Origin of the sequence: Capnocytophaga sp. CM59 (assembly GCF_000293175.1) — a bacterium.
Taxonomy (GTDB): domain Bacteria; phylum Bacteroidota; class Bacteroidia; order Flavobacteriales; family Flavobacteriaceae; genus Capnocytophaga; species Capnocytophaga granulosa.
In genome coordinates, this window is the sequence record NZ_ALNN01000002.1 from 1 (window position 1) to 41,231 (window position 41,231).

General features: G+C 41.6%; 34 protein-coding genes and 2 pseudogenes. 8 read left to right on the forward strand and 28 right to left on the reverse strand.

The features are described from left to right. Positions 1-76 precede the first annotated feature (76 nt). Entirely contained in the window at positions 77-2,074 is a 1,998-nt protein-coding gene (gene ligA / locus HMPREF1154_RS00025; RefSeq protein WP_009640495.1) for an NAD-dependent DNA ligase LigA, read from the reverse strand. Between the two features lie 204 nt (positions 2,075-2,278). On the opposite strand from ligA, the gene HMPREF1154_RS00030 reads away from it, so the two are divergent. The 3 genes from HMPREF1154_RS00030 (at position 2,279) to HMPREF1154_RS00040 (ending at position 5,263) form a co-directional block, all read left to right on the forward strand. Further along, positions 2,279-2,485, forward strand: a complete 207-nt coding sequence (locus HMPREF1154_RS00030) for a hypothetical protein (RefSeq protein WP_009640502.1) — start codon at positions 2,279-2,281, stop codon at positions 2,483-2,485. A gap of 194 nt (positions 2,486-2,679) precedes the next feature. Then, positions 2,680-3,000: a DUF6660 family protein gene (locus tag HMPREF1154_RS00035; RefSeq protein ID WP_144267029.1), complete on the forward strand. Its 321-nt coding sequence runs from the start codon at positions 2,680-2,682 to the stop codon at positions 2,998-3,000. A gap of 103 nt (positions 3,001-3,103) precedes the next feature. Continuing rightward, positions 3,104-5,263 carry a TonB-dependent receptor gene (locus HMPREF1154_RS00040; RefSeq protein WP_009640500.1) on the forward strand — a complete coding sequence of 720 codons (2,160 nt, stop codon included), beginning with the start codon at positions 3,104-3,106 and terminating at the stop codon, positions 5,261-5,263. Between the two features lie 58 nt (positions 5,264-5,321). Here HMPREF1154_RS00040 and gdhA read toward each other — a convergent pair whose 3' ends face one another. The 3 genes from gdhA to HMPREF1154_RS00055 all read right to left on the reverse strand — a co-directional run bounded on the left by gdhA (position 5,322) and on the right by HMPREF1154_RS00055 (position 8,823). Next, positions 5,322-6,662 (reverse strand): NADP-specific glutamate dehydrogenase, encoded by a 1,341-nt coding sequence (gene gdhA / locus HMPREF1154_RS00045; protein ID WP_009640509.1) that lies wholly within the window; start codon positions 6,660-6,662, stop codon positions 5,322-5,324. 665 nt (positions 6,663-7,327) lie between these two features. Continuing rightward, positions 7,328-8,218: a phosphatidate cytidylyltransferase gene (locus HMPREF1154_RS00050; protein ID WP_009640473.1), complete on the reverse strand. Its 891-nt coding sequence runs from the start codon at positions 8,216-8,218 to the stop codon at positions 7,328-7,330. Continuing rightward, a complete protein-coding gene (locus tag HMPREF1154_RS00055) occupies positions 8,215-8,823 on the reverse strand; it encodes an LUD domain-containing protein (RefSeq protein ID WP_009640505.1) in 609 nt (202 codons plus the stop codon). The genes HMPREF1154_RS00050 and HMPREF1154_RS00055 overlap by 4 nt, the downstream gene beginning before the upstream one ends. 296 nt (positions 8,824-9,119) lie before the next feature. On the opposite strand from HMPREF1154_RS00055, the gene HMPREF1154_RS00060 reads away from it, so the two are divergent. After that, positions 9,120-10,349, forward strand: a complete 1,230-nt coding sequence (locus HMPREF1154_RS00060; RefSeq protein WP_009640499.1) for a 3-phosphoshikimate 1-carboxyvinyltransferase — start codon at positions 9,120-9,122, stop codon at positions 10,347-10,349. A 74-nt stretch (positions 10,350-10,423) separates the two neighbouring features. Here the strand turns inward: HMPREF1154_RS00060 and HMPREF1154_RS00065 are convergent, their stop codons facing one another. Further along, positions 10,424-11,461 (reverse strand): hypothetical protein, encoded by a 1,038-nt coding sequence (locus HMPREF1154_RS00065; protein WP_034566530.1) that lies wholly within the window; start codon positions 11,459-11,461, stop codon positions 10,424-10,426. A gap of 508 nt (positions 11,462-11,969) precedes the next feature. On the opposite strand from HMPREF1154_RS00065, the gene HMPREF1154_RS13045 reads away from it, so the two are divergent. Together HMPREF1154_RS13045 and HMPREF1154_RS00075 are read left to right on the forward strand one after the other, a co-directional pair. Beyond that, the gene (locus tag HMPREF1154_RS13045) at positions 11,970-12,437 is read left to right on the forward strand and encodes a restriction endonuclease subunit S (RefSeq protein WP_198004459.1); all 468 of its coding nucleotides are present in this window, start codon (positions 11,970-11,972) and stop codon (positions 12,435-12,437) included. A 36-nt stretch (positions 12,438-12,473) separates the two neighbouring features. After that, on the forward strand, positions 12,474-13,277 hold the full coding sequence (locus tag HMPREF1154_RS00075) for a tyrosine-type recombinase/integrase (RefSeq protein WP_009640479.1): 804 nt from the start codon (positions 12,474-12,476) through the stop codon (positions 13,275-13,277). Between the two features lie 62 nt (positions 13,278-13,339). On the opposite strand, the gene HMPREF1154_RS00080 is transcribed toward HMPREF1154_RS00075, so the two are convergent. From HMPREF1154_RS00080 to HMPREF1154_RS00125, 10 genes and pseudogenes are all read right to left on the reverse strand, one after another. Beyond that, on the reverse strand, positions 13,340-14,704 hold the full coding sequence (locus tag HMPREF1154_RS00080; RefSeq protein ID WP_009640489.1) for a restriction endonuclease subunit S: 1,365 nt from the start codon (positions 14,702-14,704) through the stop codon (positions 13,340-13,342). Further along, positions 14,701-15,701 (reverse strand): annotated as a pseudogene (locus tag HMPREF1154_RS00085) (virulence RhuM family protein). Before HMPREF1154_RS00085 ends, HMPREF1154_RS00080 begins: the two are co-directional and overlap by 4 nt. Beyond that, positions 15,694-17,112 carry a class I SAM-dependent DNA methyltransferase gene (locus tag HMPREF1154_RS00090; protein ID WP_009640472.1) on the reverse strand — a complete coding sequence of 473 codons (1,419 nt, stop codon included), beginning with the start codon at positions 17,110-17,112 and terminating at the stop codon, positions 15,694-15,696. The pseudogene HMPREF1154_RS00085 and the gene HMPREF1154_RS00090 overlap by 8 nt, the downstream one beginning before the upstream one ends. 158 nt (positions 17,113-17,270) lie before the next feature. After that, positions 17,271-19,883, reverse strand: coding sequence for a DUF4062 domain-containing protein (locus HMPREF1154_RS00095; RefSeq protein WP_009640484.1), 2,613 nt, complete (start codon positions 19,881-19,883; stop codon positions 17,271-17,273). Positions 19,884-20,000: 117 nt separating this feature from the next. Further along, complete coding sequence (gene hsdR / locus HMPREF1154_RS00100) at positions 20,001-23,267, reverse strand: type I restriction-modification system endonuclease (RefSeq protein WP_009640487.1); 3,267 nt, start codon at positions 23,265-23,267, stop codon at positions 20,001-20,003. Positions 23,268-23,361: 94 nt separating this feature from the next. Beyond that, complete coding sequence (locus HMPREF1154_RS00105; protein ID WP_009640496.1) at positions 23,362-24,540, reverse strand: FtsX-like permease family protein; 1,179 nt, start codon at positions 24,538-24,540, stop codon at positions 23,362-23,364. Between the two features lie 11 nt (positions 24,541-24,551). After that, complete coding sequence (locus HMPREF1154_RS00110) at positions 24,552-25,184, reverse strand: ABC transporter ATP-binding protein (RefSeq protein WP_232211941.1); 633 nt, start codon at positions 25,182-25,184, stop codon at positions 24,552-24,554. Positions 25,185-25,189: 5 nt separating this feature from the next. Further along, on the reverse strand, positions 25,190-26,905 hold the full coding sequence (locus tag HMPREF1154_RS00115; protein WP_009640492.1) for a DUF4836 family protein: 1,716 nt from the start codon (positions 26,903-26,905) through the stop codon (positions 25,190-25,192). Between the two features lie 32 nt (positions 26,906-26,937). Further along, positions 26,938-27,147, reverse strand: coding sequence for an XRE family transcriptional regulator (locus tag HMPREF1154_RS00120; RefSeq protein WP_009640488.1), 210 nt, complete (start codon positions 27,145-27,147; stop codon positions 26,938-26,940). A 4-nt stretch (positions 27,148-27,151) separates the two neighbouring features. Continuing rightward, positions 27,152-27,446: pseudogene (locus tag HMPREF1154_RS00125) on the reverse strand (type II toxin-antitoxin system HigB family toxin). A 136-nt stretch (positions 27,447-27,582) separates the two neighbouring features. Here HMPREF1154_RS00125 and HMPREF1154_RS00130 point away from each other — a divergent pair. Then, a complete protein-coding gene (locus HMPREF1154_RS00130) occupies positions 27,583-28,383 on the forward strand; it encodes a hypothetical protein (RefSeq protein ID WP_009640475.1) in 801 nt (266 codons plus the stop codon). A gap of 36 nt (positions 28,384-28,419) precedes the next feature. Here HMPREF1154_RS00130 and HMPREF1154_RS00135 read toward each other — a convergent pair whose 3' ends face one another. The 13 genes from HMPREF1154_RS00135 to HMPREF1154_RS00195 form a co-directional block, all read right to left on the reverse strand. After that, positions 28,420-29,538: an ABC transporter permease gene (locus HMPREF1154_RS00135; protein WP_009640477.1), complete on the reverse strand. Its 1,119-nt coding sequence runs from the start codon at positions 29,536-29,538 to the stop codon at positions 28,420-28,422. A 60-nt stretch (positions 29,539-29,598) separates the two neighbouring features. Then, a complete protein-coding gene (locus tag HMPREF1154_RS00140; RefSeq protein ID WP_009640501.1) occupies positions 29,599-30,705 on the reverse strand; it encodes an ABC transporter permease in 1,107 nt (368 codons plus the stop codon). Positions 30,706-30,707: 2 nt separating this feature from the next. Next, positions 30,708-31,442, reverse strand: a complete 735-nt coding sequence (locus HMPREF1154_RS00145; RefSeq protein ID WP_009640476.1) for an ABC transporter ATP-binding protein — start codon at positions 31,440-31,442, stop codon at positions 30,708-30,710. Further along, positions 31,439-32,410 carry an ABC transporter ATP-binding protein gene (locus tag HMPREF1154_RS00150; RefSeq protein ID WP_034566536.1) on the reverse strand — a complete coding sequence of 324 codons (972 nt, stop codon included), beginning with the start codon at positions 32,408-32,410 and terminating at the stop codon, positions 31,439-31,441. Before HMPREF1154_RS00150 ends, HMPREF1154_RS00145 begins: the two co-directional genes overlap by 4 nt. Positions 32,411-32,500: 90 nt before the next feature. Then, the gene (locus tag HMPREF1154_RS00155; protein WP_009640483.1) at positions 32,501-32,941 is read right to left on the reverse strand and encodes a hypothetical protein; all 441 of its coding nucleotides are present in this window, start codon (positions 32,939-32,941) and stop codon (positions 32,501-32,503) included. Positions 32,942-32,959: 18 nt separating this feature from the next. Then, a complete protein-coding gene (locus HMPREF1154_RS00160) occupies positions 32,960-33,493 on the reverse strand; it encodes a hypothetical protein (RefSeq protein ID WP_009640486.1) in 534 nt (177 codons plus the stop codon). Positions 33,494-33,551: 58 nt separating this feature from the next. Next, positions 33,552-34,163 (reverse strand): hypothetical protein, encoded by a 612-nt coding sequence (locus tag HMPREF1154_RS00165; protein ID WP_009640506.1) that lies wholly within the window; start codon positions 34,161-34,163, stop codon positions 33,552-33,554. Positions 34,164-34,540: 377 nt separating this feature from the next. Beyond that, positions 34,541-35,380, reverse strand: a complete 840-nt coding sequence (locus HMPREF1154_RS00170) for a hypothetical protein (protein WP_009640485.1) — start codon at positions 35,378-35,380, stop codon at positions 34,541-34,543. Between the two features lie 12 nt (positions 35,381-35,392). Beyond that, positions 35,393-35,950, reverse strand: coding sequence for a hypothetical protein (locus tag HMPREF1154_RS00175; RefSeq protein ID WP_009640507.1), 558 nt, complete (start codon positions 35,948-35,950; stop codon positions 35,393-35,395). A 9-nt stretch (positions 35,951-35,959) separates the two neighbouring features. Continuing rightward, a complete protein-coding gene (locus tag HMPREF1154_RS00180; RefSeq protein WP_034566538.1) occupies positions 35,960-36,379 on the reverse strand; it encodes a hypothetical protein in 420 nt (139 codons plus the stop codon). 283 nt (positions 36,380-36,662) lie between these two features. Then, entirely contained in the window at positions 36,663-37,589 is a 927-nt protein-coding gene (locus HMPREF1154_RS00185) for an HlyD family secretion protein (RefSeq protein ID WP_009640493.1), read from the reverse strand. A 58-nt stretch (positions 37,590-37,647) separates the two neighbouring features. Further along, a complete protein-coding gene (locus HMPREF1154_RS00190; RefSeq protein ID WP_009640474.1) occupies positions 37,648-38,901 on the reverse strand; it encodes a TolC family protein in 1,254 nt (417 codons plus the stop codon). A 118-nt stretch (positions 38,902-39,019) separates the two neighbouring features. After that, a complete protein-coding gene (locus HMPREF1154_RS00195) occupies positions 39,020-39,634 on the reverse strand; it encodes a TetR/AcrR family transcriptional regulator (protein ID WP_009640504.1) in 615 nt (204 codons plus the stop codon). 320 nt (positions 39,635-39,954) lie between these two features. On the opposite strand from HMPREF1154_RS00195, the gene HMPREF1154_RS00200 reads away from it, so the two are divergent. Further along, positions 39,955-40,989 carry a hypothetical protein gene (locus tag HMPREF1154_RS00200; protein WP_009640498.1) on the forward strand — a complete coding sequence of 345 codons (1,035 nt, stop codon included), beginning with the start codon at positions 39,955-39,957 and terminating at the stop codon, positions 40,987-40,989. The last annotated feature ends 242 nt before the right edge of the window (positions 40,990-41,231 follow it).

Below are 41,231 nucleotides of genomic sequence, written 5' to 3' on the forward strand. Positions count from 1 at the left end.
CAGCGTTAGGGTAGAGACGCAATTTATTGCGTCTTAGATAGTTAGTTAATAGTGTTTTAACTATTGATTCGCATCATTAAAGAAGGATCATTGCTTCAAATGCTTCTTCTGAGAGGATGGGAATGCCCAATTGGGTGGCTTTTTCCAATTTGCTAGGCCCCATATTGTCGCCAGCTACTACATAGCTGGTTTTGGAGGAGATGGAAGAACCTACTTTGCCTCCGTGGCTTTCTATTAAGGCCTTGATCTCGTCGCGGGAATGGCGAGCGAAGACACCAGAGACAACAAGGGTTTTCCCCTTGAGCGTTTCTGAGAGAGTTGTTTGTTCGGTTTCAGCTAAGGCAAATTGTAGGCCATAGCCCTCCAAACGCTGGAGAATCTCCTTATTTCTCTCATCGGCAAAGAACTCTATGACACTCTGGGCGATGCGGTCACCTATCTCATCTATTTGGATTAATTGCTCATAGGTGGCCGTACGGAAAGCCTCTAGGGTCTTGTAGGTACGGGCAAACTTCTTAGCCACAGTTTCTCCTACCATACGAATCCCCAAGGCAAAGAGCACCCGCTCGAAAGGTACTTGCTTGGACTTCTCTATTCCTGTGATGATATTCTGAGCACTGCGTGTACCCATGCGTTCGAGGTTCTGTATTTGCTCAGCTTTCAGCTCATAGAGGTCAGCATAGTTGTGTATGAGTCCTGCGCGGAACATCAGCTCGACTGTTTCGGAGCCTAAGCCCTCTATATCCATAGCTTTTCGGGAGATATAGTGCTGAATACGCCCTGTAATCTGAGGTGGACAGCCATAAGCATTGGGGCAGTAGTGTTGCGCCTCGCCCTCATTGCGTACCAACTCAGTACCACATTCGGGGCAATGGGTGATAAAGGCCACAGGAGTAGCCTCTTGCGGACGCACTTCCAACTTCACCCCTGTAATCTTAGGGATAATCTCACCGCCTTTTTCAACAAATACTTGGTCACCAAGGCGAAGATCCAGTTTGGCAATCTGGTCAGCATTGTGCAGGGAGGCGCGCTTTACTATGGTACCTGCCAAGAGCACAGGAGCGAGATTGGCCACAGGAGTAATTGCCCCTGTACGCCCTACCTGGTAGGAGATACTCTCTAGGGTGGTGGTAACCTCCTCTGCCTTAAACTTATAAGCAATTGCCCAGCGGGGGGATTTGGCGGTATAGCCCAATTCCTGTTGGGCATGGAAGTCATTGACCTTGATGACCACTCCATCGGTTTCGTAAGGGAGATCATGTCGGCGCTGATCCCAGTAGTTGATAAAGTCCATCACCTCTTGGGTGGAGTGGCATAGCTTGGATTGAGAGGGTACCTTAAAGCCCCAATCGCGGGCTTTCTGTAAGCTGTCGAACTGGTTATTTACGGGCAGGTTGTCTCCCACTACATAGTAAAGCAGGCAGTCAAGAGGACGCTTGGCGACCTCGGCTGTATCTTGTAGTTTCAAGCTTCCACTAGCGGTGTTACGAGGGTTCATATAAGGGTCTTCCCCCTCAGCTATACGCTGCTCATTCATCTTCTTAAAGCCCTCCTTGAGGATGATAATCTCCCCACGGATATGGAAATGGTCAGGATAGTCCCCCTTGAGGACTAGTGGCACGCTGCGAATGGTACGTACATTGGCCGTGATTTCATCGCCCTGCACTCCATCGCCACGAGTAGTCGCCTGCACTAGTTGGCCATGGTCATACGTTAGGTCTATGGAAGCCCCGTCGTACTTAAGCTCACAGACGAAAGACACCTTGTCTGTACCCAGTCCCTTGAGGACACGCTTTTCCCATTCCTCTATCTCCTCCTTGGAGTAAGAGTTGTCCAAGGAGTACATACGGAACTCGTGGGTTACCGTAGGGAAGTTTTTGGTAATCTCGCCCCCTACCCTCACCGTAGGAGAGTTAGGGTCTTTGTACTGGGGATATTGTGCCTCCAATTCCTGTAATTCTTTGAGTTTTTGGTCAAACTCAAAATCGGAAATAGAGGGGGTATCGAGCACATAATAATTGTAGTTGTGCTCATTAAGTTCCTTGCGGAGCGCTTCAATCTTCTGTAGAACCATAGCTTTAATGACTAATGACGAGTGACTAATGACTAATGACTAATGATTAATGATTAATGATTAATGACTAATGATTAATGATTAATGATTAGAGACTAACCACTTAGTTGTGATAAAGCGCAAAAATACGAAAAATATCTTGTTTTTCTACAGATAAACACGTAAATTTGTAGCTAAAGAATCATCTATAAAATCCTTTCTATTATGGGACATTCATTATCCAATGCAACTGCGAAGAAACAAGCTGTAACACAGGCTGTTATCTTTGGTGTGGGATTATTTGCTTTGCTCTTTTTAGTCCTTAAGTTTGTCAATGGCTACTCAGCTATGGGCGCGCTCTTTATCTCTGGAGTAACCGCTGTATTGGCGGCTATCACTTGGGGAATAGTAAGCCACTATCTGAAGAAATAGTGGTTAGTGGTCAGTTGTTAGTGATTAGTCACTGGCAACTGACTACTAAAATTCAATTCTCCTCTGCCGGCGCGAGCTTGCATTAGGTAGATTTTTTGGCTCTCTATGGGAGCTACAAGCTCTATAATCATAGGTACGAGCTGCAAGCTCGCACCAGCAAGGGTCATTAGTAACTCAAAATAAAAACTCAGAACTTGAAAAGTATTGCATTCATATTAGGTCTTTATCTTGTGGCATTGTTGGTATTGCCATGTAGTGATATGCCTATATATGAGGGCAATGATACGGCTGAGATGAGTGCATCTCACTCTCATTCTTCTGGTGATATAGACCTATGCAACCCGCTATGTATCTGCAATTGCTGCCAAATGGTACTTTCTCTTCCTGTCTCTGAAGAGACGCCCTTGGAAACACTTTCTCCTATTATAGAAACCAAACACTTGATTTCCTACCCCTATATTATTATAGATTCCTCCTACTTGGGAAATATCTGGGTTCCTCCTAAAATAGCTTAATTCTTCAACATAAGGGTGAATTGCCATTCGCCCCTACTTTACTTTGACTGGTGCGTTTTTGTAATTTGTGCCAACATTATCTATTTATTACATATAAAATTCCATGAAAAATATCATTATACTGCTCTTTGTTCTCTTTGGCGGTAGTATCCTCTATGGGCAGGAGCAAAAAATAAGCGGACATATTACCTCCGCAACGGATAAAACACCTCTTTTTGGCGTTTCCATACGCATCAAAGATACTCCAAGAGGCACTACTACCAATGAACAAGGAGATTTCTCTATCAAAGCAGCCTCTGGAGAGGTACTGGTATTCTCCTTTATTGGATTTAGAAGCCTTGAATACACTATTACCCAGACTAATATTCCTCTTATCCTTGAATTAGAGGAAGAAGAGACCGAGCTGGAGGGGCTGACTATCACCTCCACACGTAGTAGCCGTACCATAGAGAAAGTGCCTACTCGTATTGAGCTTATTACAGCTGAAGAGCTAGATGAAAAAGCCAACATGCGCCCCAGTGATTTGCGGATGCTACTGAGTGAAAGCACTGGTATACAAGTACAGACAACCTCTCCAATCAGTGCCAATGCAGGTATTCGTATCCAAGGATTGGATGGGCGCTATACCCAGATACTCAAGGACGGATTCCCTGCTTACTCTGGAGCTGCCAGTGGCTTGGGTTTGCTGCAAACGCCCCCCTTGGACCTCAAGCAGGTGGAAGTCATCAAGGGTACCAGCTCCACCCTCTATGGAGGAGGTGCCATAGCAGGATTGGTCAATCTGATCTCTAAGACCCCTACCCCAGCGAGAGAGCTACTTTTTCATATAGACGGCACATCGGCTAAGGGATTAAACTTGAATGCATTCTATGGACAAAAATTCAATCATGTAGGTACCACTCTTTTTGCTTCTCATAGCAGAAACCAAGCCTATGCACCAAGTGACACTCCCTTTTCTGCCATTCCTCGCTTTGAACGCTGGGTAGTGAATCCCAAGCTATTCCTCTATTTTGACGAAGACACCTCGCTGAACATAGGGATAAATGCCATGATGGAGCAGCGGTTAGGAGGACATATAGAGTACTTAAGGGGCAATACCGACCCTGCCTATCACTATTTTGAGGAAAACAATACTCATCGCTATGGTGGCCAGCTAACATTTGACCACCATATAAGTGAGGATTCCCGATTCCAGCTAAAGAGTAGTATTAACTACTTCCAAAGAGAAATTGTCCTGCCTGATTATCGTTTTTCAGGAACACAGCTAAGCAGCTTTACAGAAGGGTTCTATGGTTTGGAAAGAGAAAAAACAGACTGGATTATAGGAGTAACCCTTTTAGATCATCGTTTTAAGGAACAGCCTCTTACTACCTTCCCTTTGAGAGATGAGCAGGAGATGATTGTAGGAGGATTTGCCCAAAATACTTGGAAAACCGCCCCATGGTTGGAGATAGAAAGTGGTTTGCGCACCGATTTTGTCAAAGACTATGGATGGGTAGTACTTCCTAGGCTAGCCAGCCTCTTTCACCTATCAGAGAAACTCACTTCCCGCATATCAGGCGGATTGGGGTATAAAACACCTACCTTATTCACAGAGGAAAGCGAACGATTTCATTATCAAAACATCTTGCCTGTGAGTAGCCAAAAGAATCGGTTGGAGAAGAGTTATGGCGCCAACTTTGATATTAATTACCAGACCCTTTTAGGAGAGGAATGGACTCTGAGTATCAATCAACTCTTTTTCTATACCTACTTAGACCATCCGCTATTGCTGGAAAACCTATCACCTAAGAAGTATCACCTAACCAATATAGAAGGGCATATCCACACCAAAGGATTGGAAACCAATGTAAAAATAGGTTACAAAGACTTCAAACTTTTCTTGGGTTACACCCTAACCAACACTCAATTACATGAGGGAGATGTCTTTACGGACAATCTGCTTACTGCTAAGCACCGTACCAACTCTATTTTGTTTTACGAAGTGGAAGATAAGTGGAAAATCGGGTTAGAAGCCTATTATTTCAGTTCACAGCTGCTGAGTGATGGAGAGCGTGGGCATCCTTACTGGATGACAGGTTTTATAGTAGAGAAATTATGGAAACATTGTTCTGTTTATATCAATTTTGAAAACTTCTTGGATGTACGTCAGACCCGTTTTGGAAGTATCTATACAGGTAGTGAGCGTGCTCCCGTATTCAAAGATATCTATGCTCCCTTGGACGGTTTTGTTTTCAACGGAGGTATTAAGCTCAAGCTATAAGAAAAAGGCTGCCTCATAAAGCGAGACAGCCTTTTTTGAAGACAACTATATTCAATTATTAAATCACTCCTTGGTCAAGCATAGCGTGAGCTACTTTCATGAAACCAGCGATGTTGGCTCCTTTTACATAGTTGATGTAACCATCTTCTTGTCCGTATTTGAGGCAAGCGTTGTGGATAGACTCCATAATCTGGTGTAACTTAGCATCTACTTCTTCGGAAGTCCAAGAAAGGTGAGCTGCGTTCTGTGTCATTTCGAGACCTGAAGTAGCTACCCCTCCTGCATTGACTGCCTTACCTGGAGCGAAAGGCAATTTAGCATCTTGGAAAGCCTTGATAGCCTCAGGAGTACAACCCATGTTGGATACTTCCGCTACGAGTTTTACGCCATTGGCGATAAGGGTTTTGGCATCATCTCCGTTCAATTCGTTTTGGAAAGCACAAGGCAAGGCGATATCACAAGGGATTATCCATGCTTTTTTACCTGCGGTGAATTTGCTTTCTTTAGCGAATTTCTCAGCGAAAGGTGCTACGATATTGCGGTTAGAAGCGCGGAGTTCGAGTAGGTAGTCAATCATTTCTTGAGTCATACCACCAGGTACTTCCACACATCCGTCAGGTCCAGAGAGACCGATTACTTTAGCACCCAATTGGGTAGCTTTTTCAGAAGCACCCCAAGCCACGTTACCGAAACCAGAAACCACTACACGTTGTCCCTTGATATCGCGGCCGAGCTTTTTAAGCATATGGTCTACAAAATAAAGCGCTCCATAACCCGTTGCTTCTGGACGGATAAGGGAGCCACCCCAGTTGATACCCTTACCTGTGAGTACCCCTGTATTGTATTCATGAGCCAATTTTTTGTACATGCCGTACATATAACCGATTTCACGGCCACCCACGCCTACGTCACCTGCTGGTACGTCGGTATCAGGACCTATGTATTTCCACAATTCGAGCATGAAAGCTTGGCAGAAACGCATAATTTCGGCATCGGACTTACCTGTTGGGTCAAAGTCAGATCCTCCTTTGGCACCGCCCATAGGGAGGGTAGTAAGTGCATTCTTGAAGGTTTGTTCGAAACCTAAGAATTTTAGCATAGAAGGGTTTACCGCTTTGTGGAAACGGATACCACCTTTGTAAGGCCCGATAGCGGCATTGAACTGCACACGATAACCGAGGTTGGATTGTACCTCTCCCTTGTCATCAACCCAATCCACACGGAAGGTATGGATACGATCAGGCTCTACAATACGCTCAATGATTTTTGCCTTAGCAAATTCAGGATGTTGGTTATAGACCTCCTGTACGGATTCCAACACTTCGTGTACTGCTTGCAAGTACTCTTTTTCTCCTGGGTGTTTTGCCTCCAAAGAGGCCATAATTTTTTGTACGTCCATTATTATTTAATTTATCAGTGGTTAGTGATTAGTGATTAGTGATTAGTGGTTAGTGATTAGTTCTTAGAACTAACAACCGACGACTAACAGCTAACAACTGACAACTAACAACTAAATTTTCTACAAAGGTAAGGAATATTGTAGGAATAAACAAACAAAAAGGCAACTATTTTCTTTGCTCTTTTTCAAGGGCGAATTGCTCACATACTCCGCTTTCGCGGACTTTGCCCCTACATCTGCTCATGCTAATTTTTCGTAAACTATTTCTGTTTGGCTATTATTAGAGGGCACGAGCTACAAGCTCGCACTAGCGTGGTCAATAGTTAAAATATTATTTGCTAACTTTCTAAGACGCAATAAATTGCGTCTCTACCCTAACGCTGGCTAAGACAACTCCTGATGAGCGTAGTTATCCATAGAGACGCAATTTATTGCGTCTTAACGAATTAGATTATACTGATATTTTTAACTATTGATCCGCATTATTAGGGCACGAGCTGCAAGCTCGCGCCAGCGTGGGGTCTTGCCCTACATAAAGGGCGAATTGCCATTCGACCCTACACCTGCTCATGCTAATTTTTCACAAACTATTTCTGATCGACTATTATTAGAAGGCACCAGCTGCAAGCTCGCGCCAGCGTGGGCAACATTTTTGTCCATTAAGTCTAAAAATATGAAAGCACCAAGAGGGTGATAAAGGCAAAGGGAGAAGCGAAAATAAGGCTATCGAGCCTATCGAGCAAGCCCCCATGCCCTGGGAGTATGGTGCCGCTATCCTTTTTGCCTGCCACACGCTTGAACTTAGACTCTACCAAGTCGCCCAAGGTGCCCGTTACTACCAATACCGCAGCTACGATCAGCCATTTCCATAGCTCTTTGTTGCTATATAGGGAGAGCCATGCCGCAATAAGCAAGGCGCCCACAAGTCCTCCTATGAAGCCCTCCACCGTCTTTTTGGGAGAGACCGAAGGGAAGAGCTTGGTACGGCCTAAGAAACGACCTGAGACATAGGCAAAGCTATCGCTCGCCCAGATAATGGCTAAGATAGCAATCATGGTATGTTGCGCCTCGGAGAAAGCCTCGGAGAAGCGCCACTGGGAAAATTCCCAAAAAGCAAAGGTATTGGACAACTCTTGTTCGTTCTTATAAATCTCCCATTTGTAAAGTAGCGAGATGAATAGGCAGCCTCCCCCTACATAGAATAGGTTTAAGAGGAATTTCTGCCAGGTCTCATACTTGACATTTTCCTTTTTGTAAAGGTAAAACACCAAATAAATATCGGTGGAGATGACTGCCAAAAGCAGTAGATAGACAAAGAGGTTGCTTCCGAATTCGCTTATGGGAATCAGATAGTTAAAGCACCACCAAAGGGATAGAAAAATCAGGTAAATGGTGCTTCCTGTAAGGCGAACCAATCGCTTGAACTCGAATAGGCATATCAGCCCGAAGACAAGGAAAAGGAAGCCGAAGGCCTCGGCATTGGAGAGCATAATGGCTGTAAGGAGTAGGAACACGTATATAATGCCTGTGATACAGCGTTTTAGTAATTCGTTCATTCGTTTGTATTTAAGTCCTCCAAAAGGAGTAGATATGTGGTTCGGTAACAGTTTTCGTAGAAGATAGAATCTTTTTCCTCAGGGGGCGTAAAAGCTCTGAGGGTACGAATATTATTGGGTCGTTCCTGGTGTACTTGTCGGTTAAGTCCGCCCATGGCGTCCATCAGGGTGGCGACGATTTGGCTGATTTTAGCCACTACAATCAGGGTAGAGGGGAGTTCGTCCAGACGTTTTTGTCCCAGTTGTCGAGAGGAGAACATGATGGAACCCTCTTCGGCTACCAAATATTCGCAATCGGTCAAAAAATGAGTAGCGAGCTGGTCATTGGTAACAAAACAATCGGGAAAGTCCGCCGAGAGCTGCTGGTCTAAGTGCTCATTATGGGTAAAGACGAAGGTATCTTCGCCAGCTTCGCTGACCATGGTTTGGAACACCTTGGAGAGGTCATCTCGCTTTTCTACATAGACAAAGATGCCCCCCTTATCTTTGAAGTTTTTTACAAAAGCCTCATCAATAGGGAGTTCCTTCTGTGGTTCTTTCATATATGGGTTAGGGCTTGGCGAAGCCGAGAATGTTCCTTTGAAAAGTTTTGATAGCCAATTCATTAACTAACGATTAATGACTAATGATTAACGATTAATGTCCGTCAGATCATTGGTATCAATCATTATCGGCGTAATCATTAACCATTAATTTTCTTTCAAGGTGTAAAGATAGGAATTTTTATTGGATAAATGAAATGTTTTATGATTTTTAGCAATGTGGGGTTTAGTATCTGCCTTTTATTCTATTCTCTTCCACGCTCGTATACGTTAAAAAGGTTAATTTGTAGCCAAAAACAAGCAAGTTGTGTCTTTATTTTTTGAAAGTTTTTGTATTTTTGCACTTTCTAAAATACAACATGGATATTCGTCTAAAGAAAAAACGCTTAAAGAACGACAACAACCTTACCTTAACTATAGGAGGCTCTAAGAGTGAAACCAACCGACTTCTGCTACTACAGTCTCTTTATCCTACACTACAAATAGAAAATGCCTCCCCCTCGAAGGATTCTGAGGCGATGTATAAGGGACTATACTGTGGCGAGAGTACCATAGACATAGGAGATGCGGGCACAGCTATGCGCTTTCTGACGGCTTACTTTGCCGCTTGCCAGGACAAAGATATATTTTTGACAGGTTCGGCTCGTATGCAGGAGCGCCCTATTGGTATTTTGGTGGATGCCTTGCGCCAATTGGGGGCAGATATCTACTACTCTAAAGCGGAGGGATTTCCGCCCTTGCATATTCGCGGTAAGCAGCTACGCGGCGGTCTGCTCTCTATCAAAGCTAATGTAAGCAGCCAATATATCTCGGCCTTGCTGCTTGTGGCTCCGTCCTTTACCGATGGGCTAATCCTACAATTGGAAGGAGAGATTACCTCCTTTCCCTATCTTAGAATGACCCTTTCGCTGCTCAATGAGCTGGGTATAGAGGGGACATATGAGGAGAATACCTTTACCATTCCCTATACAATGGCCATTGCTCCTCAGAGAATAGTGGTGGAACCCGACTGGAGTTCGGCTTCGTATTTCTATAGTATGGTAGCACTCAGCCCTATAGGGACTTCGCTCTATTTGGAACACTATAAGGAGAGAAGTCTGCAAGGCGACCGTATCGTAGCGGATATTTACCAAGCCTTCGGGGTGCGTACTATCTTTTGGGGAGATAAGATACAGCTTATTAAAGAGCGCGACTTGCTCTCACCTATATTCTCCTATAACCTGAGGGACTGTCCTGATATAGCCCAGACGATTGCGGTTACTTGTTTTGGTCTTGGGATAGAGTGTTTTTTGAGTGGCTTACATACGCTTAACATCAAGGAAACCAACCGATTGGAAGCACTCAAGAACGAACTGACGAAGCTAAATGCCGAGGTGCATATCTCCCAAGAGGAAATATGGATTGGCAGTACAGTCACACGCAAGATTCCTCGCAATGTCTCTATCAACACTTATGGCGATCACCGTATGGCGATGGCTTTTGCACCGCTATCACTGAAAGTATCGCTGATTATCAATGATATGGAAGTGGTAAGCAAGTCCTTCCCAGACTTTTGGGAACAGTTTGAAAGTATTACGGAAAATGATTAATAATTAATGATTAATGCCAGCAATGATTAATGATTAATGCCAACAATGATTAATGCCAACAATGATTAATGACATTAATCATTAATCTTTGTTTTGATATAGCGTAGTTTGCTTGTGTTTTCTGGTAGGCCAATGGGGTAGATGGCGGCATAGAGGCATTGGTCTGCACCTAAGAAAACAGGTGTTTGCTGGTTCATGGCACATCGCCACCAGGCCAAGGAGGCTTTGACCATGGTCTTAAGGCGCAGGGGAGCGGTACCCTCTATGCGGTAGAGGGCGATATCGGTTTCGTCGTTGATGGGGTCGGTATGTAGGGTGATAATATGTTTTCTATCGGCTGAGAGCAAGGGAAAGCCGTCCATATATAGCTCATTGCCTGTGGCCTTATCGGTGAGTATATAAGGCACCACTTGTGCGCCTGTCACACGTACGATATATTGCTCTATGTCCTTATGCTCGCCTACATAGCTATAGATAGCCTCGTTAAATCCGTCCTGACTGATGTCCTCATATTTTACTTTTTTCTTTTGGCAAGGCAGGGATAGGATTTTTCCTGTTTTCTCAATTGTCTCGCCCTTATCAAAAGGCTTTGGGCGCTGCTGCCAAGCCTGCTGATAGTCGGCCTCGGAGATGAGGGAGATAGAGAAAAACTCAGAGATATTATCCAAATCCTTAGGGATGCGCGTAGTACCTTTGTATTCGGTGAGGTAGCTGACTTGCTCTAGCTCTTCAGGGGAGAAGATCTCATCTTTATAACCTACTTCGCTTTTGAGAACATAGCTCTCATGTGTTCCCTTTTTGACCTTGTAATAGGGGCCTTCTTCGCCTACTATTTCCAATTTGGTTCCCAAGGCGAAATCCTCCGTTTGGGGCTGGTCTTCCTTTTCAGGGGCTGGGCTAGCATCTTCTTTGCCTAATACATATACTACCGAGCCGATGGGGAAATCGGGGCGGGTAGTGGGTGCTTGTGTTGTGTTTTCTTGGTTATCGGCCTCTTGCCTGATGGGTACTTGCTCCTGCGCAGTAGGAGTAGGGGAGGTTGTGGCTTGCTCTTCCTTTTTAGGCTGGCAAGCGGAGAGGATTATCAGAAGGCACAAGAGATATTTTTTCATAGTTTTGAGTTTTGGGTTACAGATTACTGATATTGTAGGCTTTTATTTGTACAAATAATAGATGACTATTTTATCGGACATCATTCCTTATAACATAGAGAGATGACTTGTTGTCTTCTTTATTTAACGTGAGTTTGATATAACGAAAGCTCCCTCGGATTTTCACGGATTTCACAGATTTTCTATGTTTGTGTAATTGTGCTGTTGTGATTTACACAGATTTTTATAAGGGCAAAGGCCTTATTTATCCGTGGAAATTAAAGAGTTATACTTAGTTGTTGTGTTATTCTCTCTGTGAAAATCCGTGTTTCACATACCCAGCTGTGAGCACTCGCTGGCTTTGTGGGAGAAAAAATATAATTTTGTTTACGTTCGAACTCACATTATTAAAGGGCACGAGCTGCAAGCTCGCGCCAGCGTGGGGGGCTTGTAGAGACCACAAAAATAGTGCCACAAATTAGGGGAGAAGCAAATGCGACAATGAGTACATATTACCCCTTATGAGAAGTTGCCAAAAGGATGGGCGTGGTGTAGGCTGGGGGAAGTGTGTAACATATATCAACCGAAGACAATAACAACTAAAGAAATATCAGATACAGGGAAATATAAGGTTTTTGGTGCTAATGGCATAATAGGATATTATGATAAATATAATCACGATTCTGAAGAAATAGCAGTGACTTGTAGAGGAGCAACTTGTGGAACAGTCAATATAACTGAACCTAAATCTTGGATAACAGGGAATGCAATGGTTGTCACTCCTTTGAACTCCTATTTATCTAAAAAATATTTGTTCTATTATCTAGAGAATACCAATATGAAAAATATTATTACAGGTTCTGCTCAACCTCAAATTACAAAAACAAATATAGAAACACTTTTTATTACTCTCCCTCCTTTACAAGAACAGCACCGTATAGTTGAAAAAATAGAAAACTATTTTTCTTTTTTAGATACCATAGAAAGTAATTTGTAAAAAGTTCGTTTATTATCATTTCTAAATTTTAAAGAAATGATAGAACAATTCAAGTCTTTTCTACTGAAAAGCAACTTGGCTCCTAATACGATAGACTCGTATGTGTGGACAGTGAGGTATTTCTTAGAAAAATACCCAGTTATCAACAAGCCAAACCTGATGGCTTACAAGAATTTTCTGCTGGACAAGTACAAAGCACAAACCGTCAACCTTCGTTTGCAGGCGATTAACAAGTACTTAGACTTCGTCAAGAAAGGCGCTCTGAAAATGTCCTTTGTAAAGGTACAGCAAAAGAACTTTTTAGAGCATGTGATTAGTCTTGCGGATTACCTGTTCCTAAAGGCACAACTCAAAAAAGATGGGTATGAGGATTGGTATTTTCTCGTATGGTTTCTTACTGCTACAGGGGCACGTGTGAGTGAGTTGATTCAGATAAAAGCAGAACACCTCACTCAAGGCTATTTGGATCTTTATAGCAAAGGAGGTAAGATACGCCGCTTATACATTCCTAAGCTCTTACGTGAGGAAAGTAGCCTATGGCTTAAAGAAAAAGGGATTACTTCGGGCTATATCTTTCTTAATCGCTTTGGTAAACGTATCACTCCACGGGGTATTGCCCAACAGCTCAAAGTCTTTGCTTATAAGTACCAGCTTAATCCTAAGGTAGTATATCCCCATTCTTTCAGACATAGGTTTGCTAAGAACTTTTTAGAGCGCTTCAATGACCTTACGCTCCTTGCCGACCTTATGGGACATGAAAGTATTGAGACCACTCGTATCTATCTCAGGCGTACTGCCAGCGAGCAGCAAGCCATTGTAGATACGGTTGTCAATTGGTAAGCCGTAGGGGCGAATGGCCATTCGCCCTTGAATGCAATTCACTCATAGATGGTCATTCGCCCCTATGCTAATTCGTTTTCTATTTGGTCAAAAACTGTAAAGTAGTTTTCTATTTGCTGAACGATACGGTGTTGCTCTGCAAGAGGAGGAAGTAAGACCTTTAACTCCTTGAACAATTTCTTGTTTAGGTGAGGGATAGCGGAACCTGTCTTTGATTCTTTAAAAAGTTGTTGTTCTTTCTTAAGTACATAGAATAGATATTGCTCATTTATTTCTTTAGAAATATTGAGGATTTTTAATGTACTCCCTTGATAACCCTCTGTGGTAGTGGTAAATATTTCTCCTGAATTTTCTCCATCTACCAAAATAAGATGAGTATTTTTAGGAATATATCTACCAGATTCTTTATAGTTACTTTCTGTTCTTCCTCTTAGAAAGGCAACATCTAAATAAGGTAGTGAGACAGCCTCTTTCTTCTCTCCGTCTAAGAGTTGACAAAGCACTTGTAATTGTGTGCACGCCCATCCCTTTGGCAACTTCTCATAAGGGGTATCAGCGGCAGTTGTTTTGCCTATACGCTTAAGAAGTGCTTCTGCAGGTTCATCGTTAGGGTCTTGGTGAGTGAGTTTGCCCGCTATGGCATAGTTGAGCACCTGAATTTTAGCCTGCTTAACATCGGATTTGAGCTGCTCTTTATGGGTTTCTATAGTATCCACAAGAGCAAACAGCTGCTCTATTTTTTCAACAATACGGTGTTGTTCTGCGAGAGGGGGGAGAGGAACTCTCATATTCTTAGATTGAGATAAAGAAATATTTATCTGTCCTGCTGAACCTTTGGTTGATATAGAATTGATTTCTGACATTTCAGACAGAAAGTAGAACAAATATTTATTGATGATGTTTTTATAAAGATAGGGACGTATAAGTACGGCTGCTTGATTAAAATTACTTTCAGGCAAAGATGTAGGTATAATAGCCAACTTTCCTAAAGGAGGCCCTACTATATTCATTATAAGATCTCCTATTTCTGTTTTTGAGCGTTTTAGTATCCCATTGTGAATAGATTCCTTAATATACTGAGGTTTGTAATCAAAGTCAATAGCCTGATTTCGCAAATTATAAACTTTTAAATATGGTATTCCTTTATCAACAAATGAGGAACTTTCGGGGGTACTTCCTGCTGCTATATAGGCTATCTCCCCCAACCTACACCACTCCCATCCCTCTGGAAGTTCAAAGGGGACTTCATCAATTGGTTCGCTTTCTTTTTTGTCTCGTTTGAGCTTTTTATCTTTGATAAGCTGCTCTTTCTCCGCACGAATACGCTCCAAGAGTGCAGAGGCAGGTTCATCGGTGGGGTCTTGGGGTACCAACTCCCCTCGTATGGCAAGGTCTAATATGGTTTTTCGTAATTGCTTAGTGTTCATGAGTCAATAAATTTATCAAAATCCGACTGAAAGAGGCGGTCTTGTACGATACGATACTTTTCAAACTCCGCTAGGGCGTGTGTATGAGCGATCTCGGCGGTGATTTTACCAGTGTCTTGTAAGACCTCTCGGTCGGCAAATTCTAAAAAGCGGTTGAGGCGTACTTCCCAATCGCTCATGGTCATCGGGATATGTCTTATGGCCATATCTTCTGCCATATCCAAGTAGGCAGAGACTAAACGCTGTAGCTGTGCCATCTCATCTTCGGTAAGGTAGTTCTTAGCTACGACCACATCAAAGGGATAGATTTTCCCCTTTGGGGCATGGTCAGCCCCATATGAGGTTTTTCGGCATTGGCACGCTCGTAAATTACCTCGGCAGCGGTATGTCCGTGGATAGCCCAATGTAGTTTGTTCTGTACTGTAGCGAAAAAACGTTGGGTAGCGGATGATTTAGGGTCGTAATCAATGGAAGTAGCGTAAATGTCGGTGATTTTCTGATAGAATTTGCGTTCGGAGAGGCGTATTTCGCGGATACGTTGTAGCTGTTCCTCGAAATACTTCTTTCCTAGTAGGGTTCCATCGTTTTTCAGCCGTTCATCATCCATGGCAAAGCCCTTGATGGTAAATTCTTCTATGATTTGCGTAGCCCATTTGCGGAACTGCACCGCCCTTTCCGAATTGACCTTGTAGCCTACCGCAATAATCGCTGATAGATTATAATGCTTGGTATTATAGGTTTTCCCATCATCGGCAGTTATTAGAAAATTTCTAATAACTGAATTCTCGTCTAATTCATCGTCTTCAAATATCTTCTTTAGATGATAATTGATAGTAGGGATTTCTACGCCATAGAGCAATCCCATCATTTTTTGGGAAAGCCATACATTTTCGTCGGCATAGAGGCTTTGGATATTGCTCTCTCCTGTAGCGGTGACAAAGGTTAGGTACTCCGCTACGGAAGCTCGTATGATGTCTTTAGGCTTTTTACTACTCATCTCCCATAATGGCTTTTAGTTGTGCAATAGCTTCAGTGATTTTGGCTGCTTTTTCCTCCATAGTAGCTATGAGTTCGTTTAGAGGTATTTCCTCGGTTTCTTCACCTTGACGTATCCAGCTCAGATCAAGGCTTGTTTTGTCGCGGGCACAGATTTCCTCATAGGTGTATCGGCGCCATCTGCCTTGGGGATTTTCCTCACTATACGTTTCTTGGCGCTTATGGCGGTTATCACGCTGGTAGCACTGTACAAACTCGTCAAAGTGTTCCCGCTTGAGGGGATTGGTTTTTCCAAAGTTAGGCATATTACTACGTAGGTCATAGAACCAAATCTCTTGGGTATTGCCTTTGTCCGAAAGTCCTCGCTCGAAGAAGAGCACATTGGTCTTGACCCCTTGGGCATAGAAAATTCCCGTAGGTAGGCGCAAGATGGTATGTAGGTTACACTTTTCCATGAGGTCTTTGCGGATACGTTCGCCGTCGCCATCTACAAAGAGCACATTATCAGGGAGTACTACGGCGGCACGTCCGCCCTTCTTGAGGCTGCGGTAGATATGCTGCAGGAAGTTCAGCTGTTTGTTGGAAGTGGGGAAGGTAAGGTCGTCGCGGGTAGCGCGTTCGCCCCCTTTTTTGGTGCCAAAGGGCGGATTGGTCAGTACTACATCATAGCCTGTCATCTGCTTGCCTAAGGAAGAAAGGGTATCGCCGAGTTGTATAGGTCCTTTGATGTCGTGCAGCATGGCGTTCATCAGTGCCAAGCGGTGGGTTTCATGCACCAATTCACCCCCTGAGAAAGCCTCATTGATCTGGAACTCTTGTAGTTCTTGGGAGAGGGAGAAAAGGTCATCGGTTTGGTCTTTTATATACCTGTCAGCGGCAATCATAAAGCCAAAAGTACCGCAGGCAGGGTCATTACAGCGTTCGCCAGCTTGCGGATGGGTGAGTTCCGTCATTACATCAATGAGTACACGAGGGGTAAAGTACTGTCCTGCCCCTGATTTCTTTTCGTTGGCGTTCTTCTCCAGCAAGCCTTCGTATAGGTTACCCAAGCCTTCTTCTTTGGCAGAATACCAATCAAGAGCATCAATGGTCTTGATGATTTTTTCCAAGTTTTTAGGTTCTTCTATATTGGATTTAGCCCCTGCATAGATTTCCTGAATCCTCCCTCGGCACTGTTCGCCCAAGTGTTCTAACAGCTCCTTATAGAATTTCTTTAGTTCTATACCGTCTTTGCTCACAAGAGCGTCCCAGCGATAAGCTTCAGGTATTTCCCCTTCGGAATTGGTTTCCTTGGCCATCTTTAGGAAAAGGATATAGGTCAGCTCTGTTACATATTGGTGGTAGGTGATACCATCATCACGGAGCACATTGCACAGTGCCCATAGTTTGGCTACAATTTCTTGGTTGTTCATAGTGATAATTTGCTTTAGGAAGGGCGAATTGCCAGACATACTCGCTTACGTGACTTTGCCCCCATAGTTGCTTATACTAATTTGAGAAGTCTTTTTTGATTGACTATATAATCTAAAAAAGGCTTTCAAAATTTGAGGGACTTTAAAATTTCACTTAATTAAATTAGCCGATTCATTAATCCTAAACTTGGATTATTTTTTTTAAATAGGTGTTTGGCTCTACATTTTCTTGATAAAAATTTAAGGCTTCTTATATCTTCGGCTTCAGTAGCTTTATAATCGATATTAAAATTTAAAGCTGATAAAATACCTGATAGAAAGAAAGAATTTTTGTCAAGGCTAACTATGTAATTATCAATAGTATCCCTCCATTTTTGAGGTCTTTCTGCTATTAACAATAACATAAGTTCATGTTTTATTAAACTATTAGTTTCTATTTTTGCCCTATTTATTAGTAGAGGTCCCATTTTTGATGAAAATAAATCATCTTTGAAAAATCTGACAACATTTGTTGGAACAGCTAATAATACATCTAACCTTTTTGAATTAGGATCTTGAATGTTAAAATCTTCTTCATTTAAGAGAAACCGAGCACCTTCGAATGCAACATCTCCCTTATCTGCAAGTAAAGGAGATAATACAATTAAAAGCTTATTTATCTCATTCCAAGATTGCATTATCTTATCTAATAATTCTGTTTTTGTATTTGATGTTACATAATCACTATTCCTCAGAGCTCGAGAAGCAGCAGATATTTGTCTCATTAAAACCAAAAAAGAATAATCTCGCATGACAGAGTTAATTACCTGATTATAGGGTCTAATTTGGTTGTAATTTCTATCATCATATTTATCTTTGACTTCATCAGGTAATCCAGACGAAATTATATCTTCACTAAATTTAGCTTCCTCTTTTTCCATTGCTTTGACATCTGGATTCCAAGATATAGACTTAAATGGATTAATATCAGGTATTTTCACCTTATTTCTAATGGTAAATAAAGTTTCTTCAATATCTCTATTTAATGTTTCCAAAGCGTCAGCCTTATTCCTATCTATACCTGTATAGAACTCTATAATTTCAGGAAAATCGATATATTTTTTATCAGTATATATTTTTTCTAAGAAATCTTTACTCATATTCATTCTATGAGCAAGAAAGTAAAATACCCAATATGAGTTTTTGAAATAGTATGAATTATAGTTTTTTCCAATAATTGAATTATTAACTAAAATATTAAGTAAATAAGTCAAATCTAATTCTATAAAATTCTCATTGCAAAAATTTCTTAATGTGGACTTGAAAAAGTCTTCTGAAAATTCAAAATCATTCCTCAATGTTAATACTTCACATAAATAACCCAAAACAAAACTACAATCTTTTACATCTGGCTTTTTATTGTGATAAGTTGGAATTTCATATTCTTCAAAAATAGTATTTAAAATTATGTCTAATAACCTTGTTCGATTAACAGGACTATAATTTGATCCTATTTTTGATGAGGCTCTTAAGATTGAAATACAATTTTTAGGAGTTCTGTGTAAATTTAGAGCTTCTAAATCTTTTGTAACCTTGTTTAATATAATATCATCATCTTCTTCCAATAATTTTTGTCGAGAATAATTGACTACTATTTTCCTTACATCATTTTGCTGTAAAGGTAATAGATATAATGGTTGAAATGGCCTCTTTATTTCGACTTTATCATCTTCATCTGATTTCAAGAAAAAATTATTTTCTATCGTGTTGAAAATGATAATAGGTATATCTAGGAATTCATCACATACATTTTTAATCATTTGCATAATTCCATTTTCTTCGATACAGATAGAATCTAACAAGATACAATCGATTTTTTTTAAATTACCTAAATAATCATTTTTAATTAATTGATTAATATCTTTTACAATTTTATGTTTCTTTGTAGTTTTAGCATCAATATATAGAAAAATTTTACCAACTTTCCAAGCTTCTAATTTCATATAATGTGCCAAAGAAGTTAGACCAAATTCAGAGGGTGCTTTAATAATAATGTTATTAGGGGATTCTATTATTGATTTTATCTCTATTCTATAATCTCCATTATTGGAGGGATTATTAGGTATTTCTTTTTTTGAACTAATAATAGGATCGATCCAAATAGGACTCTTTTCATTGTAAGATTTTAAAGACTCTTCTAAATCAGATTCTAATTTTTTTAAGATACCATCAACCTGACTTACTTTTTGTTCAGCATTTTCAATAGAGGACTTTTGTTTAATAAATAATTCTAGTTGATTTTTTAATAATTCTTTAAAAGTAGTAATGCTATCAAAATCTGTATAGATACCTAAACCTCTAACTTTGTTTTTAAACTCTTTTACCTTATCATATTGTTCTTTATCAAATTTATCAGGGTCAACCATTTCTTTTCCGAAAAAGAATAGTATTTGAGGAACTTGGCTATTGCCTTCTTTTCTTAATAAGGCATCATTAAACTCATGTTCTGTTCCACTTCCTGCCTTTTTTGTAGGTTGACCATATCTATTTTTCATTATGCCAATAAATATATCATAATTAGAGTCTTTAATATGTTCATCTATTATTTCCTGTCCATTTTTTCCCATATCGGGCAGGACATCATATTCCCACATAAATGATTCAAAATTAATATTTAAGTGTTTAGCCAATCCTTTATTAAGTTCTTCAATAACTTTTTCACATATTTTTCTTTCTTCTTCACAGTCTCCTGGGGAAGAAATAAAGCATTTGTATATTTCTCGTGTAGTCATATTATTTTTCTATATTTCTAAATTTATCTTTCTTACTCTTTTTGATACTTTCATGAAGATATTTTTTCTCTGTTTACTGTTTTTCTATAGAATTTACTCTATTTAGGAGTGTCTTAATTATCTCTCCATAAACAAATATTCCTTTAATTCATCTACAATTTCTCCCAAATGGTTTTTAAATACCTTATTAATCTTCTCGTAGCCTCCTGCATTTTGGAAGGCACCCGTATCAAAGTCAGCCTTTTCAATATATTGTTCTTTCTCTAGGAAGGTCTTGATACGGTCGAGCCATTTGGTTTCCATAGCATTGAAGCTGTGTGTCTGTTTGAGTTTTTCAAAAGCATTGTCCAAGCGAATTTTATAATCCACTAAGGCATTGCCTAGGGCTAAGGTACGTATCATACCAATGAGGTCGGCGGTGATCTCTACATTCTTGGCATTGTTCCATGCCTTATTCAGCTCTTTCAGGGTATAGCCCTCTTGCGCCATTTCTAGGTAAAGACGCTTGAGGTCACTACGAGTAAGCTCCGAAGGGCGCGTACAGAGCAGGTTCAGGGCGGTGAGCTTATTGCGATTCTCCGCTATATAGGCTGAGAATTGTTCTATATAGTCCCCTGGGCGTTTTTCAGTCTTACCATAGCCTACATAGTGTTCGCAAACCTCATCGGGCTTGTCACTGATATATTTGTACTTTACCGTCTTAGCTTGAGAATGGAACAGGCATGCAATTGCTTTTATGTTTTCTCTGACAAAAGACTTTACTTCTTCGGAGGGTGTGTTTTTAAGAGAGGTTAAAAAATCCTTGGGAGACACGCCTTGACTTAGGCTACAGAAATAGTCGAAATCCTGTTGGCTAATATTCTTTGCGCGTCGTTGCAATCGGCCTAAGAGCTGTTGGGTATATTTGGCAATTAGCTCAGGGTCTTCGGTATGTTCAAAGCCATTGATGATATCTTCTAAGGTAGTGCTGGGGTTGACCACAATAGGCGACATTTCAGAGACTTCTGTAAAGAAATCAAAGACACCCACGGGGTCATATACATCAAAATATTCCTTGTTTATCTTAGGACAAAGGCGGGTAGCGCGTCCGATCATCTGGTGGAAAAGGATACGAGATCTTACAAAACGCAAGAATACTAAAGCGGTAATTTCAGGAACATCTACCCCTGTGGTAAGTAGGTCTACGGTTACCACTATGTTGGGATAAGTGTCGTTTTTAAACTTATGAACTGCCTCTTCTACCCGCTTTTTATCTCCTATGCTACCTGTTATCTTTTGGATAGCATCGTTATCTACCCCTTGCTCAGCATAGATTTCTTTGAGAATCTTCACCACAAGGTCGGCATGGGCATCATCTACCGCAAAAATAAGGGTCTTTCCTTCGCCAGTAGGGTCTAAGAATTGAGAAATTTCCTCCAATACAGCACGGTTAAACCCTTCTACGATGATATTTCGGTTGAATTGTTCTACCTCAAAGTTCAGTTCGTCAGGTATTTCTGACAAATCTATCACCTCGTTTTTCTCAGCGTCATATACCTGTACGGTTTCTCCTTTAGCAAAGTGAATCCCTTCTATACGCTGTTGGGTAAAAATATGGTGAGGAAGGTTATAATCTACTAAAAATCCGTCCAATACAGCTTCGCGATAAGAATACTCAAAGACAGGTTTGCCAAAGAGCTGGGTAGTGTGTAGGGCAGGGGTAGCAGTAACCGCTATTTTCACCGCATCGAAATAGTCTATAACCATGGTATATTTGCTGGTGAAGTCGTCTTGATCGCGAAAAGCAAATTCATCTTCACTCATCTCTTTATCAAGGATATAACCACGGTGTGCCTCATCAACGATTACCAAGTCGTAATCCGATACAGTTGGCATTTGCTCTCCTTCATTATAGAGAATACGCCTTACCATAGCCTGTACCGTACTGAGTTGTATTTTGGTTTCTTTCTCTATTGTTTTCTCACTTAGTGAGTTAATAGGATAGATATTATAGAGTGTCTGTAGGTCTTCCAGTTTTACATCCTTGAACACATCAAGCGCCTGCTTTCCTAAGACATTGCGATCCACTAAGAACAAGATACGCTTAAAGCGCTTGGCAGCCAAAAAGCGATAGATCATCGCCAGCAGGGTGCGTGTCTTTCCTGTCCCTGTGGCCATAGAGAGGAGCACCGAGCGACGCGCTTCAGCTAAGGCTTTTTCGGTAGCTTCTACGGCGCGGATTTGGTAGGGACGTAGGTTGAGTCCGTTGGGGTCTCTCAGTAGGTCGTAAGGGGTTTGCGCAAGGCTTTGAGTGGCTCGCTCTATATCCTGTGCCAAATCTTCCAAGAGGCCTTGAGGACTTTTCCAGTGTTGTAGTGCCTTGGGGATATTTTCCTCACGTCGCACATCCAAAAACCAAATGCCAGATTTGGTTTCTATCTGTTTGAGGTATCGCCGTCCATTAGTGGAAAAAAGAAAAGGCACCTGATAGTCACCCCATGTTCCAATGAGATAGCAGGCATGTTCTTTTTTGATATGAGTGGCGTAGTCCTTGCATTGGTTGGAGAGGATACTTGAAATATCTTTGTGTTTTGCCTTGGCCTCTACAATACCTACCAACTGCAACCCCGCAAAAAGGGCGTAGTCGGCAAAGCCTTTGTCAGTAGGCCATTCGGCAATAGCAAGGTTTTTCCCCTTCTGTGGGCGGGTACCTTTGCTATAACGTAAGAGTTCTGTGTCGGCCTGCCAGCCTGCTTCACACAGCTGTGCATCAATGAGTTTTCGTGTTTCGGCCTCTGAAAGCTGGAGATCCTTTGCGTATTGTAGGGTGCGGCGTGCGCGCTCTTTTTGAGCATTTATAAACTCTTTGGTCTGGGCAGCTTCCCAATAACTCTGTTGCTTTTGTAGCTCAATGAGCTGCTCGGTAAGGGCTTTGATCTGCTGCTCTTGGGCTTCCTTCTCGGCTTGTAGGTCGGCGACATTGGGTATATCCTCTTCTTTGGGCATGACAAAGGTATGTCCTCCGGTTCCCTCCCCATAACTCAAGGCATACCACTGAGCCAGATGGTAGGCCATTTGCAAGTTTGTTTTAGCAGAGGAAACCGAGTCAAAGCCAGCATGAACGGCTTCATTCCCTCGCTGTCGTAATTGGTTAAGAATACTACCTAACTGGTGTTCTATAATTCCTTCCCGCTTAAGGACACTGATTCTATTGGCCTGATTGTTATCATAAGGCAGGGCAATATGTTCTATTTGAAAGACCTCATTGACCATAACTTCAGCAAATTGGCGTAGCTTCATCAAGCAGCCATTTGGGTCGGTATATAGGTAAGTCTCTGCCAAATAAGCAATACGATAGAGTAGGAGGGGTTCAATATCTTTTAGAAATTCAAAATTACTTCTCATAATGCAGCCTTATAGGAAGTTACAAAAGTAAGGCATTTCTTTTAAGATTTTAATATTATTAACAAACTGTTAACTAATAATCAATAACTGATGATTACTTTTCATTTTTCACCCCCCTAACAAGTATCACGCTATAGAGGACACATAACACTATGGCCAAAGCAAAAGCGGCTAAGGGCAGGGTAAAGTTGGTAGGGGAGATGGGGAAGAGCTGGGAGAGCTTGGCCATATAGAGGTTACGCAGCACGTAGCAGAGCACTAAGGCGGCGATAATAGCCCCCAGTGTAAAGAGACAGACAACCCACTGATAGTAACGGGCTATCTGCCTAGGTGTGTAGCCAATGGAAAGCAGCGAGCGGATTTGCTCCCTATTGCGCTGCAAGACCAGATGCAAGCTAAGGATAACCACTGCTACGGATAGTAACAATATCAGTAAGGCAATCCCTACTACCGTCCAAAGGGCAGAGGAGAAGAAAAAGCGCATTTTGCTCAGTTCCAACTCGTCCTTGCTTATGGTGTAGTTATGAGCCTTGAAGTAGGTCAATATCTCCTGCTGTGAGGGGTCATGGAACTCCACTAAAAGGCGAGAGACACGTGAGGCGGGTGTCCCATAAGTCTGGTTAGCCCAAGCGAGGAAGTCTTCTGGGACGAGAATAGAGTTGATTTTAGCAGAGAAGCCCACAATACGGCTGGAGAATATTGCTTCCTTGCCATTGCCAGAGAGGCGAAGGCCGAAGGTGAGTTTGTCAATAAGTCCCTTGGAGAGCACAGGCAGTCCTTGGCTTTCGGCAAAGCCAAAGTTATAAAGGGATAGATAGTTCTCAGGAATGATGATAGGGACAAAGGATCGAGAGGGAGTCCACTGCCATTGGTCGCTCTGAACATCAATATACTTGTCGGGAATACTCTCAAAGAAAAGGTCGGTAGCAAATAACGGCAATTCGCCCTCTCCCTCATGTGTATAGGCCATGATCTTAAAGGTAGCCACTGAAAAGGGCGCCATACTCTTGACAAAGGACTCTTTTTGCAAGGCCTCTTGTTCTTGGGGAGTGAAGTAGATGCTTTCCTTCTCAAGTGAGCTTACTGCTGAAATGGGCTTGCTCACTACTGCATAGTTACTTGAAAATATATCTGTTTGCTCCTCTAACAAGGGTTTTACGTCCTTATAGAGTTGCCAAATGCCCCCTAATAGTGTTAGAGCTACCATCAAGGCGAAGCTATAGCCGAGGAGTTGGGCTTTGGGGAGCGTTTTTCGTTGGAGCTTATAGAGCATACATCAGAATTTTAGAGCTGTAGGACTTGGTCATAATTTAGCAGCGCGTTGGTCTCTAGGGCAGTCATCAGTAGGGTAGCCCCTCTTTGGGAGAGTTCTTCGTTTAGGATCTCACAGAGCACATGGGTGTTGGCCTCATCTAGATGGCTAAAAGGCTCGTCCAGAAGGAGCACCTCGAAGGGTTGGGCTAAGGCACGCAGGAAGGCGACACGTTGGCGTTGTCCTAAGGAGAGGGTAGCCACAGGGGTATCCTGCTTATGGGCAAGCCCTACCCGTGCAAGTAGTTCGCTGATTTGCTGGGAGGAGAAATAGCCTGTCAGTCGGTTCTTGAGCAGTATATTCTCCTTGGCTGTCAAAGAAGGAAAGAGGCGTAGATCTTGGAAGAGGTAGCTCAGCCTATCGCGGCGATAGGCAAAGAGGTCTTTGGGTCGGGCGATCCCATCATAGGTAATAGAACCCTCATAGCTATCGCGCTCCCCATAGAGGAAACTTAGCAGGGAGGTCTTTCCCCTACCTGACTGGGCACGGATAAGATAGCACCGAGCAGGGGCAAAGACGACCAGCTCCCTCAGATAAATATCCGAGGGAGTTAGCTCTGTCTGTTCCATATAACTTGGTCTTAGCTGATGTAAGCAGATTTCCATTGTTTTTATTTTTCGCCTTTTTCGGTTGTTCCGTCTTCTTCTATGATCTCCTCTTCTGCATAGGCTTCTCCTTCTTCGTAGTTTTCATGATCCTCGTAGGCTTCGTCCTCTTTTGCATTATTTCCTTTGGCGGCCTTGCTTGCATTGACCTGCTTGGCAAACTTAAGGAAGCTATAGAGACTATTACGCTCTACATTTTTCATGTGATAGATAAGGGAGGCGGTGTTTTCCTTGGCATTGGCTTTGACTTCTAAGTCCTTGGAGTGGTCTATAAGCCACTGGAAGGAAGCTTCGTCACGGACACTCTTGTCGGACTTCATTGCCATCCTGATTATACTAGGATAGTCGTCCAAGTTCAGATTGAAAAAGCCATAGAAGGTATTCTTGCCTGCCTGAGAAGCCAAGGAGCTACTATAGGCGTTATCTTTGTGTTTTCCAGCGATAAAAGCATCTACCTCGTCGGAGGAGTTGCTTATGAAAAAGGCTTTGTCATTATAAGCGAAATGGATACTTACAAAGAAGAAAGTCAGGCTATAACGATCCCCTTCCTTGGTAAAGGCACCTTCTTCAGCAACCATTTTGTCCAAGATCTTTTTATCATTGACATCAAAGCTAGCTCCTACCACAGGTATAGGAATACTCATACCCGTCTCAAAGTCCTCCAAGGCCACTACGAAACTCCCTCCGAAAAGGTTCAAGAGGTTGTCCAGCTGGAGGTCTTTCTTGGCGAGCCATTGCTTGATATCGGCTTCTTTGACCAATTCGGGTTCAGCTTCTTTGAGGAACTCGTAGTAGTGCTTGACATTGATCGCTCCTGTGAAGGCCATAGGCATTTTCTCAGGGAAGTGTTTGAGGAGTTTTTTGTTAAAGGAAGCATCTCCTATACGATGTTTGTCTAAGAGCTTTTGGTACTTTTCGTTATATAGGGTACGAGCCGAGAGGATGATCTGCTCTTTCTCGAATTCCAAGGTAGCATAGAGATAGCTTCCCTGTTGTAGGTTGAACAACGAAGGAGAAAGCGCTGAGGCGGAGGGTACTCGCTTATCCAAAGTCTCATAGGCGTCTGTTATGTTGACCCATACACTGATGTCCTTCTGATCCGAAAGGAAATCGGCAAAGCCATCAAGGGAGGTAATCTGTTTTTTAGCCTCTAAGGAGCGGAGTTGCTTGGCTTTCAAGGGGATTTGTAGTTCTGAAGCGGGTTCTTCATCTGTGTCGCCTACTCCCAGAAAAAGCGCTTTGTCGCTGTCCCAGCTCAGTGTATATTTGCCTTCGGCCATGTTCAGTAGCTTATAACCACTTTCCTCGGTAGGGGTATTTTTCTTGTCGGACAAGGCGAAAAGTTGGTTAAGGGTCTTCTCAAACTTTTCCTTATCGGAGAGAGAGCAGGCCATCCCGATATAGTTTTCCATACCATTGCCCCCTTGTTGTCCATACTGGAAGAGATAGATAGGCTCGCGAAAACGTACCCCTGAATTTCTTGGGTTATGGAGCAGCTCACGCAGGAAATCGCGTTGCTTATCCGTTAGGGAAAGGCTATCAATCCACTGTTTGAACTCCGCAGCCTCTTCAGAGGAGCCGATATCCGCTTTTTGGTAAAGCGACTTAAAGTCGATAGAGACAACCCAAGCAGCATCGCTGGGAATCAGTGCCAAAGAGGCAGGCTTCTTAGAACAAGAAGCGACGAGAATGAGGACTAAGCCTAGTAAGAATCGTTTCATAAGGTTTTGAGTTTTTAAGTTCATATTGACTTCTAAGCTAATGCAAGATGAGGCTCAACGACTTTATCCAAAGGAGGTCTCTCTATAGGATAATGTTCATCTTCATAGCTTTCCACAAGGTCTGTAAGGAGCATTAATTCTATATATTCTGGATTATCTTCAGGGGTATTATCATCAACCATTTCTAAAAGTTGGTCTATACGCTTCATAATAGCGTTGTATTGTGTTTCATTTTTTATCATAATCTTATATTTTATCTATATTTTCTATATCATCATATTCCTTATGAGTACCTACAAATCGAATATACAGAATCTTGGGTGTAAATAGTATAAGAGCCACTATTGAAATGATTACCTTTAATATTGAAAACAAAACGTTTGTTCCCTACAGCATCTACGCTGTTAAAGCTCTTTTTTATATCAGCGAAACAAGTCCATTGAGCATCTATTGTTTTCCTATACCAGTCCTCCAAAGATAACTTCGCATCAGGATAGAGCGTATAAAAATCGACCAATGCTTTCTTGGCAATGACTCTCATAAGCTGTTTTTGACTACAAAGGTATAAAAATATTTTTGATACACAAACAATTTTTTTAAGAAATGAAGTAAAAAACAGTACAGACAACGATTTTTTTACTATCTTTGCCTATTGTTTTTCAAAAACCGATTTTTATATGAAAAAACTTATTTTTCTTTTATGTTTTCCCTTAGTCGCTGGAGCACAGGAGGTGCTCTCTGGGCGTATAACAGATAGCTTGGGCTTAAGTGTTCCTTATGTAAATATAGGGGTTGTGGGCAAAGGGAAAGGTACTGTCAGTAATAGCAAAGGGCAGTACCAAATAGACCTTACAGGAGTTGCCCCAAAAGATAGTATCTACTTTTCTCATCTGAATTATTACCGAAGAGCCTTTGCTGTCAAAGACTTACAGCGAGATCCGAAGGTTGTCCTTGTAGAACATGTCTTTGAATTGCCGTCCTTTACGGTAAGCCAAAAGAAGCCTAAACTACAAACTATCAAGGGTAAAGGCACTTATGTAGGTGAGATGTATTATGCTGGTCAAAACGTACTCAGTGAGGTAGAAATGGGTAACATCATAGAACTGAAAGACACCTATTTGGCCAAGGAATTTGAGCTGCCCGTCTTGGAGAATACCATGCCTAACCTTGTACTGCGCTTGCAAATTCTTAAGATAGAAGACAATGGTACGCTTACACCGCTTGTGGAGAAGCCCATATACCTTAGTATCCCTCAGAATAATCAAAAGCAAAAAATCATTCAAGAGCTACAAGTGGTACTTCCCAAAGGCCGTATCTGGGTAGGGCTTCGTACTGTAGAGGGATCAGGTGATGGACACTTTATCCTCGGAGGGAATCTCAGTGGTGGCTACAAATTCAAGGATAGAACTTTTAAGAAAATGGATATGAACTTGGGAGTGAGATATGGCATTAAAGGAATCAAGATTAGTGACAAGTGACGAATGACAAGTGACAAGTGACTTTTCACTCTCTTGTTAGCTTGTTTTTCTATAATTCCAAACAGCCCAGCTATTTAGAAGCACGGCAAAGCCTACAAGGTACAGAAACTCTGTGCTGAGCTGCAAAAAACTACTGCCCTTGAGGACAATTAAGCGGATAGCATTGACAAAATGGGTTATAGGAATGGCATTGCTTACCTCTCTGCTCCATGTGGGCATGCTATCTACACTTGTTAAGAAACCACTCATCAGAAGGAAAATCATGATAAAGAAGTAGGCTATGAACATGGCTTGTAACTGCGAATCGGCATAGGTGGAGACCAAAAGGCCAAAGCCCAGAATCGCAATGAGATACATAGCGGCAAAAGCATATAGGGTAAGCAAACTGCCTGCGGGGAAGATGCCATATACTACATACATCACTGTAAGCCCCAAAGTAAAGAGGATTAAACCTACTACCAAAAAAGGTATGAGCTTACCGAGTATAAACTGCCACTTCTTGATAGGGGTTACATTGATTTGCTCAATGGTGCCGATCTCCTTTTCTCTTACCACATTGAGCGCAGAGAGAAATCCCCCGATAATAGTCAGTAAGATTGCCAGAATCCCTGGGACGATATAGCGCGTATATTGCAGATGTGGATTGTACCAGTGGGTGGAGGCCACATTGAACTTGGCTACAGCACCTGTGCGTTGGGGCGCTTTTACATTTACGTCCAGCTCAGCGTTGAACTCACGTATTACCGAGAGCAAATAGGCACCTCCTAAGGACGACTTACTGCCGTTGATGGCATCAATAGAGACACCGAGCGCTTGTCGGCCTTCACGTACCAAGTTACGCTCAAAGCCCTCAGGTACTTCCAAGACGACATCAGCCTTACCGTCTTCTATGAGGGCAAGCCCCTCTTTGTAAGAGAAAGGAGCATCTACAAGGCGAAAATATCCAGAGGAGGTGATCTTCTGTATCAGCTGGTGGGAATAAGGACTTTGGTCGTGATCCACATAGACGAGGTTGATGTTCTTTACATCAAAATTGGCCACTAAAGGCAGTATAATCAGCTGCATCATAGGGGCAACAAACATCATTGCCAAGATGGTCTTATCTCGGAATATCTGTTTGAATTCTTTTTGGAGTATGAATGATAAGGTCTTCATCAGTTGTCAGTTGTTAGTGATTAATGGGGTAATTCTAACCACTAATCACTAACCACTCTTCTATTCTAATCGGATTTTAAACTTCTTCATGGCAAGGCTTAAGAACACCACTGCCATAGTGATAAGGATTAAGGTTTCTTTCCAGATATAACTAAAGCCTAATCCCTTGAGCATGACTTTCTTTACAATGCTATAGTAATAGCTTGAGGGGAAGATCCTGGATATACCCTGAAAGACAAGAGGCATGTTCTCTATGGGGAACATAAAGCCTGTAAAGAAAGCCGTAGGCAACATCATTCCCATCATGGCAATAAGCATGGCGGTTTGTTGAGAGGAAGTACTGGTGGAAATCAGTAGCCCCAAGGACAAACAGATGATGATGAACAAGGTACTTTCCCCGTAAAGCAATAGCAGATTACCACGTATGGGTACATCAAGCATATAGACCGAGAGCAGCAGAATCACAGTGAAGTTGATCAGCGAGAGAATAAGGTAAGGGACGGCTTTGGCTACGAGTATTTTCAAAGGATTGAAAGGCGATACCAGAAGGATCTCCATGGTGCCTAACTCCTTTTCGCGTACAACCGCTACGGAGGTCAAGGCGGTGCTGACAATCATAAAAACGAGCGCAATGACCCCAGGTACAAAGTTCATAGAGCCATTTTGCTCTAGGTTGTACAACATGCGGTTTTCTATCGTTATCTGGTAAGGCAGCCGCAAGGTAGGGTTCAGTTCTTGCTGGTAGCTGGACACCATAGCAGAGAGGTAGTTCTCTACCGTTTTGGCGGTATTGGGGTCGCTACCATCGGTAATCAGTTGTAGGGTGGTGCCTTTGGGTGTATAGAGATCACGACCGAAATCAGGGGGGAATATAAGAGCTGCTTTTATAGTTCCACGTCTGAATGCGTCTTCTACCTCTTTGTAACTCAGTAGTGGGTCTTTTACTTTGAAATATGTACTTGCCTGTAAGCGTTGCGTAAGAGCATCGGTATAGGTATTGTGAGCCTGGTCAAGGACAGCAATACCGATATTCTTCACCTCGCTGCTGAGGGCTTGGCCGAAAAGGACAATCTGCGCTATAGGAATCCCAAAGAGGATCAGTAGCGTACGGCGGTCACGGAATACGTGATAGAATTCCTTGCGGATAAAGGCAATGAGTTGTTTCATGGTTATTCATTACGTTTGGCATTGCGGGCAAGGGCATAGAAGACCTCGTCCATGGAATGGGTGTTGAATTGTTTTTTGAGTTGGGTAGGGCTATCCATGGCCTCTACCCTGCCATCTACCATGATGCTGATGCGGTGGCAGTACTCGGCCTCGTCCATATAGTGGGTGGTTACAAATACGGTGATGCCCTGAGCAGAGGCCTCGTATATCATATCCCAGAACTGGCGACGCGTTATGGGATCAACCCCTCCGGTAGGCTCGTCCAAGAAGACAATTTCGGGGCGGTGAAAAATCGCTACCGAGAAGGCCAATTTCTGCTTCCAGCCCAAAGGCAATGACCCTACGAGTTTGTTGGCTTCCTGCTCAAGACCGAGGGTCTCGATGAGTTGTTCTCGTCGGGGCTTGATCTGCTTGCGGCTTAGTCCATATACCCCTCCATAGAAGGTAATGTTTTCTGCAACAGTAAGGTTGTCATAGAGGGAAAACTTCTGGCTCATATAGCCAATGTGCTTTTTGATCTGCTCTTGCTGCCGATACACATCAAAGCCAGCTACATGTGCCTCTCCTGAAGTGGGGTAGGAAAGCCCACAGAAGATGCGTATAGCGGTGGTTTTCCCCGCTCCATTGGCACCGAGAAAGCCGAAGATTTCGCCTTTTTCAACGGTTAGGGAAATGTTGTTCACGGCTTTGAAATCGCCGAATTGCTTGGTAAGGTTATGACAGTGAATTGCGTTCATTTGTTCATTTGTTGGTTTGTCAATTTGCTGATGTTAGGAGAGGGCGAATTGCCATTCGCCCCTACAGCACTCTCCATTAGACGGATAAAACTATCCTCAATGGTGGGGGTAATCGTTTTCCATTCAAGGTGTGGAAAGGTGGTTTTCAGTTGTTGCTCTAATTGGAGCGGATCTGTCGCTTGCTTTAGGGTGATATGTAAGTATTCGCCGAAAGGATAACAACTATCTATTTCGGGGCAAGTACGTAGATGCTGGAGCAATGGGTATATATCAGGGGTGCTTGCCGCATAGAGGGTTTGTCCAAAGTCACTGATAATCTGCTGGGGGGTACTGGTGGAGAGAATTTTGCCGCTTTGTATAAGAGCAATACGGTCGCACAGGCTGGCCTCGTCCATATAAGGGGTGGAAACCAGTATACTGATACCCTGTTCCTTAAGCCTATTAAGCATCTGCCAGAACTCTTTACGAGAGACCACATCTACCCCAGTGGTAGGCTCGTCTAACAAAAGGACTTTAGGCTTGTGAATGAGCGCACAACAGAGGGCTAATTTCTGTTTCATTCCCCCAGAGAGCTTGCCTGCACGGCGAGTGCTAAAGGGCTTTATCTGCTCATAAATATCCTTGATAAGTTCGTAATTCTCGGCAATGGTGGTACCAAAGACAGTAGCGAAGAAAGAGAGGTTTTCTTCCACGCTAAGGTCTTGGTAGAGGGAGAACCGCCCCGGCATATAGCCTACGATCTTGCGGATTTCTTTGTAATCCTTTACAATATCAAGTCCCTCCAGCGTGGCGCTTCCTTCGTCGGGTAGCAGGAGCGTGGTGAGCATACGGAAGACGGTGGTTTTGCCCGCCCCATCAGGGCCAATCAGCCCGAAAAGCTCGCCTTTCTTGACTTCTAAAGAGAGGTGCTGTACGGCCTTAGTATCACCGTAGGACTTGCTGAGGTTTTGGATATTTATACTTATCATTTTTTGATTTGTTGATTTATCAATGAGCTGCAAGCTCTTTTTTTTGATAGGCACGAGCCTCAGGCTCGCGTCAGCGGGGATAGGCACGAGCTACAAGCTCGCGCCAGCAAGGGATTGCCAGTTAAGCTGTTGAAAATCATCTAAAATACATTCTTTTTTTGTATAAGCGTTACGATAACTTATTTTGTTCTCCTCTATTTTGACAGAAGGATACCAATCATCTAAACAAGCAAATCTACTATGTTTAGGATCAATAATTAGGGTTACAACACCTGAGCACTGATGAGGTTTCACGGCTTCTATTGATATAAAGAAACTTTTGGTCGATTTATCTATACTTATTTGCTTGATATTTCTCAAATAACACCAATAGGGCAATTCATTGTTTGACTCAGGAAAATATACAGAGCAAACCTCATCTCCGTGTGGGGGCTCTGTTTCATATTTTAGCAACATACGTCCAGCTGGGAAGCTTACCTCGTAGGTGTCTTCTGTAAGGAAGGTTACTTTACAGTCTTCTATATCAAACATATTTCACTAGTAAGTTATTCATTTTTCGTTTTCTGTATCAAGGCAAAAGCAAAGGTCTTTACCTTCAGGATCCTTTTCTATATAACAATCTTTTCGCAAGGGATAGTCCCAAGTGCCATTAAGGGTTTTTACTTTCTGATAAGGGGGTACGTATACGGTACCTTTGTCCCAAAGGATTTGAGCATATAGTACTCCGTTGTAATAGGCATAATGCCCAAAAGGGTTCATTTCTTTTGAGGGATAACACGTCTGGAAGTTCTTACGACCATCGTAATCGCGTAGCGCTTGCGCTCCCATAAACTTCTGTGTAAAGCATTCGTTATCCTCACCAAGCTCATTTTTGTACAATTCGTAGAATGCAGGGCGATCTTCTTCGAACAAAGCGTAATCGTCGGTACTTATGCGGTAATAGCGTTCGTAGCCTGCTACCCAACTTACAAGTACTTTCATCAAGTGGGTTTCGAGTGCTTCGCAATAGCCTAAGGTAAAGAAATGTTCTCGGTCTACGAGCTCTTTGGTGAGCTTTATGTATTCTATGAGTTTTAATTTCATCTTGTAGGTATAATTCGTTTTTCTTACTGATTTTGTGTGTTACTTAACTCTTATTGGATTATTTGTAATAACGCTCCAACGCTTCTTTTGCTACTTCTACAATTTTATCATTTACATCTTTTGCAAAAGAGAGGATACGACAGGGAACAACTATCATTATGAGTTTTTCTTCGTACCAAAACATATAGCAAATATGCGGCATTTTCATTATGGGGTCGAATACTATATAATCCTTATCCTTCAGGGAATGTACAAACTTCATTAATGACTTATTGGTAGATGAGAACGGGGATAATACGTACATGTCGATAATGTGATCGAAAAAGAGTTCTGTATTGGTATACACATAAAGATTCGTCAGGCAATAATCTGCCTGAGGGTTGCGAATCAATATTTTATTCTGAGATAATACCGACGAGAGTGACCACATCAAAAGTCTATGTGTGGCCACAGCTTCTCCCTTCTCTCCTTTTTCTATGGTAAAGTGTCGCGAAGAATGGCAGAACTTCTGATGCGCTACGATATTTTGGATGGCAAGACTGTCTTTTGCCAAATGGGTATATTTTTCGAACTCATCAGATTCTTGTATATTCCTAATATCCTGTACGGTTTGAGCCATTCCACATACAGAGACAAAGAAGAAGACAATACAGATATAATAACGTTTCATATTACTTGATGTTTTAATTGTAATTGTGGTAGCACAAGAGTTTTGTTAGTCATTAAACCACAAAAAATGTGCTAAGAGTATGAGCTACAAGCTCTATTCTTGAAGGACACGAGCCACAGGCTCGCGCCAGCAGAGAGGTGATATTAGTTTAATGTGAGTTCGATATAACGAAAGCTCCCACAGATTTTCACGGATTTCACAGATTTTCTATGTTTGTGTAATTGTGCTGTTGCGATTTACACAGATTTTTATAAGGCCAAAGGCCTTATTTATCCGTGGAAATTAAGGAGTTATACTTAGTTGTTGTGTTATTCTCTCCGTGAAAATCCGTGGAATCTGTGGGAGAAAAATATAATTTTGCTTACGTCGAACTCACATTAGTTTAGGTATTTTTGGATAAGGGTAGATAAATAGACTTTATCCACAGCAAGCCATTGGCTCTCTTCTTTTTCATTTCGGTAACTCCAATGCTCAAAAAGGAACTTATCAGGCGTTGGAATAAGGGCTTCAATGTGTGAACAATAGTATTCTCCCTCAGTAATAGGCTCATAACCTTTTATCACACATTCGCTAATAATCTCAAGGGTATCCAAACTAAAGGCATACCATATTCCTTGTGTACTGGAGAAAATACCAAAATGGTCGTCTACTTGCCATATATTAAGAATGCCCTCACTGTCAGTATCAGAGAGTTGTTTTTCTTTTAGCACCTCAAAATCGGGATAGGAAACTAACATCAGTCCGTCATCAAAGTTAGTAAGGAGGGAACGATTACCAAGGGTAAACATATATGTGTAGCTATCGGGTAGTTTTTGATAGATTTTCAGTTCATTACCCTCTAAAGCAATACAGTAACTTTCTGACCAATCTGCACCATCCAATAAGGAAATGGTTACTTCATTTTCTTTAGGCAGATGGGTAAGCCATAAACTCCCTGCACCAAAGGGGTCTTCTATTTCCAATGAGGCTATAGTTTTACCACTTTCATCAACAGCCATAAGAGTAAAAGTCTCATTCTCATTGTATAGGGCACACCATAGGTAGGTGTGATTTAGAGATTCTTCGTAATGGAGAACTTCCCCTTTGATAAAGTACTCTTTACCTGTTTTTGTGTTCTTTACCGATAGTCCTTCATCGGTAAGAGTCATAAGTTTATCCCCATTGTTGAGTGTTTCGGGGATAGAAGTAAGGGTTTGATATTGTTCAATGTAAATCATAGTATAAAGGTTTTATTTTTTGTCTTTTCTTCTGGTTATCAAAATAAATACTACGCATATTACCAGTCCTACAAGCGCAGGTTTGGCTACAGACCAACCACTTGCCCCACTACTCTCTACACTCCACAGGAGTTTTAAAAGTGCTGCCAGTACTACAGTATAGAGCAATAGGTGCCATTTTCGCTGCCATGCAGAGGCTATTAGCAGATAGAAAAAGAGCGGTACACTTAACGAGAAAAGTATCTTTTTTGCGTCCCACGCACCTTTGAGGTAGTCCATTTCGTAGGCTAAGAAACTAAGTACTTTAGGGTCGGTTTGCTCTGGAGTCGGGAACCAAAACATACTGGTAAATAGGCAAAAGATACTCAATGTTACGCCTGCATACGACTTTCTCAAAGCGAAATACACCATGGGCACGATAAAGAGCGGACGCACGTACCAGCTCCCTATATTATGATGTCGCGCAAAAGCCCACTGAAAAAAGGTGTCATTAGTGAAAAAGACTGTTATAAAAACTATAGTAAGTAGGGCAAAAAATGCGGCTATTGCTTTGTCGTATTTCTTTAGCATGGGGGTATTCTATTTGTTTTCCTTTGCTATTATCATATCATATATAGCTCCATAGATCAGGGAAAAAATAAATACAATCCCTAACAAAAAGGGTTCTCCTATACTTATTGAGGCATTTTTATCTACCAATGATATTTCACCTCTTTCGTATTTTTCGTGTAAAGAATCTTCAAAGCACATAAATAACATAGAGGAAAAACTAAATAATATACCCCAAAGAATACTCCTATATCCCCATATAAGTCGTTTTTGATAGGTAAAATAACATATTGGTAAGAATAATATCGTTATCACTACCACTATTGTGTTACTTAACCTAAAAATCTTATTGAAATATTGAGGGGCATATCCTATATTTGCTAATAGAATAAAAAACACCAAAAAAAAGATAGCACTTATCTTTCCAAAATGTTTGTCTATGTGTTTCATGTTATTTATATGCTTTTGAAAAACAATAAGATATTATAATAATCAAACTGCTAATAATAAGTGCTGTAGTTGCAACAGCCATTATTATGTCTACAATATCGTCGTATTTCTTTAACATAGGGTTGTATTTCTTAGTAAGCTACAAAAAATGTGCTAAGAGTATGAGCTACAAGCTCTATTCTTGAAGGGCACGAGCCATAGGCTCGCGCCAGCATGGGGCCTTTATAAAATGCAAATATATGAATTTGTTTGCTTATTTCCTCGTATTCGCTGGCTTTTCTTTTTACCTAAATAGGGCTTCCCCATACATGCCTATCTTCAGGTAGCCGTCGTTTTTTACTTTTACTTTGATCGCATAGACCAGATTAGCGCGTTCGGACTTGGTTTGTATGGTCTTGGGGGTAAACTCAGCCTTGTTGGCTATATAGGTAAGGGTACCCTCATAGGTGCGTTGCTTGCCCTCTCCTGCATCGGTATGGACGGTTACGGGTTGACCCAATTTGATTTTGGGAAGTTGGTCGCCAGTGATGTAGGCTTTGAGAGTGAGGGTATCCATATTGGCAATCTTGTACAAAGGCTTGCCGAAAGTCTGCATTTCTCCCTTAAGGGCGTAATTGACCAAAACTGTACCTGCAATAGGGTTGATGATCTCACCTTGGTTGATTTGTACTTGGACAGCATCGGCACTCTTCTGTAAGGGCGCTTCTTGGCTGAGCACATTGCGGTTCTGGCTATTAATGTTGGTAAGGCTCACCTTGAGTTGGTTTTCAGTTACGGCAAGCTGTTTGCGCAATTGGTCGGTCAGTGCGGTGAGGTCGTCCAACTGTTTTTGAGTAGCCGCACCGCCAGCCACAAGCTGTTGCACACGAGAGAGTTCTCGTTGTTGCTGGGCAAGCTGCGCTTTCTGCACCTCATATTGGCTACGTATGAGCGCCACTTGGTCTGAGGGATTTAGCGTTTTTTCTTTTAGGGAGGAGATAGTGGCTTCTACCTGCTCTTTTTGGAGTTTTAGGATTTCCACATTGATTTGTCCTACTTTTTCCCCCTCTTGGAGGGTCTTGCCTTCTTCGACGGAGTAGGATAAGAGGCGGCCATTTTGTTCGGCTGATACGATTACCTCATCGGCAGTAAAATTGCCAGAGGCATCAAAAGTATTCTTGGAAGAGCAAGCACTTAGGACAAGGAGGCTTGCGAGGTATATTTTCTTCATTGAGTTTTGAATTTTGAGTTCTAAGTTTTGAGTTAAGCACGAGCTACATCATTAGTCACTAATCATTGGTCACTAAGTGTTGGTTTTCTTGTGCTTGGAGTAGCTGTATCTCGCGTAAGAGGAGCGTCTGCTTAGCGAGGTTTTCGGCATTGACCTTTTGGAGGTATTCGTGAGTGGTGATGACCCCATTGTCCAATTGTACTTGGGCGGCTTGAGCTACCGAGTGGCGTAGGGCAACGCTCTCTTGGTCTTGCTCCATAAGGCGCTGGAGCTTGCTGATCTGCGTCTGTTGCTGGGTAAGATCCAGTTCGGTGCTCATCAGAAAAGCCTTGCGATCAGCCGAAAGTGATTCACCTTGGAGTTGTAGGAGTTGTTTCCTGTTGGATAAGCTATACAGCGGGCTAAGATTCCATTGCAAGCGTACCCCTGCTATATAATAGAAATCAAACTTGTTCTTGATGATATTGAGCGTGGGACGGCCATAGGCACCTTGGAAAAACAGTCCTATTTTGGGCAAATATTCCGAGGTAAGCTGTCGCCTCTGGATATCCAATACCGATTGTTGGAGGTCAAATCCCTTTAGCTCAGGGCGATGGTTGGCTGTGCCAAGGGTTGTGGGTTTGGGACGATTCAAAACTGTATCGGAAGGCAAGTCCTTGCCAATGAAAGTGCTAAGCATCTGAAGATACATCGCCTTAGTAGCTTCATACTCTGTACGCTGCATCGCAAGGCGCACCAATTCCGCCTTTAGCTCAGCCACATTGCTCGGTAGAGTGGTGCCATTCTTTAGGGCTGTTTCTGCCTTTTCCAATTGGGATTGGACAGTTTCTACATTTATTTGGTTTTGAGACAGTTGTGCATCAATAAGCAATACCCCAAAATAGAGATTACTCACCCGCTGCTTAAGGGCGTAGAGTTGGGTTTCCACGGCTTGGGCTTGTACGGCACTTTGTGCTTTGATCAGTTGCTTTTGAGCGCGAGTAGCCCCGCCATTATAAAGGAGCTGGCTTACCTCACCTACCACTTTGTATTGGTCTTTACTTACCTTTGGTAATGAGATAGGCAAAGGCAAGTGTCCGATAGACTCCGAAAAATCAATAGTTTCGGACTGGTAAGTAGCCTGTCCTGTGATACTGATTTGAGGTAAATAAGCCTTATTAGCATTGGCTAAAGTATAGTCCTCGCTCTTGGCAATTAAGTCCAGCTTCTGTACGGTTGGGTAGTGATCGCGGGCAAGGAGGTAACAATCCTCCAAGGTAAGTGCCTCTTGAGCAAACCCCATGAAAGGAAGTAATAAGAGTAAATAACGCATCTTTTTAATTGTTAATTATCAATTGTTAATTATTAATCAGTGAGTTTAACCAATTGGTTAATATATAGGTAAAAAAATATGGTTGTTTTTAAAGGGCGAAAGGGCTCATATACTCCGCTTATTTTTCGGACTTTGCCTCTACAAACAACATAGCCTTGATCCACTGGGGAATCAATTTCTTTCGCTCAAGCATGAGGGCTTTGTACGCCTCTTTGTTGGTTCTGCTTAGGGCGGTAAAGATAGGCTGAGCGATGAAGGGAAATATCACTAAACTGATCACGTTAAGCACAGTGTGTATAAGGTTGGGTTCAGTGATTCGCCCTTGTGCTACAGCTTCGGCGTATTGGCGGGCTAAGACTGAGTTTTGTAGTGTTTCACGGATAGGGGTGTTTTCTATAAAAGGTTCAGGATTGGTACGTACCTCATTGAACATAAAAGTTGGCAACTCAGGTTCTTCCAAGAGCAGGTCTATATACTTGGCCACGACCTGTTCTATCTTCTGTTCAAGGGAGGTCGCCTCCTCATTGAGAATGGTAGATATCCCTTGAAAGAAATAAGTCATCGTCTCTGTCATCACTATGCCAAAGAGCTTTTCCTTGCTACGGAAATAATAATTAACCATAGCATGGTTGATGCCCGCTTCCTCGGCTATGTCGCGGGTACGGGTACCAGCATAGCCTTTCTGATGAAAGACCTTGCGGGCAGCAACTTTGATACGTTCTTCACTATTCATCGTTCACTATTCACTTATTTGGGGGCAAAGGTACATTAAATATTTGGATTAACCAAATGGTTAATACGTTTTTTATTAGCTAATTATTTAATTGAGGTATCAAAGTATTTTCGTATATTTGCATTCTGAAAATTAATGTATTATGGAATTATTTAAAGGACAAAGCCTCTTAGCGTTTACGGAACGCTTTAAAACAGACTTAGTAATAATGGGAAGAATTTTCCTACATTACATAAGATAATACATCAAGTAACGTTTCCCAAAGTCAATTAGTATGCAGCTAAATAGACACCTCAATAAATTAAAAACAAGATAGAACAATGAACAATCTACTCACCTATATTTTTATTATATTTATTATTTTCAATAGTTGTACCCCAAATATAATTAATCAAGGAAAAATAGAATGGATTAGTAAATATGACTTATACGAAAACATTTACGGAAAAGGGATTGAATCTAAAAGAGGATTAAATGTTACAAAATTTCTAATTTTGAATGAATCTATCATTTTTATTGCAGCAGAAAAAGATAGCTACTTCTTTGACACTAAAGAAGATAATGCCATTTTATTCATCTCTAAAGATTTAGGAAATGAATACAAAGAAATCATATTTCCTGAAAAATCTATTGTTTCTATCCATTCATATGGCAAAAAGTCTTTAATAGAAACTAATATAGGAGGTTATGGAAACAATGCTAAAAATTGTATTTACTTATTAGATAATACCTCATTAAAATATAAAAAAATTAGAGAATTTTCTCCTAATAGTATTTCTCAGATAAAATTTAATGGAAATTTTATTTCATATAATGAAAATGGAGATGTTATATTAATAGATATTTTAAATAATGTAAATTATAAAATTCCCAATATAGTTACTAAAGGTAATTACATATTAGAAGATAAAGACGCAAATATAATTTTTTTAGATAAGAATAAAATAATTAGATATAATGTTATAGGAGAAAAATTTACAACAATACGAAATTTGACAAAAACATACTCTACCATAACTGATGTTTTTGGAGAGATTAATTTAGGGGTAATTGATTTAGTGACAGGAACTGTGCATATTTACGACCTAACTGAGAGGGAATTATTTAAATTTTCTCCTAAAGATGAAAAATATAAATATCGTTATAAAAATTTTGTATGCGACTATAAAAGAAAAGAGTATTATCCTACGATTCGCTTTTCATATGATTATGGAAAAACTTGGAAAGAATACAATACGAGCGATTTTACAATAGAATCAAGTATATATGGTTTTTATAAGGATAAATACATAATTTTTGAAGCTGCCTTTATAGAAAAAGGGGCGTATATTATGATTGGAGAAATAATGAAATAAAACTATTGAGGTGTCAAAATAATTTCATATACTTGCACTCTGAAAATTAATGTATTATGGAATTATTTAAGGGACAAAGCCTCTTAGAGTTTACGGAACGCTTTAAAACAGACTTAGTAATGATGGGAAGAATTTTCCTACATTACATAAGATAATACATCAAGTAACGTTTCCCAAAGTCAATTAGTAGGTTGCTAAATAGACACCTCAATTATTTTATTAAAGTTCAAACTGAATAATAG

Coding starts and splice junctions, on each gene's coding strand:
- ligA (WP_009640495.1), bottom strand. CDS start 2,074: ATGGTTCTACAGAAGATTGAAGCGCTCCGCAAGGAACTTAATGAGCAC.
- HMPREF1154_RS00030 (WP_009640502.1), top strand. CDS start 2,279: ATGGGACATTCATTATCCAATGCAACTGCGAAGAAACAAGCTGTAACA.
- HMPREF1154_RS00040 (WP_009640500.1), top strand. CDS start 3,104: ATGAAAAATATCATTATACTGCTCTTTGTTCTCTTTGGCGGTAGTATC.
- gdhA (WP_009640509.1), bottom strand. CDS start 6,662: ATGGACGTACAAAAAATTATGGCCTCTTTGGAGGCAAAACACCCAGGA.
- HMPREF1154_RS00050 (WP_009640473.1), bottom strand. CDS start 8,218: ATGAACGAATTACTAAAACGCTGTATCACAGGCATTATATACGTGTTC.
- HMPREF1154_RS00055 (WP_009640505.1), bottom strand. CDS start 8,823: ATGAATTGGCTATCAAAACTTTTCAAAGGAACATTCTCGGCTTCGCCA.
- HMPREF1154_RS00060 (WP_009640499.1), top strand. CDS start 9,120: ATGGATATTCGTCTAAAGAAAAAACGCTTAAAGAACGACAACAACCTT.
- HMPREF1154_RS00065 (WP_034566530.1), bottom strand. CDS start 11,461: ATGAAAAAATATCTCTTGTGCCTTCTGATAATCCTCTCCGCTTGCCAG.
- HMPREF1154_RS00075 (WP_009640479.1), top strand. CDS start 12,474: ATGATAGAACAATTCAAGTCTTTTCTACTGAAAAGCAACTTGGCTCCT.
- HMPREF1154_RS00080 (WP_009640489.1), bottom strand. CDS start 14,704: ATGAACACTAAGCAATTACGAAAAACCATATTAGACCTTGCCATACGA.
- HMPREF1154_RS00090 (WP_009640472.1), bottom strand. CDS start 17,112: ATGAACAACCAAGAAATTGTAGCCAAACTATGGGCACTGTGCAATGTG.
- HMPREF1154_RS00095 (WP_009640484.1), bottom strand. CDS start 19,883: ATGACTACACGAGAAATATACAAATGCTTTATTTCTTCCCCAGGAGAC.
- hsdR (WP_009640487.1), bottom strand. CDS start 23,267: ATGAGAAGTAATTTTGAATTTCTAAAAGATATTGAACCCCTCCTACTC.
- HMPREF1154_RS00105 (WP_009640496.1), bottom strand. CDS start 24,540: ATGCTCTATAAGCTCCAACGAAAAACGCTCCCCAAAGCCCAACTCCTC.
- HMPREF1154_RS00110 (WP_232211941.1), bottom strand. CDS start 25,184: ATGGAAATCTGCTTACATCAGCTAAGACCAAGTTATATGGAACAGACA.
- HMPREF1154_RS00115 (WP_009640492.1), bottom strand. CDS start 26,905: ATGAAACGATTCTTACTAGGCTTAGTCCTCATTCTCGTCGCTTCTTGT.
- HMPREF1154_RS00120 (WP_009640488.1), bottom strand. CDS start 27,147: ATGATAAAAAATGAAACACAATACAACGCTATTATGAAGCGTATAGAC.
- HMPREF1154_RS00130 (WP_009640475.1), top strand. CDS start 27,583: ATGAAAAAACTTATTTTTCTTTTATGTTTTCCCTTAGTCGCTGGAGCA.
- HMPREF1154_RS00135 (WP_009640477.1), bottom strand. CDS start 29,538: ATGAAGACCTTATCATTCATACTCCAAAAAGAATTCAAACAGATATTC.
- HMPREF1154_RS00140 (WP_009640501.1), bottom strand. CDS start 30,705: ATGAAACAACTCATTGCCTTTATCCGCAAGGAATTCTATCACGTATTC.
- HMPREF1154_RS00145 (WP_009640476.1), bottom strand. CDS start 31,442: ATGAACGCAATTCACTGTCATAACCTTACCAAGCAATTCGGCGATTTC.
- HMPREF1154_RS00150 (WP_034566536.1), bottom strand. CDS start 32,410: ATGATAAGTATAAATATCCAAAACCTCAGCAAGTCCTACGGTGATACT.
- HMPREF1154_RS00155 (WP_009640483.1), bottom strand. CDS start 32,941: ATGTTTGATATAGAAGACTGTAAAGTAACCTTCCTTACAGAAGACACC.
- HMPREF1154_RS00160 (WP_009640486.1), bottom strand. CDS start 33,493: ATGAAATTAAAACTCATAGAATACATAAAGCTCACCAAAGAGCTCGTA.
- HMPREF1154_RS00165 (WP_009640506.1), bottom strand. CDS start 34,163: ATGAAACGTTATTATATCTGTATTGTCTTCTTCTTTGTCTCTGTATGT.
- HMPREF1154_RS00170 (WP_009640485.1), bottom strand. CDS start 35,380: ATGATTTACATTGAACAATATCAAACCCTTACTTCTATCCCCGAAACA.
- HMPREF1154_RS00175 (WP_009640507.1), bottom strand. CDS start 35,950: ATGCTAAAGAAATACGACAAAGCAATAGCCGCATTTTTTGCCCTACTT.
- HMPREF1154_RS00180 (WP_034566538.1), bottom strand. CDS start 36,379: ATGAAACACATAGACAAACATTTTGGAAAGATAAGTGCTATCTTTTTT.
- HMPREF1154_RS00185 (WP_009640493.1), bottom strand. CDS start 37,589: ATGAAGAAAATATACCTCGCAAGCCTCCTTGTCCTAAGTGCTTGCTCT.
- HMPREF1154_RS00190 (WP_009640474.1), bottom strand. CDS start 38,901: ATGCGTTATTTACTCTTATTACTTCCTTTCATGGGGTTTGCTCAAGAG.
- HMPREF1154_RS00195 (WP_009640504.1), bottom strand. CDS start 39,634: ATGAATAGTGAAGAACGTATCAAAGTTGCTGCCCGCAAGGTCTTTCAT.
- HMPREF1154_RS00200 (WP_009640498.1), top strand. CDS start 39,955: ATGAACAATCTACTCACCTATATTTTTATTATATTTATTATTTTCAAT.